Below are 57671 nucleotides of genomic sequence, written 5' to 3'. Positions count from 1 at the left end.
TCTTGGAGTTGAGGTGCTTGACGAAGTCGGACAGACCGCCCTCGTAGTGGTAGGTGACCTCTTTGGGGTCGTCGTCGATGAACTCGGGGCGCTCGTCCCTGATGGAGATCGTCAGGCCCTTGTTGAGGAAGGCCATCTCCTGGAAGCGGCGCGCGAGAGTCTCGAAGTGCCAGGTCGTGGTCTCGAAGATGGTCTCGTCGGCCCAGAAGGTGATCGAGGTGCCGGTCTCGTCGGTCTCCTCGCCCTTGACCAGAGGAGCGGTGGGCCGGGTGCCGACGTAGGTCTGCCGCCAGTGGTGACCGTCGCGGCGGATCTCCACCTCGAGCCTGCTGGACAGCGCGTTGACGACGGAGACGCCCACCCCGTGCAGTCCTCCGGAGACCGCGTACGACTTGTCGTCGAACTTGCCGCCCGCATGCAGCACGGTCAGCACGACCTCGACCGCGGGACGGTTCTCGCCGGGAACGTTGCCGACCGGGATGCCACGGCCGTTGTCGACGACCCGCACGCCGTTGTCGGCGAGCAGGGTGACCTCGATCCGGTCGGCGTGCCCGGCCAAGGCCTCGTCGACGGAGTTGTCGACGACCTCGTAGACGAGGTGATGGAGACCGCGCTCGCCGGTGGAGCCGATGTACATACCGGGGCGCTTACGGACCGCCTCAAGTCCTTCGAGAACGGTGATTGAGCTAGCGTCGTAGGACAAGTGCGAAATCCTCCTGCCGCGGACACGCGGCAGGGAGACAAACGTGTAGCCCCGCCGTGCCCGTCACCGTCGTGAATGCCCCGATGCGTCCACCCAGGGGAGCCGGCACACACGCCGGGGGTGACACGCAAACGGACGTGTCCGGAATTCGATTTCATTCTAGCGGCTCAGAGCACATCGTGTGGCATTGACGGCCCCTGAAATGGCCTGTCGCGTGACGATCATCGTCTTGAACATCCCCCTACGGGGGCGGGGTTCATCGCGCCAGAAAGGCTGCTGATCCGTTTTTGATCGTCGGATCAGCCGTATGTGTCGCCCGGACCGCGGCTTCCGGTGACTCGTAGGCCGCCGCTGGATCGAGGGCCGTTCTGCGGTCCGCGAACCTTGACCCGTTGCACCGTTCCGTCCCCGAGCTCCTCATTCAACCTTCTTACGAGGGTCCTTGCCAGCAGACGCACCTGGGTGGCCCAGGCGGTGGAGTCCGCGATGACCACGACCTCGCCCTCCGCGAAGGTCTCCGGCCTGGTGTGGGCCGCCATGTCCGGGCCGACGATCTCGTGCCAGCGGCCGAAGACCCCGCCGATCGCGGCGGGCTGCTCCCAGCCCCGGTCGGCGAGCAGGTCGGCGATGGCCCTGCCGAAGAGCTGGGGATCACCCGCGTCCCTGCGCGGCCCGGACGCCCTGCGGCGCGGCTCCCTGCGGGGAAGCTGCCCTCGCCTGGCGGCGTCCGACTTGGCCTGGGCCAGCTTCTCCCTGGCCATCGCCGCCCCCTTGGCGGCCGCACTCCTCGCCGCTCTGGGGGCCGCGGCGTCCGCCCCGGCACCACCGGATCCCGGCTCTGCGTCATCGGGCACGGGCCACACCTCCCTCCGTCACGTCGAAACGGCCTCCGGCCAACTCCTTCGGCACGTCGTCGGGGACCGCGGCGGTGATCAGCACCTGCTCGGCGGGGGCGACCATCTCGGCCAGGCGGCGTCGGCGCCTGCTGTCCAGCTCGGCGAAGACGTCGTCCAGGATCAGGACCGGGTCGCCGCCGTCGGCCCTGAGCAGGTCGTAGGCGGCCAGCCTGAGCGCCAGCGCGTACGACCACGACTCACCGTGGCTGGCGTAGCCGCGCGCAGGCAGCTCTCCCAGACCGAGGAACAGGTCGTCGCGGTGCGGGCCGACGAGGGTGACGCCGCGTTCGAGCTCGGCGGCGCGAACCTCCAGCAGACCGGCCCGCAGCCGCTCCGCGAGCTCGACGCGATCGACGCGATCGACGCGATCGACGCGATCGACGCGATCGACGTGGCCGGTGCCGGCGTCCGCGGACAGGGTGCCGCGGTATTCCAGCCTCGCGGGGGCGGAGTCGGGCGCGAGAGCGGCGTACGAGGCGGCGACCAGGGGGCGCAGTGTCTCGACCAGCTCCAGCCTGGCCGCGAGCAGCTCGGCACCGTGTGTGGCCAGGTGGGCGTCCCAGACATCAAGGGTGCTCAGCGGGTCTCCCGCCCCGGCCTCGGCGAACGCCGTGTCGCTCTCGGCCCGCCGGGCGCTCCGGCCGCGCCCCCGCCGGGCCTGCGCGGCCGTGCGCAGCAGCGCGCCACGCTGTTTGAGCACCCGGTCGTAGTCTGCGCGCACCCCCGCGAACCTGGGCGTCCTGGCCACCAGGAGATCGTCGAGGAACCGGCGCCGCTCGGAGGGATCGCCCTTGACCATGGAGAGGTCTTCCGGAGCGAACAGAACGGTGCGCAGCAGGCCGACGACGTCACGCGTGCGGGAGACGGGCGAGCGGTTCAGCCTGGCCCTGTTGGCCCTGCCCGGGTTGATCTCCAGCTCGATCAGCGCCCGCCGGTCGTCGCGCACCACCACCGAGCGTACGATCGCCCGCGCCGCGCCCTGCCGGACCAGCGGCCCGTCGTTGGCGACCCGGTGGCTGGCCTGCGTCGCCACGTAACCCAGCGCCTCGACCAGGTTGGTCTTTCCCGTGCCGTTGTGCCCGACGAAGGCCGTGACCCCCGGCTCCATGCCGAGATCGACGGTTTCGTAGGACCGGAAGTCGGTCAGGGAGAGATGGGCGACATGCACCCCAGGAAGATTAGTCGGCCCCGTCCGTCACCGTGGCCTCCGGCGCCCGCACGGCTCGCGCCCTGTGGAAAAGGTATGACGCGAGCCGTGCGCCGCGGGAACCGGCACTTCGTTCCGCAACGGAGGTCGCGAACGTGCGGCCGAGGCTGCCGGGGCGGCCTTCACGATGCCCGGAGCCCGGGTGGATCCGCGCTTCCGATGAGGAACGCCGTACTAGCCGGCCGCCTCGACCGGGGGGGTGACGGCGGCGCCCGGGGAGTCGGCGCCCTTGGTCGCCGAACCCGCCCTGGAGGTGACCGCGTGGCCGCCGAACTGGTTGCGCAGGGCCGCGACGACCTTCATGGCCGGCGAGTCGTCCTGGCGGGAGGCGAACCTGGCGTACAGGGCGGCGGTGATGACAGGCAGCGGGACCGCGAGGTCGACGGCCGCCTGGACCGTCCAGCGGCCCTCGCCCGAGTCCTGCGCGTAGCCCTCGAGCTGCTCCAGGGCGGGGTCCTCCTCAAGTGCGCGGACCATCAGGTCGAGCAGCCAGGAGCGGATGACCGTGCCCTGCCGCCAGCTCTTGAAGGCGCCGGGCACGTTGGTCACGATGTCGGAGGCCTCCAGCAACTCCCAGCCCTCGGCGAAGGCCTGCATCATGCCGTACTCGATGCCGTTGTGGACCATCTTGGCGAAGTGACCGGCACCGATCCTGCCGGCGTGGACGAAGCCGTCCTCGCCCTCGGGCTTGAGGGTCTCGAAGATCGGCATCATCCGCTCGACGTCGGCGCCGTCGCCGCCGACCATGAGCGCGTAACCGTTCTCCAGCCCCCAGACGCCGCCGCTCACGCCGCAGTCGACGAACCCGATGCCCTTGGTGGCCAGAGCGGCGCCGTGCTTCTGGTCGTCGACGTAGTGCGAGTTGCCTCCGTCGACGAGAAGGTCGCCGGGGGACAGCACGTCACCGAGCGCCTCGATCGTCGCCCGGGTCGGGTCGCCGGAGGGCACCATGACCCACACCGCGCGCGACGGCCGGAGCCGCTCCGCGAGCTCCTCCAGGCTGGAGACGTCGCTGACCGCGGGATCGCGGTCGTAGCCGACGACCTCGTGGCCGCCGCGGCGCAGGCGCTCGGCCATCCTGCCGCCCATCTTGCCCAGCCCGACCATGCCGATCTGCATACGAGAACCCCCTTCAGGGTTTCAATCATCCACCTACGTCAGCCGTGCCCGCGCAAGCCCTACCAGCACGGGGTTCCCGCCTACCGGATCACCCGTGGGGCCGTGGAGGACGTCCTCCAGGCCGATGCGCGTGACCGGCCCCGGCCGCCCCGTCTCGACCAGCAGAATCCAGGTCGGCTCCTCCTCCCCCCGGCCCGGCCGCGGACGGCCGCGCGCCGCGCGTCCACATCCCCGCCGGTTATCCACAGCCCCGTGCTCACCTCCACGGGGAGCCCGGGGCACGCCGCGCGCACCGCGCGCACCGCCGCCCCGATGTGGACGGCGCTGAGCGACTCGCTGCCCGCCTCGTCGCGCGGATGCATGTGAACAGCGCCCGCACCCGCCTCACGGGCCTCACGGGCCGCCTCAGCGAGCTGTGGAGGGGTCACGGGGAGGGCCGGCTGGTCTCCTGGCCTCCTGGCGCCGTTCAGGCACGCCTTGAGCCACGGCCCCTCTTCACCTGCCTCGGGCCGCGGTGCGTCCGACCGTGGCACCCCCACCATCAGCTGGAGAGCCGGATGGGCATGATCAGGTAGCGGTAGTCGGGAACTCCTCCGTCGTCCACAGGCTTGCCGCCGGTGAGGATGGCGGGCTTGGTGGACGTGGTCATCTGCAGTCGGGCCACGTCGGAGTCGATCGCGCCGAGGCCCTCCAGCAGGAACTGGTGGTTGAAGGCGATGTTGATGTCCTCGCCCTCGAACTCGACGGGAAGCACCTCGACGGCCTGCGCCTCGTCGCCGCTGCCCGCCTCCAGGACGACCTCGTCGCCGCGGAAGGCGAGCCGTACCGGCGTGTTGCGCTCGGCGACCAGGGCCACCCGCTTGACGGCCTCGACGAAGGCGGCCGTCGGCAGCTGCGCGCAGGCGGAGAACTCGGTGGGCAGCAGCGAGCGGTACTTGGGGAACTCGGGGTCGAGCAGCCGGGTGGTGGTGCGGCGTCCCGCGCTGGAGAAGCCGATCATGCCTTCACCGGTGCCCCCCGCGGAGCTCATCGCGATCTCGACCTCGGCACCGGTGCCCCCCAGGGCCTTGGCGGTGTCCGCGAGGGTCCGGCCGGGGATCATCGCGATCGCCGAGAAGTCGGGCTGGTCCGGCTGCCAGTTCAGCTCCCTTACGGCGAGGCGGTAGCGGTCGGTCGCCGCGAGGGTGACCGTGGCGCCCTCGATCTCCACGCGCACGCCGGTGAGCATCGGCAGGGTGTCGTCCTTGCCCGCGGCCACGGCGACCTGGCCGACTGCGGAGGCGAACACGTCGCTGCCCACCCTCCCCGCGGCCGGTGGCATGGTCGGCAGGGAGGGATAGTCCTCCACAGGCATGGTCAGGAGTGTGAACCGGGCGCTGCCACAGGTGACGACCGCCTTGGCTCCCTCCACGACGAAATCCACGGGCTGCGCGGGGAGCGCCCTGGTGATCTCGGCGAGGAGCCTGCCTGAGACGAGCACCACGCCCGCCTCACCCGTCTGCAGTTCGAGGGTCACCTCGGCGGAGACCTCGTAGTCGAAGGCCGAGAGTTTGAGCTGCCCGTTCTCAGTGACCTCAAGACGCATGCCGGCCAGCACCGGCACGGAGGGACGCGCCGGCAGGCTGCGCGCCGTCCATGCGACCGCCTCAGCGAGCACGTCTCGGTCGACCCGGAACATCACGTGGATCTGCCTCCTGTGTATCGAGCGCCGTCCGCTCGGTGCTTGGGGTTCAAGTGTTCACTGTCTTGCACCTGCGCTCCCCCGGAACCCCTCTTATGGCTCTTGGGGTTTCTAGTAGAGATACAAGTGGCCATCGTATTAGGGGGTGTGGATACTGTGGAAAGCCATTGTTTCCGCAGGTCAAGTGCGGTTTTTTCATCCACTGGGGCTGTGGGCGACCACTGTGGACAACTCTTGAGGCTGGGGAGAACCGCAGAGTACCCACAGGCCGTCCCCAGATTCGGTGCCCTCTGTCCACCGGTTATCCACGAGGTTTCCCCAGGTTATCCACCGGGTATGAGGTCGTTTTGTCCTTGTGGAAAACTCTCTACACAGGGCGTCCCCAGGTTGTCCACAGGTTGTCCCCAGGTTGTCCACAACTTCTCCCCAGAGTTGTCCACAGTCTCCGAACAGCGTTCGGACCGGCTTGTTTGCAGATGATCATGGGTGGACGCCTCGGAGCCTTCCTCGTCCCCGCGAGTCGTTGATCCACAAGGTTTTCCACAGCCTGTGCATCATGGGGTGAAAAACCTCACCCATTGCGCGACTGCTGCTTGATCCTGGTGGTGAGTTCGTTGACCTGGTTGTAGATCGAGCGGCGCTCGGCCATCAGGGAGCGGATCTTCCGGTCGGCGTGCATGACCGTGGTGTGGTCGCGGCCGCCGAACTGCTGGCCGATCTTCGGCAGCGACATGTCGGTCAGCTCCCGGCACAGGTACATGGCGATTTGGCGGGCGGTGACCAGGACCCGCGAGCGCGACCCGCCGCACAGGTCGTCGATCGACAGGCCGAAGTAGGCGGCGGTGGAGGCCATGATCGTGGCGACCGTTATCTCCGACCCGGCGTCCTCGGTGATCAGGTCCTTGAGCACGACCTCGGTGAGCTGCAGATCGACCGACTGCCGGTTGAGGCTGGCGAACGCGGTCACCCTTATCAGGGCGCCCTCCAGCTCGCGAATGTTGGTGGAGATGCGGCTGGCGATGTACTCCAGCACCTCGGGCGGCGCGGCCAGGCCCTCCTGGATCGCCTTCTTGCGCAGGATCGCGATCCGGGTCTCCAGCTCGGGCGGCTGGACGTCGGTGATCAGGCCCCACTCGAACCGGTTGCGCAGCCGGTCCTCCAGCGTGACCAGCTGTTTCGGCGCCCGGTCGCTGGAGATGACGATCTGCTTGTTGGAGTTGTGCAGGGTGTTGAAGGTGTGGAAGAACTCCTCCTGCGTCTGCTCCTTGCCCTCCAGGAACTGGATGTCGTCCACCAGCAGGATGTCCACGGCCCGATAGCGACCCCGGAAGTTGTCGGCCTTGTGGTCGCGGATGGAGTTGATGAAGTCGTTGGTGAACTCCTCGGAGCTCACGTACCGCACCCGCGCGCCGTCGTACAGGCTCTGGGCGTAGTGGCCGATCGCGTGCAGCAGGTGGGTCTTGCCCAGACCCGAGTCGCCGTAGATGAACAGCGGGTTGTACGCCTTGGCAGGCGCCTCGGCCACCGCGACCGCGGCCGCGTGGGCGAAACGGTTGCTGGAGCCGATGACGAAGGTCTCGAAGGTGTACTTCGGGTTCAGCCGGGCCGGCTCGCCCTGTGTCCGGCTCCCGCGGCTGTCCCACCTGTTCTGCACACCGCCCGCGCCGGGCACCGCGGGCGCGCCGCGGTCGAAGGAGTCGGGCTCGGGACGCGGCGAGGGCGCGGTGTAGCCGCCGCGGGTGTATCCGGGGCTCTGGTCCCCCGATGAGGGAGCCTGGGACGGCTCTGTGAGGCGGTACGGCTGGGGGGATTCCTCGGCCTGCTGGTACGGGTAGGAGAACGGCTGAGCCTGTGGATATTCGGTGGACGGCTGGGCGGCCGGGTTACCTCCCTGGTAGGGAGGATGAGGCCCGGAACCCCCGTGGTGCTGGGGGTTTGCCGGTTGCGTATAACCCTGCTGGGCCCCGCCGGCCTGTGTATAACCCTGCGGCTGTGCCTGGGGATAAGGGTCCTGGCGAGAGGCGAGTCCGGGCTCGGGACCCGCCGCGCTGGGATCGACCATGACCGCCACCCGCATCGGGCGGCCGAATTCCTGGGAGAGCGCGTGACTGATAAGCGGACGAAGCTTGTTCTCCAGGACGTCTCTGGCGAAATCCGTGGGTGCGGCGAGCACCACCGTGTCGTTCATGAGGCCGAAGGGCCGGGTCATGCTGAGCCAGACCCGCTGCTGAGACGGGACGTTCTCGTTCAGGGAGTTCTCCAGCGCCCTCGCCCAGACCGCGCTGAGGTCCGTTCCGTCCATGGGTCGGCTCCGCTCCTCCCGACGCGGCCCCCGCTGGCCTACCGCGATCTGTTTATCCACATCGATGGCCGCCGGAAGCACCGGATCTCGCCGTTGTCCACAGGCCGGGCGTCCGGTGGCACCTTCGTGGGCACCGTTCGATATCCACACCGAATCCACAGGCTGTGCACAGTCTGTTACCCGCGGTCCGACGCGTCCTCGCAGTGGAGAGAGGGTTCGGAGGAGCCGACGGTAGTCCTGTCCACAGCTGTGCACAAGACGTTGTCCACAGCCTAGTGGCAGTACGGGGGGGACAGAGTGCACATCCTGTGGACGGCGGGGCGCCGGTGGAAAACGTGCCTGTGGAAAGGTGGATAACCTGTACTCGCGCGCTCTGGGACGTTCTCCGGTTTGACCTGGGGCGCGCCTGCCCCGTAACGTACGACGGTCGGCTTGCCACGCGGCGGCTATTTCGCATGCCCCGCATCTGGCAGGCCAGCCACTGTCGAGCGTCCCCATGTGCTGGGGATGCGTCTTGAGCCTGGAGCCCACTCGTGAGCAAGCGTACTTTCCAGCCGAACAACCGCCGTCGTGCGAAGACCCACGGCTTCCGGCTCCGCATGCGCACCCGCGCCGGCCGCGCCATTCTCGCCGCTCGTCGTCGTAAGGGCCGCGCCGAGCTCTCCGCCTGACGCATCCGTTGAGCCCGGTTCGCCGGGCCAAGGCAGCAGAGCCCGTCGCCCGTCGGCAGCGATGCCGACGGGCGACGGGCGTACCTGCCCAGGGTCACCAAGGTCTCTTGTGTTGCCGTCCGGGTCCCGCATGCGCCGGGGCGACGATTTCGCCGACGCGATCAAAAGGGGAAGCCGAGCAGGCCGCCCCACCCTGGTCGCGCATTTCGGCATGCGCGTCGACAGCGACGACCCTCCCCTGGTCGGATTCGTGGTGAGCCGCGCCGTGGGAGGCGCGGTGATCAGAAACCGGGTCAAACGTCAGCTGAGACACCTCATGCGAGACCGTCTCGACCGGCTTCCACGAGGTAGCCTGCTTGTTGTACGCGCCAATCCACCGGCCGCGTCCGCGCGAAGCGAGCGCATTGCCGCCGAACTCGACGTCGCGCTGAATCGTTTACTCAGGCGGCTGGAGCCCCCCGGGGCTCGCATGGATGGGCGATGATGACGGCGCAGCAGACCGCCGGGATTTCTCCGGCTGCCAGGATCCTGATGGCTCCGATCCGGTTCTACCGGGCCTTCGTGAGCCCTCTGCTGGGTCCCCGTTGCCGTTTCCACCCCTCGTGCAGTGCCTACGGTCTCGAAGCCGTGGCCGTTCACGGCGCGCTGCGCGGTACATGGTTGACGATCCGGAGAATCGGGCGTTGCCACCCATTCCATCCCGGAGGCTTTGACCCGGTGCCCCCGCGCCCGGGCCGGTCCGACGAAACGCAAGGGAGCTAGCTCGGTGGAGCTGTCCTGGCTGAACTGGCTTTACACGGCCGTGGCCCAAGTGATCACCTGGATCCACGAGGGCTACAGCACCTTCATTCCGAGGAACAGCGGGCTCAACTGGGCGCTGACCATCATCACGCTCACCGTGCTGATGCGGCTGTTGATCTTCCCGCTCTTCCTCAAGCAGATGCGCTCGTCGAAGAAGATGCAGGAACTGGCGCCCAAGGTCCAGGAGATCCGCAAGCGCTACAAGAACGACAAGCAGCGGATGAACCAGGAGGTCATGGCGCTGTACCAGGGGCAGGGGGCCAACCCGCTGGGTGGTTGCCTGCCGATCGTGGCACAGTTCCCGATCTTCATCTCGATGTTCACCGTGCTCCAGGCCATGGCCAACAGCCCGGTGCCCAAGTTCGGCATGACCCAGCAGATGATGGACAGCGCCAGGGCGGCCCACATCTTCGGCGCGCCGGTCCCGGCGACCTTCTTCACCAGTTCGAGCGACATCATCAAGCTGGGCGCCGACCCGATCATAACCAAGGTCGTGCTCGCCATCTTCGTGGCGATCAGCTCGCTGACCACCTTCCTCACCGTCCGGCAGAGCGTGACCCGCTCGATGGCCCAGATGCCGGACAACCCGATGGCACAGCAGCAGAAGATCCTGATGTACGTCTCGCCGCTGTTCGCCATCTTCTCGCTGAACTTCCCCCTCGGCCTGATCCTCTACTGGGTCACCACGAACCTCTGGACCCTCGGCCAGCAGCACTGGTTCTACAGCCGAAACCCCTCTCCGGTGGTCGACGCGAAGGGCAACGTCACGACCCCCGAGCCCAAGCCGAGCCTGCTGAGCAAGGTCAAGAAGACCGCGCCCGAGCCTGAGGTGCCGTCTGTGCCGGAGCCCAAGGTGGTCCGCCAGCAGCCCACCCGCCAGCCCCGCAGCAAGCGGGCCGGTAGCAAGAAGTCCTGACGTCTCATCCCGACAGCACGAAGGAGTGGCCGGACGTGACCGAGGCCGAGGCCGAGAGGGAGCCCGTGAAGGCGGCTCCCGATCTCGCCGCCCTGGAGCAGGAAGGCGAGATCGCGGCGGACTACGTCGAGGGTCTGCTCGACATCGCCGACATCGACGGTGACATCGACATGGATGTCGAAGGTGATCGCGCGGTGGTGTCGGTGGTCGATATCAAGGGCGGCGATCTGGTCGGCCCCAACGGTGAGGTGCTGGAGGCCATCCAGGAGCTGACCCGCCTCGCGGTCCACCGCCAGACAGGTGAGCGGTCGCGCCTGATGCTCGACATCGGCGGCTACCGTGACCGCCGCCGGAGCGAGCTGCGCGAGCTTGGCACCAAGGTCGCGGCGGACGTCAAGCGGATCGGCGCGCCCAAGTCGCTGCAGCCGATGACCCCGTTCGAGCGGAAGATCGTGCATGACGCCGTCGCGGCGGCGGGCCTGCGGAGCGAGTCCGAGGGCGAGGAGCCCCGCCGTTTCGTGGTGGTCCTCCCCGTCTGACGACGGCGCGGACAAGCAGAGGCCGCCGCTCCTGGTTCTCCAGGGGCGGCGGCCTTTTTCGTGGCCTGTTCCATACGATGTCGGCGGCGGCGTACGAGTTCGGGGCCCGCGCCGTACGGTGCCGTCGAGGCGGGCCGTTAGCCTTAAGACCGGCCTGACCCCGACATTTCCGAGGGAAGAGTGAGCGTCGAGTGAGTGACCAGATCCCTGAGCCGCCCGAGGTCGCGCGCGAGGTGTTCGCCGGTGACGCCTGGGCCAGGGCGGAGGCGTTCGCGGAACTGCTGGCCGGCCCCGGGGTGGTGCGCGGGCTGCTCGGCCCGCGGGAGGTGCCGCGCATCTGGGACCGCCACCTGCTCAATTGCGCGGTGATCGCCGAGGCCGTGCCCGCCGACGCGCGCCTGGTCGACATCGGCTCCGGCGCCGGACTGCCGGGACTGGTCCTGGCGATCGTACGGCCCGACATCACCGTCACCCTCCTGGAGCCGCTTCTTCGCAGGACGGTCTTTCTGGAGGAGTGTGTGGAGTCGCTGAAGCTCGGCAACGTCGAGGTGCTGCGCGGCCGTGCGGAGGAGTTCGCGGGCAGGCGGGAGTTCGACGTCGCCTCCGCCCGTGCGGTGGCGCCGCTCGACCGCCTGCTGAAGTGGGCGCTCCCCCTCTTGCGCGAGGGTGGCGAGCTGCTGGCCATGAAGGGCGAGCGTGCCGCGGAGGAATTGGCGGACGCCGAGCGGCAATTGCGGTCGAGTGGGGTTCAAACCGCTGAGCTCACATCGGTTGGGCACGGTAAGGTCGAGCCGCCCGCAACTCTCATCCGGGTGGTCGCCGGTCGAGCTCCCGAAGGAGCGCGGAAGGCCGCTCGCCGGAAGGATCGCGCCTCGCGAGGCAGGTAACGCGAGGCCAGTAGATAAACCGAGCAAAGCGAGTACGAGGCCAGTGAACGACCGTACAGGTGCGATTGCCAGCGCGACGAGCGGTCTGGGCTGGCCCGAGGATTCGGCCGCTTTGCCACAAGGAAGCCTTTCCGGTCTGGGCTGGCCGGCACCGGCTCCCGGTGCCGCAGTCAGGCCGGTTGAAAGGACGACGACCGTGACCCAGACCCCCCTTAATCCCGGCGACTCGCCGCTGGTACGAGAGGCACTCAGCTCAGTGGTTTCACGTGAAACATCGACCCGGAAGACCAGCGCCGCTCCCAGAGGTTCCACCGGGGTCCGAGATGGAGATTGGCCCCGCCCTCCCAAAACCCGGATCTTCACCGTCGCCAACCAGAAGGGCGGCGTCGGGAAGACGACCACGTCGGTCAACCTGGCGGCGGCGCTGTCCATGCACGGCCAGCGGGTGCTCGTGGTCGACCTCGACCCCCAGGGCAACGCCTCGACGGCCCTGGCCGTCGAGCACCGCGGCGACGTACCGGACATGTACAAGGTGCTCGTGGAGGATATGCCGCTCGCGGAGGTGGTGAAGGAGGTCCCGGACATGCCGGGTCTCTACTGCGCTCCCGCCACGATCGACCTGGCCGGTGCCGAGATCGAGTTGGTCTCCATGGTCGCCCGTGAGGCTCGCCTGCAGCGCGCGCTGACCGCTTACGACGCCGTTGAGTTCGACTACATCCTCATTGACTGCCCTCCCTCGCTCGGCCTGCTGACCGTCAACGCGCTGATGGCCGCGAACGAGTTGCTGATCCCCATCCAGTGCGAGTACTACGCGCTGGAGGGTCTCGGGCAGCTGCTGAGGAACGTGGATCTGGTCCGTGCCCATCTGAACCCCACGCTTGACCTTTCCACCATCCTCATGACGATGTACGACGGACGCACCCGCCTGGCCTCCCAGGTCGCCGACGAGGTCCGCTCCCACTTCGGCGCGACGGTGTTGAGCACGTTGATCCCCCGAAGCGTGCGCGTCTCCGAGGCCCCGAGCTACGGTCAGTCGGTCATGACGTACGACCCGGGCTCCAGCGGCGCGATGGCCTACATGGACGCCGCTCGTGAGATCGCTTATCGAGGTGTGGCCGTATGAGCACCGCGAACCCCGTGGCCGTGGCCGCGGACATGCCAGTGAGGGCGACACCTTGAGCCTCGGGAGGGGCAGTGAGTAAGCAGCCGAGAGGGCTGGGCAGGGGACTGGGGGCCCTCATCCCGACGGGCCCGGCCGTCGTCGCCGAGACACCCGCGTCGATGACCGTGACGATGGTCGCCCCGGAGCCGGTGGTACCGGAGCAGCCGGGCCCCAAGCCCGTCGCGGGGGCCTACTTCCTGGAGATCCCGGTCGAGGACATCGCGCCCAACCCGCGCCAGCCTCGCGACGTCTTCGACGAGGAGACCCTGAGGGAGCTGGCCACCTCGATCGGTGAGGTCGGCCTGCTCCAGCCGGTCGTGGTGCGCGCGACGGGCGATGGAGGCTACGAGCTGGTCATGGGCGAGCGTCGTTGGCGCGCTTCCAAGCTCGCCGGGCTCTCCAAGATCCCCGCGATCGTGCGGAGCACCCAGGAGGACAAGCTCCTGCTCGACGCGCTCATCGAGAATCTCCAGCGCGAGCAGCTCAACGCCCTGGAGGAGGCGGCGGCCTACCGGCAACTGCTCGACGACTTCGGCGCGACCCACGAGCAGCTGGCCACCCGCGTCGGCCGTTCCCGTTCACACGTGACCAACACGCTGCGCCTGCTGAACCTGCCGGCCGGAGTACAGCTCAAGGTCGCGGCGGGAACGATCAGCGCGGGCCACGCGCGGGCTCTGCTCGGCCTGAACGACCCCGCCGCCCAGGAGCATCTCGCCCACCGGATCACGGCCGAGCTGCTGTCGGTCCGCGCGGTCGAGGAGATCGTGGCCGTGGGCGACGCCAAGGCCGCCCCGGCTCCGACTCCGAGAGCTCCCCGGGCCAAGCCCGCCGAGGAGCCCGCCCTCCGGCACCTGGCAGACCGTCTCTCCGACCGCTTCGAGACCCGGGTGAAGGTCGACTTCGGCCGACGTAAGGGACGCATCGTGGTGGAGTTCGCGACCATCGACGACCTGGAGCGCATCATCGACACGATGGCTCCGGGATCGCTGAAGGTGGCGGAAGGATGATTTCTCGCCGACCTGGGAGGGCTCGTGCACGCGGGCCCATGGCGCACCCGTTGTGAGCCGGTGAATCCCCGGATGGCTCTTCGCTCGAACGGCCTCCCTGTTTCACGTGAAACAGGGAGGCCGTTCTCGTACTCCCGGACACTCCCCCCGTTCCCCGCCCGACGCCCCCTTGGCCGTCGTACGCCACCTCGATGACCGAGTGAAGCCCCCCGAGTCGGCGCGCTTCACCGTGCACGCACGTGAAGCCTCAGGGCCGTGTGGCCGCCAAGCGCTCCGGCCTCGACATCGGCGCACCGAGGTCGGCCGGGGGCGATGCGGCCGTGACCCTCGCTGTCGCCCCGACGGAGACGCTGCCGTTTCACGTGAAACATCGAGCGCCGATCGGCGCGGGCGGGTCGTCCGCCGTACGGAAACGCCGAGGTTCACATTCGGAGGATGACGGACCCGCGCGGCGGCGGGCCGTGTTTACAGACCCGCGCGGCGGCGGGCCGTGTTTCACGTGAAACGGCCGCCACTCAGGAGCCGGCCGCTCCCTGGACGGCGAGACGGATGTCGGCGAGGAAGGCGTCGACCTGCTCGGGGGTGGTGTCAAAGGAGGTCACCCAGCGGACCACGCTCTCGGCCGCGTCCCAGACATGGAAGAGATAGCGCTGCTGCAGCTCCGCGACGACCTTCTCCGGGAGGGCGGGGAAGACGGCGTTGGACTGCACCGGGTAGCGCAGGGAGACGCCGGGTAGGTCGGCGACGCCCGCTGCCAGGCGGTGGGCCATGGCGTTCGCGTGCGCGGCGTTCTCGCGCCAGAGGTCATCGGTGAGGAGTGCGGTCAGCTGGGCGGAGACGAAGCGCATCTTGGAAGCGAGCTGCATTCCCTGCTTGCGCAGGAACGGTGTCGGGGCGTCCAGTTCCGGGCGGAGGACCACGAGCGCCTCGGCGCCCATGGCGCCGTTCTTGGTGCCGCCGAAGCTGAGCAGGTCCACCCCCGCGTCCGTGCTGAGAGAGCGGAGCGAGCAGCCAAGTTCGGCCGCCGCGTTGGCCAGCCGGGCGCCGTCCATGTGCAGGAAGAGGCCGTGCGCGTGCGCGAACTCCGCGAGCTCGGTGATCTCGTCGGCGGTGTAGCAGGTGCCGCACTCGGTCACCTGGGAGATGGAGACGACCCTGGGCTGGGAGTGGTGCGCATCCCCCAGCACGGACAGCAGGCCCCGGACGTCGTCCACGGAGATCTTGCCGTCATCGGTGGGGACGGTGACCAGCTTGACGCCGAGCACGCGTTCGGCCGCGCCGCACTCATTGGTGTTGATGTGGGCGGTGACCGGGCAGATCACCGCGTCGTACGGCCGTAGCGCGAGCCCCAGTCCCACAACGTTGGCTCCGGTGCCGTTGAACATCGGGTAGGTGGTCGCCTGGGTGCCGAACTCGGCGCGGAAGGCGTCCTCCATCGCGGTGGTCCAGACGTCCTCGCCGTAAGCGGGGGCATCTCCGGTGTTCGCTTCGATGACGGCGGTGAGGACCGCAGGATGCACGCCCGCGTGGTTGTCGCTGGCGAAGCTCTTGGGGAATGAGGTGGAGGTCAGCACACGGCCAGCGTAGGGGGCGGCCCGCTCGTCGGTACGGCCCCCGTCCGAACCGTCGCGGACCGCCGGCTGGTTTCCCGCCGGCCTTGGGGCCGGCCCTCCAGCGGGCCGTCGCGGACCTCTGGTCGGCTTCCCGCCGACCTGGGTCCAGCCCTTCGGTGGGCCGTTGCGGACCGCCGACCGGCTTCTCATCGGGTCTTGGGGCCCCGGCCCTCCAGCGGGCCGCCGACCGGCTTCCCGCCCTCGGCCTTCGTGCCCTCACCGGCCCTCGATCGGCTGATGATCGGGCCGGTTCTCCTGGCCGGACGGTCCCGTCAGGGCCGCTCCCGTCAGGGCCGCTCCAGGCCCCGCCCGGACCCTGTCGCGCTTCGGACTCCCGGGGAGCGAGCAGAGGTCAGGCGCCGCGGGCGGCGGCCTGTTCGAGGAGGATCCGGCAGAGGGTGCCGAGGTCGTCGCCGGCGGCCTCCGCGGCCATGGGGAGGAGGGACGTCTCGGTCATGCCGGGGGCGACGTTGACTTCGAGGAAGTGGGGCAGACCGTCCGCGTCGACGATCAGGTCGGTGCGGGAGATGTCCCGGAGACCGAGGGCGGTGTGCGCGGTCACGGCCATCTCGGCGCAGGCCGCGGAGACCTCGGGTGAGAGGCGGGCAGGGGCGAAGAACTCGGTGTGCCCGGCGGTGTAGCGGGCCGCGTAGTCGTACACGCCCTCGTTCGGGACGATCTCCACGGGAGGCAGGGCCACCGGCCCGTTCCCGAGGTCGACCACGGAGACGGCGACCTCGACACCGTCGACGCAGCGTTCGATCAGCGCGGTGTCGCCGTAGGCGAAGCACCCGACCATGGCGGCGGGAAGTTCCTCCGCACTGCGGACTATCGACGCGCCGAGCGCGGAGCCGCCGCGGGACGGCTTGACGAACAGGGGCAGGCCGAGGCGCTCCACGATGCGGGCCAGCACCGCGGAGGCGCCGAGGTCGTGAAAGGTCTCCTTGGGCAGCGTCACCGATTCGGGGGTGCGCAGGCCGAAGGAGCGGACGACTGTCTTGGCGGTTGGCTTGTCGTAGGCGACCCGGCAGGCGTCGGGGCCGGCGCCGACGTAGGGGACGGAGAGGAGTTCGAGCACCGTACGGATGGCGCCGTCCTCGCCCGCGCCGCCGTGAAGGGTGACGAAGACCGCGTCCGGCGGGTCCGCGAGCACGGAGGGAACCAGTGACGCGTCGGTGTCGCGGGTCTCCACGGAGATGCCCGCTCCGCGCAGCACCTCGCTCACCCGCCGGCCGGAACGCAGCGAGACCTCCCGCTCGTAGGAGAGTCCGCCCGCCAGGACGAGCACATGGCCCAGGTCACTCATCCGATATACCTCTCATCAAGGCCCGCTCCGGGCCTGTCCTGTCGCTCTCGTCGCGCGCGGCCCGGGACCGGCTGGATCACCGCGCACCGGCACAGGAAGTCACCGTACGGCACCGGTAGGGGAGAACTCATCCCGGCGGGTGTCCCGTTTCGCGGGACACCCGCCGGGTGGTGGGTTACGCGAGGTCCGGGCCCGGAGTGTCGACTCCGATGCGGTCCGGGGACGAGCCGGTTCCGAACGTGTCGCGGACGCGGAGCTCCTGCTCGATCACCCCGGCCAGGCGGCGGACGCCCTCGCGGATGCGGTCGGGCTCCGGATAGCAGTAGGAGAGCCGCATGTTCCGCGCTCCGCCGCCGTCGGCGAAGAAACCTGTGCCCGGCACGAAGGCCACCCGCTCGGCGACCGCGCGGGGCAGGAGCGCCTTGGAGTCGAGCCCCTCGGGGAGGGTGGCCCAGACGAAGAACCCGCCGGCGGGGCGGGTCCAGGTGACGCCGGGGGGCATCAGGGCCTCCAGCGAGGTGAGCATGGTGTCGCGGCGCTCGCGGTAGAGCTCTATGAACGACTTGATCTGCTCACGCCAGGGCTGGGTGGCGAGATACTGGCCGACGGCCAGCTGGGTGAAGGAGGAGTGCGACAGAACCGCGGACTCCATCGCCAGCACCAGCTTCTCGCGGACGGCGTGCGGGGCGAGCGCCCAGCCGACCCGGAAACCGGGGGCCAGGGTCTTGGAGAAGGAGCCGAGGTAGACCACGCCGTCGGCGTTGTCGGCGCGCAGCGTCCGCATGGGCTCGCCGTCGAAGCCGAGCATGCCGTACGGGTTGTCCTCGACGATCAGCACGTCGGCCCGCTGACAGATCTCCAGGACCTGCTGTCTGCGCGCGGCGTTGAGCGTCACCCCGGCGGGGTTCTGGAACGTGGGGATCGTGTAGAGGAACTTGATCCGGTTGCCCGCGCTCTGCAGGGCGTAGATGGTCTGGGCCAGCGATTCGGGGACGATTCCCTCGCTGTCCATCGCGATGTGGATGACGTTGGCCTGGTATGCGGAGAACGTGCCCAGGGCTCCGACGTAGGAGGGGCCCTCGGCGAGCACGACGTCACCCGGGTCGATGAAGATCCGGGTGATCAGGTCGAGGGCCTGCTGGGAGCCGACCGTCACGACGACGTCGTCGGCGTTGGCCTCGATCCCCTCCATCCGCATGACGTCGCAGATCTGCTCGCGCAGGTGCGGGTCGCCCTGGCCGGAGCCGTACTGGAGCGCGACGGGACCGCGCTTGGCGACCAGGTCGGCGACCAGCTCCCCCACCACGTCCAGGGGCAGGGCGGTGACGTACGGCATCCCGCCGGCGAGCGAGACCACCTCGGGCCTCGACGCGACGGAGAAAAGAGCTCGAACCTCGGAGGCGACCATCCCGGTTGCTCGTGCCGCGTACCGGTCGACATAGGCGTCGATGCGCGATCCCTGGGTCGGAGCGATGGCCTGACCGTGATCTTTATCCTGGGGCACGGTCCACCTCCTAGCTTGTGTGGAGCACAATGCGCTCATATTAGAGAAACCAGGTTACGTCAGAGGCTGCAGTCGTCTGAGTGTGGGGACGGGACCTCCTGAAACCAGGACCCGCACTGGGCTACGATGCCAGCTGGAGACGCCGTTTTCGCGCGTTTTTCGCCATGGCTTGCACTCGTCTCGCCAGGATTGGGGCCAACAGGTGTCGCGTCGGCTGGCAAACGTCACCCTCGACAATCTCGACGACCTGCCGCGCCGCTGCCGCCGGTGCGTCTTCTGGGAGCTCGATCCCGTCAACGCGGATCGGGCGGTGAAGGCCGGTGATCCGGGGCTGGAGAAGGAGGCGTGGATCTCCTCCACGCTGCTGGAGTGGGGAAGCTGCGGCAAGATCGTCTATGTGGACGGGGTGGCGGCCGGTTTCGTGCTCTACGCGCCGCCGCACTACGTGCCGCGCTCGGTGGCCTTCCCGACCTCGCCGGTCAGTGCGGACGCGGTGCTGCTGATGACCGCGCACATCATCCCGGAGTTCTCCGGGGGCGGCCTGGGCCGGATGCTGGTCCAGGGGGTGGCCAAGGATCTGACCCGGCGCGGGGTGCGGGCGATCGAGGCGTTCGGCGACCTGAAGTGGGAGCAGCCGGGCGCGTGCCTGATGCCCGCCGACTACCTGCTCTCGGTGGGTTTCAAGACGGTCCGTCCGCACCTGCGTTTCCCCCGCCTCCGCCTGGAGCTCAAGAACGCCGTCTCGTGGCGTGAGGACGTCGAGGTGGCACTGGAGAGGCTCCTTGGGTCCATGAGTCCGGAGAGGGCCCTGCGGCCTGTCTGAGACCCTCTGGAGCCCCGTACGGCACCATCTGGAGCCTGCACGGCACCCCCTGGAGTCCGCGCGCTCCCCCCATGACCGCGACCTGGAGAGCCGAGGTCCGGCACGTCCGGCGCATGTGAAAGCCCCCCGCGGTGAGACGGGGGGCTTTCTGTGGGTGGGTGTGCCGCTCGGAAGCGGGTGATACGGCGGGCGCCGTGGGGGGCGGCCGGCCGCAGGGGGCCTAGATGATGCCCTCGAGCTCGCGAAGCAGCATGGCCTTCGGCTTGGCGCCGATGATCTGCTTCACAACCTCTCCGTTCTTATAGACGTTCAGGGTGGGAATCTGGAGTACGCCGTAATTCGTGGCCGTTGCCGGATTCTCGTCGATGTTCAGCTTGACGATGGTCAGCCTCTCGGCCTGCTCACCGGCGATCTCCTCCAGGATCGGCGCCACCTGCCGGCACGGGCCGCACCACTCGGCCCAGAAGTCGACGATCACAGGCTTGTCGCTCTTGAGGACGTCGGCCTCGAAGCTGGCGTCGGTCACGTTCTTGATGGTGCCCAATGTCCTGCTCTCCCTCTGTACCTGATGCGTAACCTGATGCCTGATGTCTGTCTCGCGGACCGGCGTCACTCGCCGTCGTGATCGGCCAGCCAGCGCTCGGAGTCGAGTGAGGCGGCGCAGCCGGTGCCCGCGGCGGTGATCGCCTGCCGGTAGGTGTGGTCGACGGCGTCGCCCGCGGCGAAGACGCCGTCGAGGTTGGTGCGGGTCGAGGGGGCGTCGACCTTGATGTAGCCCTCGTCGTCGAGCTCCACCTGGCCCTTGACGAGCTCGGTGCGGGGGTCGTGCCCGATCGCGATGAACAGGCCGGTGGCCGCCAGCTCGGACTCCTCGCCGGTCTTGAGGTTGCGCAGGCGAACCCCGCTCACCTTGTTCTCGCCCAGCACGTCGACGACCTCGCTGTCCCAGACGAAGCGGATCTTCTCGTTGGCGAACGCGCGGTCCTGCATGATCTTGCTGGCGCGCAGCTCGTCACGGCGGTGCACGACGGTCACCGAGGAGGCGAACCGGGTGAGGAAGGTGGCCTCCTCCATGGCGGTGTCGCCGCCGCCGACGACCACGATGTCCTGGCCACGGAAGAAGAAGCCGTCACAGGTGGCGCACCAGGACACGCCGTGGCCGGACAGACGCTTCTCGTTGGGCACGCCCAGCTCGCGGTAGCCGGAGCCGGTGGCCAGGATGACGGACCTGGCGTAGAAGGTGTCGGTGACGGTCTTGACGACCTTGGGGCTGGCGGTCAGGTCGACCTCCACTACATCGTCGGCGATCAGCTCGGCACCGAACCGCTCGGCCTGCTTGCGCAGCCCGTCCATCAGGTCGGGGCCCATGATGCCGTCGGGGAAGCCCGGGAAGTTCTCAACCTCGGTGGTGTTCATCAGGGCGCCACCGGCGGTGACGGATCCCTCGAAGACCAGCGGGTTGAGGTCGGCACGCGCGGAGTACACAGCGGATGTGTAACCGGCGGGACCCGATCCAATGATGATTACATTCCGGACGTCCATCAGTGCTCGTGCCTCTCCTCTGTCGATGCCACCGGCGTCAACAGATCCTAGGCGCAGGTGATTCCCGCCCGGTGCGCCGAGGGATCCACCGGTGGAAAGGGAAGGCCCGGCATGGACGAATCCATGCCGGGCCTTCCCACGGAGGGCGAGGGCTCAGGCCGCGGATCACCCGCCGCCGATCACCCCCGGGCGCCCTCCCCGATCACTGCCAGCGTGCGAGTCCGGGCTTGCGCACGTCGTCGCACTGCGGGCCCACGACGTGGACACGCACGGTGTTCTTGGCCTGGTTCTGCCAGAAGAGCAGGATGTTGGCCTCCTGCCCGTTGTAGAACCCCTGGTCCACAGCGAAAGGCGACTTGCCGATCTCCGCCGAGACCTGCCGGACACACTTGTCGATCCCGGACTTGTCGGCCGTGCCGACGATGGTCGCGGGGCCGATGTAGTTGAGCAGCGAGCCGCGGAGCTCGGCGTCGGTGTAGTTCCAGTTGCTGTCGGTCAGCGCGTACTGGACCGTGTCCCTCGGCGCGGGCTGGGCGATGGGAGGCCCTGGATCCGGGCCGGACGCGGTGAGCGTCCCGGTCGCCAGCGCGGTCGCGCCGATCACCGCGGCCGCCACGCCCGCCGCCGCGGCGGCGGGCATCGCCCACCGGCGCCGCCGGGTCGCACCGCGACGTCTGGCCGGGCCTGCCGGGCTCGCCGGGCTCGCCGGGATCACAGTGCCGTCGTCGCCGACGATCCCCAGCCGCACGGCCGGCTCAGGTTCCTGCTCGGGGAGAGGAGAACTCTCCCAGGGCGCCGGTTCGGAAGGAGACCTCGTCTCCCACGGCGCGTCACGCATTATGTCGTCCCAGGCCGGTGCTTCCACCAGCCCCACTCCACCTCCACGGAAGCTCTCGGCCTCGGCGGCCAGCGCACGGTCGATCCTCAGCGCGACTCCCATCGGCATGGCCGGTGTGGGCGTCACCGCGAGCATCTCACGGACCGCTGCGAGGTCGGCGAGACTTTCACCACAGGGATCGCAGATCGCGAGATGCTCGCGTACCTGCATGGCCGTGGCGGCGTCGAGGAGCCCCTCGGCCAGTTCGGCCAAGATCTCCAGGTCGTAGTGCGTATCACCCGTCACGAAGTTGTGCTCCCTTCGCGGATGAGACGCGAGACAGGTCTGATCGGTTCCGTAAATGGGAAAGAATCGGGGCGAGTTTCGCCCGGCCACGCGCGCAGCGGCTCTTCACCGTGCCGCTGGGCACCTCCAGTACCTGGGCCGCGTCCTCGATCGAGTAGCCCATCATGTCCACGAGCACCAGCGCGGCGCGCTGGTCGGAGGGCAGCAGCTTCAGAGCCGCGGAGACCTCCATGGACACCTCGCGCTCGGCCGTCTGGTCGAGCACCGGGGTGTCACGCTCCGCGGCCTCGACGAGCTCGTCGTCGGCCACCGGGCGTACCGATTTCCTGCGCATGCGGTCGAGGCAGGCGTTGACCACGATGCGGTGGAGCCACGTGGTCACCGCCGCCTCGCCGCGGAAGCTCCCGGCCTTGCGGTAGGCCGAGACGAAGGCGTCCTGAACGGCGTCGGCCGCCTCGTCGGGGTCGCCCAGCGTGCGCAGGGCGACCGCCCACATGCGGTCTCGATGTCGCTTGACTATCTCACTGAAGGCGTGCGGATCCCCGGCGATGTGCCGGGTGAGCAGGTCGGCGTCGGACACGGGGGCCTTCGCCGTCTGCTGGTCCGCCGCTGGCGGGGTCTCGGGTGGGGAATTCACAAGGAGAGTCCTGCTATACCGGTCCGGGGAGAACACCACTACGGGATAGATGGTGCCACGGATTCTCCGATGATCTGCAATAAGCCACGTAAAACAGATCAAATCGCACTGGTGTCACTTGGTCGTGAGGACCTTTATCTCCTGCACCTGGCCGCGGAACCTCCCCTGGTAGGTGGGCATCTTGGTGAACCAGACGAGCACGTAGCGGCCCTTCTTCGGGTCCTCCGCGGTGTACGTCTTCTTGCCGGAGAGCCCGCTGAACTTCTCGACCACGGCCAGGGCGTCGAGGTCGGCCGAGTCACCGACCCTGAGCTCCGCGGCGCCGCCCGAGGTGCCACCGAAATCGATCGAGACCTGCCTGACCGGGATGCCCTCGCCCATGTCCAGCAGCAGGCCGACACCGTTCTTGAGCCGCCCGAAGTCGGCGGAGTCGTACGTCTCGGAGTGCCAGTCGGTGGACTCCTTGCCGTCGACCGCGCCCGAGGCCCACCTGCTGCCCTCCTCCTTGTCACCCAGCGGGTCGAAGCCGATGACCGATGAGGGTTTCACCTCGCGGGTGGCGGTGGCCACGGTCGGCGTGGGAGTGCTGCCCTGCTCGCCGGTGACCGGGGTGCCGGCGTTGCCGATGCTGCGGCCGAGCGTCCAGGCGCCCAGGCCGACGGCCGCCATCACCAGCAGCACGACGACGGTCATGGCGACCTTGTTGAGCATCCCGCCACCCGCCTGGCGGGGCATCGGACGGGGCTGGTGATGGTGATGGTGCTGGGGAGGGGGCGTGTGGCGCTGGGGCGCCGCGGTGTCGATGCCCTCGGAGCGGGAGGAGGCCACCGGCAGCGCCGTCATGGGCATCGGCGTCGGCATCGGCAGGGGGCTGGGCCGCGACACCGAGGCCAGGGCCTCGGCGAGCTCGGCGGGTGTGGTCAGCGGGGCGGCCCCGCGCCTGGTCTCCGGCAGTATCGTCCGGCAGACGATGGTGTCGAGATAGCCGGGAACCCCCGCGGTGACCTGGCGCGGCGTGCAGAAGTGCCCGTCGTTCATGGGTGCGACGGGCAGGCCGCCGCTGTCGTGCTCCTCACCCGGCCAGTGGCCGGTCAGCCCGGCGTACAGCAGGCGACCGAGACCCTCGGCATCCTCGCGGGCCCCGTCGTCGCAGGTCACGTCGTCCAGGACGGCGTCGACCCCCAGGCCGAGCAGCTTGACCGTGCTGCCTGCGGTCCACACCAGGTGCTCGGGGGTCAGGCGGAGATGGGCGAGGTTCGCCTCGTGCGCGTGTGCCAGCGCCTCGGCGGCCTCGGCGACCATCGCGGCGGCCCGCTCGGGGTCGAGCGGGCCACCCGCGATCATGTCGCCGAAGGTCTCACCGCTCACCCACTCGCTGACCACGTAGGAGTGGCCGTCGTCCTCGGTCGCGTCGAAGACCTGGGTGAGACGGGGATCGGTCAACCGGCTGGCCACCCGGGCCGCCGTGACGACCTCGTTCAGGCGTGGGAAGCCGGGGTCGAAGGTGTGGACGGCGACGGGCCGGGCGAGCACCTCGTCGATGGCCTTCCACAGCGTGGCACCCCCAGACTCGTGAACGCGGTCTTCGAGCCGGAAGCGCTCGGCCAGCTTGGTGCCGGGCTCGACGGTGGGAGAACTCATGAGGACTCCGAAACTGAGAACACGACAGCACCACGCCAGGTCGGCACATCAAGACACATCACATGATGCCGGGTGGATCCGCCCACGCCCTCCTGCTTCCATTAGCCGCATGTCACCACACGTGTCGCACCATGGTAGTCCCGCGCCGGTTCCGCCCGTGTTCGCCTTGTCAGACGTTTGAGACAAGTCTTTGGGTTACCGGCCTACCCGTCCTGCCACCATTCCAACGATCGAACTCACTTCGGGGATGCGCATCCGGTGGGCGATCGCCAAGTAAAGAACCATACCGAGTCCGCCGCCCGCCGCCAGCATGATGGCGGCGCTCAGCGCGTCCAGCCCGGTGAGTTCCTGCGTGACCCAGAGCACGCCGAGCGCCAGCGCCGCCGCGGGAAGCGCGGCCAGGTACATCCGGGACAGCCCGGCGGCCACCCTGCGCCCTCCCAGGCCCTGCACCCGGCGCGAGGCCAGGGTCCAGGCGACCGCGACGCCGACCATGTAGGAGACGGTGAACGCGGCGGCCAGGCCCATCAGGATGTACCGCGCGGGCAGGGCGAAGTAGGCGACGACGCTGAGCGTGGCGTTCACCGTCACGTTGCAGAGGGCGAGGAAGGCCGGGGTGCGGGTGTCGCCGAAGGAGTAGAAGACCCGCAACAGCAGCTGGAAGATCGAGAACGGGACCAGCGCCAGCCCGAAGATCTGCAGCACGTTGCCGATGTAGACCGCCGAGTCGACGGTCATGTTGCCCCATGAGAAGATCAGCACGGTCACCGCGGGACCGAGCACCATCAGCAGCAGCCCGGCGGGCACCAGCAGCATCGAAACCAGCCGCACTCCCGAGGAGAACTCCTCCCTGACCGTGTCCAGATTCCCGTCGGCCACGCCCCTGCTCATCCTGGGCAGCATGGCGGTGATCACCGAGACCGCGATGATCCCGTACGGGAGCTGGAAGAACTGGTAGGCGTAGGAGTAGGCGGCGTTTCCCGCGCCGGGCGCACGCTCGCCCGCGCCGGTCGCCAGCTTGGTGGTGACCAGGAAGCCCAGCTGGCTGATCCCCACGTAGGCGAAGGTCCAGACCGCGGTCCTGCCCATCTCGCCGAGCCCGGCGTTGCGCAGGTCGAACCTGGGCCGGAAGCGGAAGCCGACCCGGTGCAGCGAGATGACCAGCACCGTGCACTGGGCCACGATGCCCGCGGTGGTGCCGAGCCCGAGCAGCGCCAGGTCGGAGTCGGTGACCGTGTTGACGTCGGTGCCCGCCTTGCCCAGCTTCACGTAGTAGACGATCGCGACGCCGATCATTACGACGTTGTTCAGCACCGGCGCCCACATCGGCGCGGCGAACCTGTCACGGGTGTTGAGGATCGCACCGGCGATCGCGCCGATCCCGAAGAAGGCGATCTGCGGCAGGATGAACTGGGCCAGCCTGACTGCCACCTCGGTCTGCCTGGGGCCCCAGTCGGTGCTGTAGAGGCTGATCAGTGGTCCGGCCAGTGCCACCGCGACCAGCGCCAGCAGAGTCAGCGTGACGACCCCGAGCGTCATCAGCCGCTGCTCGTAGGCCTGGCCGCCGTCGGGGTCGGACTTCTGCCGCCGGATGATCATCGGGACCACGACGCTGCTCAGGATCCCGCCGATGAGCAGGTCGAACAGGATGAGCGGGATCGTGTAGGCCACGCTGTAGGCGTCGCCCAGGGCGAAGGTCCCGATGGCCGCGGCGAGCACCGCCGTCCGGACGAACCCGGTGACGCGGGAGACCATCGTTCCCGCCGCCATGATCGCGCTCGCACGCAGAACCCTGCTCATGCGCCATTCCTCCGCTGGGTGTCAGGACTCGGTGCCGGCCGGCTCGCGATCGCGCTTCGGCGGGGGAGCGGCCGCGGGGCGGCGGCCTCCCCGCCGGCGCAGCACGCGCATGACGACGGCGGCCAGCATCACCACGAGGGCCGCCCCCACGATCACCAGGGCGACCCCGGTGTATCCGGTGGTCCGCACGGTCAGCTCGACCGGCTTGCCGTACTTGCGGCCGTCTTCGGTGGTGAGCTGGACCGTCACGGTGGTCTGACCACTGGCGGTCGAGGTCATCGGGATCCGGATGGTCTGGTTCTGGCCGCCGAGGATCATCAGCTGGTCCACGTACGGTTCGATCTTCAGTAGTTTGGGCTGGTCGGAGGTGACCTTGAGGCGGACCGCGACCCGGCTGGCCTCGCCGCTCAGCTCGTTGCGCACGCTGATCGGCACGTCGCCGTTGCTACCGGCCAGGGTGCGCAGGCGCGACTGCTCGCTGCCGGTGATGGAGACCATGGCGATCCGGCTGTCGATCGCCTCCGCGACCTGCTGGACGTACGGCGCCGCGGCGGCGGTCCTGCCGCGCCAGGCCGAAGAGGTCAGGCGGAGCAGCGCCAGGTCGAAGACGTCGAGATCCTGGGCGGTGGTGATCGCGGCGGTCAGGTCGGCGCGGGCGCCGACCTTCTTGACGCCCGTCAGGTACTGCTTGCTGAGCTCCATCCGCCGGTTCTGGTCGGTGTAGGTCAGGTCGGCCCGCGGTGTCGGGGCACCCTTGCCGTGCTTGACCGCGTCGAGCCCGACGGGCAGCAACCAGGGCAGGGTGGCGGCCGTCTCGATCAGGTTGGTCACGTACCCGGGGTCGGGGTCCCAGCGGCGGTGTGGGAGGGCGATCACGGTCCTGGCCGCGGTGACGGGCTCCGAGCTGATCATCGCCGTCTCCGCGATGAACCGCTGGCGGTTCATCAGCGCCGAGCCGGGGGCGGAGGTGTCCGCGCCAACGGTCTCGCTCAGTCTCGCGTCGGCGACCAGGGCGGTGACCGGGCCGTTCACGCTCTCCAGGGCCGCCGAGGCGTCGGGGGTGGTGACCGGGGGCGTCACCGGCGGCAGGTTCAGCACGTTCAGCAACACGGTGTCGACGCCGCCGGTGGCCAGCAGGTCCAGCCCGTCGTAGTCGATCAGACCGCCCAGCGGCCAGTTCACATTGGTGATCACATCGCGGCCGAGGGTCTCCTTGCCGACGATCCTGGCCGCGTTGATGCCGGTCGCGGCGGCGTTGTCGACGCCGTTGTGGGCGAGGGCCGCCACGTCGGGGTCGCCGTAGGGGGTGGCCACCACGGGGTGGTCCGCCACGGCCTCGCGGAAGTCGCTCAGCCACTGGGCGGTCGCGGGGGTCGCGGGACGCTGCTGGGTGCGGTTCTTGGATCTGACCGCGTGCGGCCTGCCCATGGCCCGCGCGTCGTCGAGCAGCGCGGGATCGACCACCCAGGTGAGGCCCTTGGCCGAGGAGGTGTCCTGGGCGATCTTGAGCAGGTCGCCGAGGCGCTTGCCGGGGGCCATGGCCGCGGGCAGCGCCTCGTCCGCGAAGACGCCGTCACCGCTCCGGCGCGGCTGGTCGACGATGGGCAGCACCGTGGCGAGCCGGGTGCGGACCACCCCGGTCTCCTGGGGCATGTAGGTCACCAGGGTCCGCAGGGTGGCGACCTGCTGCCCGTAGGCGTCGCGCACCTCGATCATGATCGGGTAGACGCCGAAGCGGGAGAACTTCAGACCCCCCGGAGTGAAGGCGAACTGCCACGGGAGCTTTCCCGCCGGCGCGATCGGCGCCTGGACGAAACTCTCGCAGCACCATGAACTCAGCTGGGGGATCTGCCCGGCCAGGTAGGCGTCCATCTCGCCACGCTGGGCGAACGGCTGCGGCGAGAACTGCATCCGGATGCGCAGCCCGCTCATGGCCTCGGTGCCCGAGTTGACCAGCGATCCGGAGATCTTGATCTCGGTGGTCGGTTCACGGGGGGCGTCGGGGCCGATGGCCTCCATCACGATCTGGAGACTCAGCCGGCTCGCCGCGGTCGTCTGCGCGGTCGTCTGCGCGTTCGCCGTACCGGAAACGACCACGGCCGCGGGCAGGAGCAGCGTGGTGGCTAGCAGGGCGAGCAGCGTGACCTTGCGGATCACGTGCCGGCCAGGGGTCGAGTACGGCGCACGCCCGCAATGTTATGGCCTAACCGGCGAGGGGAAAGGTCGCGGCTTCCCGCTGGGAACCCTGGCGGGTCAGATCGACGATCCTGCCCGAGACCAGTGTGAGCAGGTGGTCGGCACGGATCAGGAGTGCCGTGTGACGCTCCCCGGTGGGAACGTATACGGGTGTGGCGATGCCGGTGAGCCGCTCGTCCACCAGCACGGTCAGCGTGGCGGGCAGCAGCAGCGGGCAGACCAGGCCCGAGGCGTAGTCGGTGGCGGAGTTGACGGTGAAGGCCGAGGCCGGCCGGACCCGCCGCGCGCCCAGGATGCCGCCGATCAGGCCGGGGCGCGGAGGGGAACCGACGGAGGTGACGATCGCCACGGGCTCGCGGGCCATTCGCGTCGTGACCTCGTAGATCGTGACCGCCACGCAGATCTCGGGGCTCGCGGAAAGCATCTCGGGCAGTTCGTCCGAGCATGTCATCGCGCGCGGAAGGCGTACGATCTCATGATGGACCTGGTGTGCGAGGAGCCGGCGGTGGATCGCGAGCGCATCCTTCATGTGTGTGCTCCTTGCCTCGACGCACGGCCCCCGAGGTTCTCCTGACTGACCGTAACCTGGTGATCGCTTCAGGTGTATTCCCGCAGGGGAACATGTTCCGTAACCGAAGGACCTACCCGGCTTGTCCCTTTCAAATCTGACCCAGAGCCAGCGCCACGGCATGAGCGAGCTGTTCCGGAAGATCGCTCCTGTGGCGGACGAGCTTGGTGAGCTGTTCGCCGCCAAGGGTTACCAGATCGCCCTCGTCGGCGGCTCCGTACGCGATGTCTTCCTGGGCAGGATCGGCAACGACCTCGATCTGACCACGGACGCGAGGCCCGAGACGGTCCTGGAGCTCGTCCGCGACTGGGCCGACTCCATCTGGACGATCGGCATCGACTTCGGCACCGTCGGCGTCCGCAGGGACGGGTGGCTGCTGGAGATCACCACCTACCGCAGCGAGTCGTACGATCCCAAGTCGCGCAAGCCCGACGTCGCCTACGGTGAAACGCTGGAGGGCGACCTGGCCCGGCGTGACTTCGCGATCAACGCGATGGCGCTGCGCCTGCCGTCCCGCGAGTTCGTCGACCCGCACGGCGGCCTCGACGACCTGCACGCCAGGCTGCTGCGCACTCCCGGCCCCCCCGAGCGCTCCTTCGGCGACGACCCGCTGCGGATGCTGCGCGCCGCCAGGTTCGCCAGCCAGCTCGGTTTCGCCGTCGACGAGGCGGCGCTCGCCGCGATGGGCGCGATGGCCGACCGGATCGACATCGTCTCCGCCGAGCGCATCCGCGACGAGCTGGACAAGCTCGTCGGCGGCGATCACCCCCGTGAGGGGCTGAGGATCCTTGTCGAGTCGGGGCTCGCCGGCCACGTGCTGCCCGAGGTGCCCAGACTTCGCCTGGAGATCGACGAGCACCATCGGCACAAGGACGTCTACGAGCACTCGCTGATCGTGCTGGAGCAGGCGATCGACCTTGAGGAGAGCGGCCCCGACCGGGTCCTGCGCTGGGCCGCGCTGCTGCACGACGTGGGCAAGCCGAAGACCCGCCGCCACGAGTCCGGCGGCCGGGTCTCCTTCCACCACCACGAGGTGGTCGGCGCACAGCTCGCCAGGAAGCGGATGACGGAGCTGAAGTTCCCCAAGGACGTGGTGGCCGACGTCTCCCGCCTGGTGGAGCTGCATCTGCGCTTTCACGGGTACGGCACGGGCGAGTGGACCGACTCGGCCGTGCGCCGCTACGTCCGCGACGCCGGGCACCTGCTTGAGCGCCTGCACAAGCTGACCCGCGCCGACTGCACCACCCGCAACCGGCGCAAGGCCCAGGTCCTGTCGCGGACCTACGACCAGCTGGAGGAGCGCATCGCCCGGCTGGCCGAGGAGGAGGAGCTCGGCAAGATCCGCCCCGAGCTCGACGGCAACGAGATCCAGCAGATCCTCGGCGTCCCACCGGGACCGGTCGTGGGCCGCGCCTACAAATTCCTACTGGAGATGCGCCTGGACCAGGGGGTGCTCGGCAAGGAGGCCGCCGCGGACGCCCTCCGCGAGTGGGCGCGGGCCAACGTGCCGGACGCCGGGGTGAACCCCTGAGCGGGACCCCTGACCGGGCCGCGTCCGCCGGCCCGGATGGCGTGATCCCGCACGGCCGCGTCGCCGCACTCGACCGCGAGCACGTGTGGCACCCCTACGCGGCCTTGCCCCAGCCGGTGGCGCCGCACGTGGTCTCCCGCGCGGACGGGGTGCGGCTGACGCTCGCCGACGGGCGCGAGCTCATCGATGGCATGTCGTCGTGGTGGGCGGCCATCCACGGCTACAACCACCCCGGGCTCAACCGGGCGCTGAGAGAGCAGCTGGATGACATGGCGCACGTCATGTTCGGCGGGCTCACCCACGAGCCCGCCGTGCGGCTGGCCCGCAGGCTCGCCGCCATGACCGGTCTGCCGAAGGTGTTCCTCGCCGACTCGGGGTCGGTCGCCGTCGAGGTCGCGATCAAGATGGCGTTCCAGCTCACCGGCAGGGGGCGGCTGCTCACGGTCAGGGGCGGCTACCACGGCGACACCTTCGGGGCGATGTCGGTCTGCGACCCGGTCAACGGCATGCACCACCTGTTCTCCGGCGTGCTGCCCGAGCACGTGTTCGCCGACCGGCCGCCGCGCGAGTACGACGAGGTCTACGCGGCCCGGCTGGCGGACCTTATCGCCAGGCATGCCCACGAGCTGGCCGCGATCATCGTGGAGCCGGTGGTCCAGGGGGCGGGCGGCATGCACTTCTACCACCCGGCCTACCTGCGCCTGCTCCGTGAGCTGGCCGACGAGCACGGCGTCCTGCTGATCGCCGACGAGATCGCCACCGGATTCGGCAGGACCGGAGAGCTGTTCGGCTGCGACCACGCCGGGATCAGGCCCGACATCATGTGCCTGGGCAAGGCGTTGACCGGCGGTTACCTGTCGCTGGCCGCGACGCTGTGCACCGAGCGGGTGGCCCGGGGGGTCGGGGTGCTGATGCACGGGCCGACCTTCATGGGCAACCCGCTGGCCGCGGCGGTCGCGAACGCCTCCCTGGAGCTCCTGGAGGAACGCCCGTGGCGCGAGGAGGTCCGCCGGATCGAGGCCGGTCTTCTCACGGGCCTGGCGGGTGCCGCGGAGGCGCCGGGTGTGCGGGAGGTGCGGGTCCTCGGCGCGATCGGGGTGATCGAGACCCGCGAGCCCGTCGACGTCCCCGTCGTCCAGGACGTCGTCATGCGGCACGGCGTCTGGCTCCGCCCGTTCGGCCGCCTGCTCTACGCGATGCCGCCCTACGCGATCGGCGACGACGACCTGGAGACGGTCACGACGGCGATGACGGCAGCGGCTCGATCACTCGGGCAGGCGTGACGACCCGGTATGCCACCGCGCCCGCGAGATATCCGGCGGCGATGACCACCAGCACGAGCGTCGATCTGCCGTTCGGCGGGAGCAGCGCCGCCGCCAGGGCGGCGGCCAGCACGTAGCCGCCGTTGAAGAGCATGTCGTAGATGGAGAAGGCCCGGCCCAGGTAGGCGTCCTCGACGTCCCGCTGGACCGCGGTGTCGGCGCAGATCTTGATGCTCTGCCCGGCGATGCCGAGCACGAGGCCCGCGGCCGCGAACCCCCACTGCTGGAACGGCGCGCAGAGTGCGAACGTCAGCACTCCGGCGGTGACCAGCATGGCCGGGACCCACCGCTCGATGCCGAAGCGCTCGGTGGCCCAGGGCGTGACCAGGATGGCCAGGAAGTAGCCGAGCCCGGAGGTGGCGACCACGACGGAGACCGCGTTCAGCGCGTCCTCGGCGTTCTCGGCGAAGTAGTAGCGCGACAGCATCACGAGCATCGCCGTGCACATGCCGTACACGAAACGGTGGGTGGTCATCGCGCCCATCGCCGCGGCGGCGGCCCGGTGGCGGACGAGGTACCGCGCGCCGTCGATCAGGCCGCTCAGCACGTGGCGCACCGCCTTGCGGGCCTGTGGCCGGTCGGGGTCGTAGGCGGGGCCGAGCAGCCGTCTGTCCATGGTCCTGGCGATGAGCGCGCTGAGCCCGAAGATGAGGCCGGAGACGACCAGCAGCACCGCTGTGCCCCGGTGGTCGGAGCCGAAGATCGCCCGGAGGAGGTAGCCGGCGCCCACGCCCACGAAGGTGAGCACGGTTCCCGAGGTCGGGGTGACCGCGTTGGCCACCATCAGCCGGTCGGCCGGTACGACGTGCGGCAGCGAGGCCCCCAGAGCGGCCAGGAAGAACCGGTTCACCCCGAGCACGCCGAGTGCGGCGGCGTAGAAGATCGCGTCAGGGGCGTCCGCGGCGACGAGCGCCGCGGTCGCGAGCAGCAGCAGCCCGCGGACCAGCGGCGCGATGACCAGGATCTGCCGCCGTGACCAGCGGTCGATGAACACCCCGGCGAAGGGGCCCAGGATCGAGTACGGCAGCAGCAGCACGGCCAGGCCGGCGGCGATCTCCACCGCGCTCGTGCTCTTCTCCGGGCTGAAGAACGCGAATCCGGCCACGGCGAACTGGAAGATCCCGTCGGAGAACTGCGAGACGAGACGAGTCCCGTACAGCCTCCGGAAGTCTCGACCTTCCAGGACCACGCGTAGGTCGGATATGAAAGACACCCGCTCACCCTATGTGGGACCACCCCCGGCGGGCATCGGGAACATCCCTGAATGTACAGGTGGGCATTACCGACCTTTACCTACGTATCGTCGAGTGGGGCGCGGTGAACCAACATGATCACGTACCCTCGGTCGAGTGACACCTGATGAACACGTTGTGCTCGTCGACACCGAGGGAAACGCGATCGGCACGGCGGCCAAGGCCACGGTGCACGGTCTCGACACTCCCCTCCACCTGGCCTTCTCCAGTTACGTGTTCGATGAGCAGGGGCAGGTGCTCCTGTCCCGACGCGCACTACACAAGATCACTTGGCCGGGGGTGTGGACCAACAGCTGTTGCGGCCACCCCCTGCCGGGCGAGCCGCTCGCCGAGGCGGTGACCCGCAGGCTCTCCCACGAGCTGGGTCTCGCGGCCGGCCAGGTCGACCTGCTTCTGCCACGTTTCTCCTACCGCGCGGTCATGGACGACGGCATCGTCGAGCGGGAGTTGTGCCCGGTCTATCGGGTGATCGCCGCCTCCGAGGTCGCCCCCAACCCCGACGAGGTCGAGGACGTGCGCTGGATGCCATGGAAGGAGTTCACCGACGGAGTGCTCAGCGACCGCCTGGCGATCTCCCCGTGGTGCCGTGAGCAGGTCCCCCAGCTGATCGAACTCGGCGTGGACCCGCTCGCCTGGCGGACCGCCGACCCCGCCGATCTCCCATCCGCCGCCCGCTGACTCAGGAGCCCCACGCAGACCCACCGGCGATCCTCATACGGCGAGAGCCCCCGACCCGTCACCCGGGTCGGGGGCTCTCGCCGTATGCGGGCCGATCGGTCAGCGCTCGACCTCGCCGCGGATGAACCTCTCCACGTAGTCGCGCGCCTCGTCGTCGGAGTACTGCTCCGGCGGGGACTTCATGAAGTACGAGGAGGCCGACAGGATCGGCCCCGAGATACCCCGGTCAAGGGCGATCTTGGCGGCGCGGACCGCGTCGATGATGATGCCGGCGGAGTTGGGGGAGTCCCAGACCTCGAGTTTGTACTCCAGGTTGAGGGGGGTGTCGCCGAAGGACCTGCCCTCCAGGCGCACGTACGCCCACTTGCGGTCGTCAAGCCACGGCACGTGGTCGGAAGGACCGATGTGCACGTCTGCCTTCTGCATCTCGTGCGGGATCTGCGAGGTGACCGACTGGGTCTTGGAGATCTTCTTGGACTGCAGGCGCTTGCGCTCCAGCATGTTCATGAAGTCCATGTTGCCGCCGAAGTTCAGCTGGTACGTGCGGAGCAGCTCGACGCCGCGGTCCTCGAACAGCTTGGCCATCACGCGGTGCGTGATCGTCGCCCCGACCTGTGACTTGATGTCGTCACCGACGATCGGGACCCCGGCGTCGACGAACTTCTGGGCCCAGGTGGGGTCGGAGGCGATGAACACCGGCAGCGCGTTGACGAACGCGACCTTCGCGTCGAGGGCGCACTGGGCGTAGAAGCGGTCGGCCTCCTCCGAGCCCACCGGCAGGTAGGAGACGAGCACGTCGACCCTGCTGTCCTTGAGGATCTGGACGACGTCGACCGGTGCCTCGTCCGACTCCTCGACCATCTCCCGGTAGTACTCGCCCAGACCGTCGAAGGTGGGGCCGCGCTGCACCGTGACGCCCAGCGGCGGCACGTCGCAGATCTTGATCGTGTTGTTCTCCGAGGCCACGATCGCCTCGGACAGGTCGCGGCCGACCTTCTTGGCGTCGACGTCGAACGCCGCGACGAACTCGACGTCGCCGACGTGGTAGTCGCCGAACTTGACGTGCATCAGGCCCGGCACCCGGGCACCGGGGTCGGCGTCCCGGTAGTAGTGCACGCCCTGTACGAGCGACGTGGCGCAGTTGCCTACACCGACAATGGCTACGCGCACCGAACCCATGGCACTCGCTCCCCTTTGTTCTTTGTGGTCAGTTGTCTTCCGGGGTGGCAGGCCGCCCCGTCGTGCCCGTCCCGGGCTCGGGCGCCCGGGACGTCTCCTCCCGCGCAGGTCGCTGCTCCTCGTCCGGCGGCGACGCTCGCCGTTCGGTGGCGATCAGCTCATTCAACCAGCGCACTTCGCGTTCGACCGACTCCAGGCCGTGACGCTGGAGCTCAAGGGTGTAGCTGTCCAGGCGCTCGCGCGTGCGGGCCAGTGCCGTGCGCACGCCGTCCAGGCGTTCCTCAAGCCGGCTGCGCCGGCCCTCAAGGATGCGCAGGCGCACCTCCGCCTCGGTGTGCCTGAAGAAGGCGAAGTGCACACCGAAACTCTCGTCCTCCCAGGCCGAAGGGCCGGCCTGGGTGAGCAACTCGTGCAGGCGCTCCTTGCCCTCTGCGGTCAGCCTGTAGACGATCTTCGAGCGGCGGCCGGGGAGCGCGATGGGGCTGTCGGCGTTGGCCGCGGCGGCGTCGCCGTCTTCGATGATCAGTCCGTCGGTGAGCAACTGGCGGAGGCACGGATAGAGCGAGCCGTAGGAGAAAGCCCGGAACATGCCGAGCAGGGCGTTGAGCCGTTTGCGCAGCTCGTAGCCGTGGAGCGGGGTCTCGTGCAACGACCCGAGCACGGCCAGCTCCAGCACCCCGCCACGTCCGCCGGCCACCGGAAACCACCACCTCTCGCGTCGATGTATCGAACCGATACATCCACAGGATACGTCCATTCAACATAACCCTGCAATCGGCGACTTTCCCAAGAGGTTGGGAGCAAACAACAAAAAGCCGTAGTCTGACGCCTATGTGGTCACAACAGGCGGAGGTGGGGCACGACCCCCGCACGGCGTGGACCGCTTTTCAATACGGGGAATCCCACGTCAACGTGGGAGAGGTCTGCCAAGGTTGTTGTCGAAACCAGCTGACGATCTCGTTTGTCCTCGGGAACGGAGATCCACCCGAATGGGCCGGCTACCAGTGAGCCAAGACGGCGAGATCTCCGGCGATCAGGAGGTAGTCTCGCCCGCCTGCACGCCGTCGTAGACCCCGATGACCGAACGAGGACGCGTGAGTTACAGCCACAGCAATGACCCGGAGCCGAACGGGCGCCAGGAGGGCGCCGACGGGTCGGCTCGTCAGGGGCGGCGCCGTCGCTCAGGCCCAGGAGCCGCTCCCCGTGCAGTTCCCCCTTCACAAAACTCCCAAACCGGCGGCGCGGGCTGGGATCAACAGCAGGGTCGGCAGCCGCAGGGCACGGGGGCCGACAACCGGACCACGATGATGCCCCAGCCCGGTGGGATGCCTGGTGGGATGTCCGGTGGGATGCCCTACGCCGGTGGCGCGCCCCAGCACCCGGGGGCCCAACCCCGGCGCGGCGCGGGCGCTCCGGGCGAGATGCCCGCGCGCGAGCCCGGCCCGCAGGCAGGAGCGCCTCGGCGCGCCCCCGGGCCGCCCGACGGGATGCCTCCGCGAGAGCCCGAACACAGGGGCGGCGAGCTCCGTCGCCGTGACACCGACCCGCCAGGCCGCCGGGCCGAGGCCGCGTTCGAGGACACCCAGGCGATGCTCGCCGCCCAGGCGGGAGCCGGTTCGAGATCCGGCGAGGGCGGCGCGCGCAGGCGCCGCGCCGGGCGCGGCGCGGGCGGTCCCGGAGGCAAGGAGGTCCCCCCGGGCCCGGGCGGGCCCGGAGGCCCCGGTGGGCCCGGTGGACGCGGTCCCGGTGATGGCGAGGACGAGCCCGAGACCAGGCGGTGGACGCGCTTCCTGCCCAACTGGAAGATCGTGATGGCCAGCTTCGTGGTCCTCAGCGCCGGTGTCTTCGGCATGATCGCGGTGGCCTACGCCAACACGCCCATTCCCGAGACCGCGCAGGCCGACGTGAACGACCAGGGCAGCGTGGTCTACTACCGGGACAAGAAGACCCCGATCGCGCGGCTCGGCGTCAAGCGCACCCCGGTGAAGATCAGCCAGATTCCCAAGCACGTCCAGGACGCGGTGATCGCCCTGGAGAACAAGAGCTTCCGCACCGACAGCGGCATCGACTTCGCCGGCATGGCCCGCTCGGTATGGAGCACGGTCAGCGGTGCCCAGCTCCAGGGCGCCTCGACCATCACCCAGCAGATGGCCCGCAACTACTACGACGGCCTCAGCCAGGAGGTCTCGGTACAGCGCAAGATCAAGGAAATCTTCGTCGCCGTCAAGATCAGCAAGACGCTGGAGAAGGACGAGATCCTTGAGCGCTACCTCAACCTCATCTACTTCGGCCGCAGCGCGTACGGCATCCAGGCCGCCTCGAAGGCGTTCTTCAACAAGAACGTCGGCCAGCTGACCCCGCAGGAGGGCGCCTACCTGGCCGGTCGGATCCAGAACCCCGACGCCTTCGACATCCAGGAGAAGGCCGGCAAATACGCCGCGACCAAGGAGCGCTTCACCGCCGCGCTCGGGAACATGGCGGAGATCGACCCCACCGCGTACGGCAAGTACGCGGGAAGCTCCTTCGAGGACCTGAAGTTCGCCAAGGTCAAGGTCTCGCAGACCTTCAAGGGGATCAAGGGCTACATGCTCAACATCGTCTTCCGGGAGCTCAAGGGGCGGGGCATCACCCAGGAGAAGCTGGAGACCGAGGGCTTCAAGGTCTACACCACCTTCGACAAGAAGATGATGGAGGAGGCGCAGAAGGCGGTGAAGGCCCGCACCGCCGGCCTGGAGTCGACCATTCACGCCAGTGTCGCCTCGGTGGATCCGAAGAACGGCCGGGTGCTCGCCTTCTACAGCGGCGACGACTTCGTCAACGACTTCAACAACCGCGCCTTCGACTCCACCAAGCAGGCGGCCTCGGCGTTCAAGCCCTATGTGCTCGCGGCCTGGCTGGAGAGCGGCAGGTCGCTCGACAGCTACGTCGACGGCATGGCCACGATCAAGATGCCCGGCACCACTCCGATCAGCAACTCGGGGAACACCGCGTTCGGGGTGATCAATATGATCAAGGCCATGGCCAGCTCGGTCAACACGGTCTTCGTGCAGATGGGTGAGGCCGTCACACTCTCCGAGGTGGCGAGGATCGCCAAGGAGGCGGGGGTCGGCGAGACCGCCAAGTACAACCCCTCCTACAAAGGCAAGAACGCGGTCGACTACGCGGTCGACGAGCAGAAGTACCAGGTCACCATCGGCAGCGCCTCGGTCACCGCGGTCGAGCAGGCCGCCGGTTACTCGATCTTCGCCAACGAGGGCAAGCACGTCGACTGGCACACTGTCACCAAGGTGACCAAGATCGACGGCTCCCCGGTGCTCGCGGAGCAGGCCGCGGTGCGGAATGTCATCAGCCCCGAGTCTGCGGCCGACGCGACGGTCGCGCTCCAGGCCGTGGTCAAGGGCGGCACCGGCGGTGCCGCCAACATCGGCTCACGGCCGGTGGCAGGCAAGACCGGCACGAACAACGGCTACAAGGACGCCTGGTTCGTCGGGTTCACCCCGCAGATCGTCACCGCGGTGGGCATGTCCAAGGACGTGCCCTACAACAAGCCGCGTGACGCCGAGGGAAGGCGCAAGCTCAAGGTCGACAAGTACGGCCTGCCGAACCGGAAGATCAAGGTCGTGCACTGGGACGAGGAGTCCATGCCCTCCTTCATCGGCGGCGGTGGCACCCCGACCCAGATCTGGCACGACTACATGCAGGCCGTGACCGCCAAGGACGAGGTCGTGCAGTTCCCGCCGAGGGCCAACGTCGGCTCGCAGAGCAACCTGGCCACGCCCAAGCCGACGCCCACCGCGACGCCGACGATGGAGGACAACCCGTTCCCCGACGACGACGGCGGCGACGGTGGCTGGCCCGACGACGGTGGCGGCGAGCCGGACAACCCCGACGGCCGTGAGTGCCTGCCCTGGGACGGTTCCTGCGACGTCGGTGACGACGGCTCGGTCGACGGTCCGCCGAACGGTGAGATCACCGAGAACGGTGCCCCCGGCGCGGTCGGGGCGCCCGGTGCCCCCGGCGCGGCGATCATGCCGACACCCACCGCGAACGGACGACGCCCCTGATGAAGAACCTCCTGTCGTCGCGGCGCTCGCTACCCGAGTTCGGCACCCGGGCCATCCCGTATGTGCCCCTGGCCCTGTTCGCGGGGCTGGGGGCGATCCTGGCCTGGTTCTGGAAGTGGCCGTGCCGCGTCGACGGGGCGTGGAACGACGGGACCCTGCAGTTCACGAACTTCTGTTACACCGACATCTATCCCCTGTGGTGGAACGAGAAGCTCAACGAGGGCAAGATCCCCTACTTCGACTACCCGGTCGAGTACCCCGTCGGTATCGGCGGGATCATGGAGTTCTTCCGCCGGATCGTCGCACCCCTGACCGACCAGGGGACGGCGTTCTACGACCTCACGGTCATCCTCATGGCGCTCTGCCTGGTCGTCGGCGTGCTGCTGATGGCCGCGCTGGCCGGTCCGGTCAGGCGCTGGGACGCGCTCTGGTACGCCTTGGCCCCCGGGCTGATCCTCACCGCGTACATCAACTGGGACCTGGCGGCGGGCGCCCTCGCGCTGGGTGCGCTGCTGGCCTGGTCGAAGCGGAAACACCTGCTCGCGGGTATTCTGCTCGGCCTGGCGATCGCCACCAAGTTCTACCCGCTGATGTTCCTCGGCCCGCTGTTCCTGCTGACACTGCGTACCGGCAGCTGGGTGCCGTTCCTCAAGATGCTCGGCGGCGTCGCGGGATCCTGGCTCGTCGTCAACGTGCCGATCATGGTGTTCGCCTTCGACGGCTGGAAGAGGTTCTACGTCTTCAGCCAGGAGCGGGGGGCCGACTGGGGCTCGCTCTGGTACTTCTTCAACCAGAAGCAGTGGCCGATCCTCGGTGACGCCGAACTCGTCGACAGGCTGGGCGTCGTCTCCCTCGCCGGGTTCTGCCTGGCGATCGCCGTGCTCACCGTGACGGCCAGGACCCGCCCGCGCCTGATGCAGCTCTGCTTCCTCACCCTGGCCGCGTTCATGCTGACCAACAAGGTGTGGTCGCCGCAGTACGTGCTCTGGCTGATCCCCTTCGCGGTGCTGGCCAGGCCGAACTGGAAGCCGATCGCGCTCTGGCAGCTCGCCGAGTGCTGGTACTTCTTCGCGATCTGGCTCTATCTGGTCGGTATCCAGCCGGGCAACGAGGCGCTGGGCATCGCCGGCGACACCTACTTCACCGCGGTGTGGGCCCGCGCGATCACCATTCTGATCATGATGGCGTTCGTGGTGAGGGACATCCTCGTCCCCGACAAGGACGTGCTTCGCCAGGACGGGACCGACGACCGGGCGGGCGGCGTCTTCGACGGCGCACCCGACCGTTTCCGGCTCGCGCTCTCCTAGCGCCGGGAAACGGCGTGAGTCTGGCGGCCGGTCGAGATGATCCGCGACAATCCCAATTTGTGATCAATCCTGTCGAGCCCCCGCGCGACACCGCGAAGGAAGGGCTGCTGCTCTGGCTGGCCTCCAGGCTGGGAATCGTCGCACTGGTCGTCGTCGGCACCCAGGCGATGATGGAGGGGGACGCGGTTCCGCCGCCGTTCCTGGAGCGCTGGAAGCACTGGGACGCCGGCCTCCTGGCCACCATCGCCGAGCACGGTTACGGTGGTGCCCCCGGCAGCGAGCCTGACGAGGGGCTGCCCGCCTTCTTCCCCGGGATGCCCCTGGCGCTCCGCGCGGTGCACCTCGTGGTCGGCGACTGGACGGTCGCCGGGCTGCTGATCTCCTTCGTGGCCGGCGCCGTCGCGATGATGGCGCTCGCCAGGCTGGCCGAGTTCGAGGGGCCGCCGGGGACCGGCCGGCGCGCGGTGCTGGCGCTGCTGCTCTGGCCGATGGCGGTGTTCCTGTTCGCGGGCTACAGCGAGTCGCTCTTCCTGGCATTCGCCGTCCCCGCCTGGCTCGCGGCGCGCAGGGGACGCTGGCCGCTCGCCGCGGCCCTGGCGGCGGGCGCCTCCTGTGTGCGCATCACCGGCCTGTTCCTCGCCCTCGCGCTGATCGTGGAGTTCTTCGCCCGGCGGCGGCCCGTACGGCAGCTCGTGCGGCAGGCCGGCTGGCTGGCGCTCCCGTTCGTGCCGCTGGTGCTCTACTCCGCCTACCAGCACTCCCGCACCGGCGACTGGCTGGCCTGGAAGAGCGCACAGGAGGCCGGCTGGGGCCGGCACATGGTGTGGCCCTGGGAGTCGCTGATCACGACCTGGAACTCGGCAATGGGCGAGGGGCGGTTCGCCTGGGCGTTCCGGCTTGAGATCGCGGGGGCGATCGTCGGGGTCGTGCTCGTACTGGTCCTGCTCTACCTGCGGAGGTGGAGCGAGTTCGTCTACGTGGGGCTCCAGGTGGGTGCCCTGCTCTGCTCCGCCTACTACCTGTCGGTTCCGCGCTCGGCGCTGCTGTGGTGGCCGCTCTTCATCCTGATCGCGAAAGCGAGCGGCGGGCAGGCACCGTGGCGGCAGTGGATCATCGTCGTCTATGCCCTGGTGGTGGGCCCGCTGATGGTCCTCAACGCGCTGATCTTCGCCGACGGCGCCTGGGTGGGCTGAGCGTCGGGAGCAGCTCCCTACCCATTTCCGAGGAAAAGTAATCCCACCAAGTTATCCACAGGCTGTGGACGGACTCTCCCGTCCAAGGTTTCGCGCTAGAGCTTCGACCTGAGAAAGGCGATGTCGGCGGCCTGGCCGTCAAAGGGTGTCTCCACCACGATCGGCGCGTTCGCGCTCCGGCACACGCTCAGGATGAGCTCGGGGTCGATCTGGCCCGCTCCGAGGCTCGCGTGCCGGTCGGCGCCGGAGTCGAAGGCGTCGCGAGAGTCGTTGCAGTGGATCAGGTCGATCCTGCCGGTGATCGCCATGACCCGCTCGACCACGTCCACCAGATCCTCGCCGCCCGCGTGGGCGTGGCAGGTGTCGAGGCAGAAGCCCACATCGAAGCCGTCGAGCACGTCCCAGAGCCGGGCGATGCGCTCAAGCTTGCGCGCCATCGCGTTGCCGCCGCCCGCGGTGTTCTCGATGAGCACGGGGATCCGGTGCTCCTCCAGGCGCTCGAACACCTTGCGCCAGTTGTCGAAGCCCTTCTGCGGGTCGTCTCCGGCCCCCACGTGCCCGCCGTGGACGATCAGCCCCCTGGCGCCGAGCTCGGCCGCCGCGGCGAGATGCGAGCCGAGCAGCTTGCGGCTGGGGATGCGGACCCGGTTGTTGGCGGTCGCCACGTTGATCACATAGGGGGCGTGGACGTAGACCTGCACGTCCGAATCCTTGATCTCCAAGGTCTTCTCACCGATGACCGGCCCCTTCCAGCCCTGCGGGTCACCGAGGAAGAACTGCACGACCTCGGCGCCGCGCGCCCTGGCGTGCGCCAGCGGGTCGTCCTGGTCGACATGAGCTCCGATAAGCGGCATGTATCCGAGCCTAGCCGTTTCAACGGCGAGGCCCTGGGCAGTCGCAGGTCGCGCCCTACCACCCACCCCCACGGGCCGAACACAAGGAGTCCACGTGGCCTACTACCGCAGAGGGATCAGTCTCATCGGCCTCATCTACATTCTGGTCGGCCTCTACGTCGCCTGGGTGTACGACTACATCACTCCCGCGCTCCTGAAGGACGTCGCCGAAGCTCTGCTGGCGGTCTTCCTGTGGTTCCTCGTCCTGCTCGGCGTGGACCTGCGCCTGAATGGTTAGCCGTCCCGGTGCCGGGGCGGCCCTCGCCTGATTCGGGGCCTCACGGGAGGAAGCCTCCGTGATAGATGCCGAAGGCCACACCGACGAACGAGGCCACGATGCCCACGATGTTCAGCGCGCGCTCCGGCGTCGTCGCGGAGACGTACTGCGAGTAGAGGCCCCCGCAGAATCCCAGCACCCCCGCCCACGACGCGACGACATGCGCGGAGGGGATCAGCCCGGTGGCGAAGGCGAGCAGCCCGCAGCCGATCGTGACGACGCTCAGCACGTTCTCGACCTTGTGACGACGTCCGTCGGTGTTCAGCGTGAACCGCAAGGGCCTGTTCCGGGCATGTCCATGAGCACGAGGCATTTTCACCGCCTCCTCTTTCTCCTGCGACAGGACGTGCCCGGCGAGGCGACGGCCCAACCCTTGACGGACTGGTACGCTGGCACGGCTACGTCGAATGGGTGTGTTATCGCCCACCCTCCACCCCGAGCGCCGAAATGGGCGCCCGAGGTGAAGCACGTCAGCGTCCTCCTGTCACGGCACGGTGTCGTGACCGCAATAGTCCAGAGGAGGTTGGAAGTCAGCATGCGCCGTTACGAAATGATGGTCATTCTTGACCCCTCGCTCGATGAGCGTACGGTCGCCCCTTCCCTCGACCAGTTCCTCACGGTCGTCCGCAACGACGGCGGCACCGTGGAGAAGGTCGACGTGTGGGGTCGCCGCAGGCTGTCCTACGACATCGCGAAGAAGCCCGAGGGCATCTACGCCGTCATCGACCTGAGCGCCGAGCCCGCCACGGTCAAGGAGCTCGACCGGCAGATGAACCTCAACGAGGGAATCCTGCGCACCAAGGTTCTCCGCCCGGACGTGCACTAACTCCCGGCATTTTGTCGGACGGCAGCCGTACTCTGAGCCGATAACCAGCGAAGGCCGCAGGAAGGGCAGCGCTAGCCATGGCAGCAGGCGACACCACGATCACCATCGTCGGCAACCTCGTCGACGATCCGGAGCTGCGCTTCACCCCCACGGGGCAAGCGGTGGCCCGGTTCCGCATCGCATCCACTCCGAGGTTCCTCGACAAGACGACCAACGAGTGGAAGGACGGCGAAGGCCTGTTCCTGACCTGCAACGTGTGGCGGCAGGCGGCGGAGAACGCCGCCGAGAGCCTCCAGCGTGGCATGCGGGTCATAGTTCAGGGACGGCTGCGCCAGAGGTCTTACGAGACCAAGGAAGGCGAGAAGCGCACGGTCTACGAGGTTGAGGTCGACGAGGTCGGCCCCTCCCTGAGGAACGCGACCGCCAAGGTCAACAAGACCGCCCGTCAGGGCGGTGGCGGTGGCTTCGGCGGTGGCCCGGCCAACGACCCGTGGGCCTCCGCGGCGCCCGCCGCACCGCAAGGTGGCGGTGGCTTCGGCGGCGGCGGCAACAACTACGGGGGCGGCGGCCAGCAGCAGCAGCAGGGGGGCGGCGGCTTCGGCGGCGGCGACTTCAGCGACGAACCGCCTTTCTAGGGACGACGGTCCTCCCGCAGTCCCAGTCCATATCCGCAGCGACCATTCCCGCCTGACGGCGGGGCTCTGAAAGGAGCACCACGATGGCCAAGCCGGCACTGCGCAAGCCCAAGAAGAAGGTTTGCCTGTTCTGCCACGACAAGATCTCCTACGTCGACTACAAGGACACGGCGCTGCTTCGGAAGTTCATCTCCGACCGCGGCAAGATCCGTGCCCGCCGGGTGACTGGCAACTGCACCCAGCACCAGCGTGACGTGGCGACCGCTATCAAGAACGCTCGTGAGATGGCGCTCCTGCCGTACATGAGCACCGCGCGCTAAGGAGGTCCGGACAGATGAAGCTCATTCTCACCAGTGAGGTCACCGGCCTCGGTGCCCCCGGCGACATCGTCGAGGTCAAGGACGGCTACGGCCGCAACTACCTGCTTCCCCGCAGCTTCGCGATCCTCTGGACGCGCGGCGGCGAGAAGCAGATCTCCTCGATCAAGAAGGCTCGCGACGCCCGCGAGATCCGCGACCTCGGCACCGCCAAGGAAGTCGCCGGCCGGCTGCGGGCACTGAAGGTGGTTCTGAAGACGAAGGCCGGCGAGTCCGGTCGCCTCTTCGGCTCCATCACCACGGGTGACGTCGCCGAGGCCGTCAAGGCCGCCGGTGGCCCCGTGCTCGACCGCCGTCGCATCGAGATCGCCTCCGCGATCAAGAGCCTCGGCTCCCACCGGGTCAGCGTCAAGCTGCACCCGGAGGTCTCCGCGTCCCTCGATGTCGAGGTCGTCGCGGTCTGAGAGGCCCAGTGAGACAAGGGCTCCTCCCCGTTCGCGGGGAGGAGCCCTTGTTCTTTCGCAGCCGTTGTGTTGCTTCTCCGCGGCCTGACCGCCCGTCGGGATATCGGCGGGGGTGTGGAAAGCTCTTCGTTCGCGAGAAGAGGCTCACATGCCGAGACCGTGTTACTCCAGGTCATCGCTGATACGTACAATTCGGAAATCGTTGCTTCCCCTGGAGGTCTTGTCATGGTCCGTCCTTCGATGCTGCTCGCGCTCGGTGCCCTCGCGGCGACCGCGGTGGCCTGTGCGCCGGCCTCGGAAACGACGACCCAGACGAGCTCTGCGGCCCCGAGCGCCTCCGGAGCCGCCGCAGGCGCCTGCGCCAAGGACGGCCTCGCGCTGAAGACCCCCGGCAAGCTGACCATCGGTACGGACAAGCCCGCCTACGAGCCGTGGTTCAACGGCGACGACCCGTCCAACGGCAAGGGCTTCGAGAGCGCTGTCGCCTACGCCGTCGCGGGCCAGATGGGCTTCGCCGAAGGCGATGTCACCTGGGCCACCGTGAAGTTCGACTCCGCGTTCGCGCCGGGCGCCAAGCAGTTCGACTTCGACGTCAACCAGGTGTCCGTGACCCCCGACCGGGCCAAGGTCGTCGACTTCAGCAAGGGCTACTACACGGTCAAGCAGGCGGTGGTCGCGCTGGACGGCTCGAAGGTCGCCGCCGCCACGGGCCTGGCGGACCTGAAGGACGCCAAGATCGGCGTGCAGGTCGGCACCACCTCGCTGCAGGCGGTCAAGGACGTCATCCAGCCCTCGGCCGAGCTCAACGTCTACAACGAGCAGATCGACGCCGTCAACGCGCTGAAGAACAAGCAGGTCGACGCCGTGGTGGTGGACCTGCCCACCGCGTTCTACGTGACCGCCGCCCAGGTCGAGAACTCCAAGATCGTCGGCCAGTTCGGCACCGCCTCCGGCGTTCCCGAGGTCTTCGGCGCGGTGTTCGAGAAGGGCAGCCCGCTGGTGAGCTGCGTCAACGAGGCGATCGACAAGCTGACCGCCTCCGGCGAGCTGGCGAAGATCGAAACCGAGTGGCTCGGTTCCGCCGCGGGCGCGCCGGAGCTGAAGTGATCCCGGAGCCCATGTCCTCGGTCCCGCCGCGGGCACGGAGCGCGTACGGTTCGCGCCGCGACGCTCGATGAGGAACGACGAGAGCCTGGGACTCCCCGCCGGCTGGACGAAGAGCGAGCGGCAACTCGAGCGGGAGCGGCTCCGTAGGAAGTCGTCTCTCCGTTCGGGCTCCGTCGCGACGGTCTCGACGATCATCGTGATCGTCCTGCTGCTCTGGCTCTTCACCGCCTCCCCGGGCTGGCCCCGGGTGCGAGACACGTTCTTCGACCCCGAGCAGTTCGCCAAGGCGCTGCCGGACGTGTTGAGCGGGTTCCTACTCAACATCAAGATCTTCCTGATCGCCGAGCCGCTGATCCTCCTTGTGGGCCTGCTGGTCGCGCTGGCCCGCAACCTCACGGCGCCGGTCTTCTTCCCGCTGCGCGCCCTGGCGGTGGTCTACACCGACGTCTTCCGCGGCGTGCCCACGATCCTCATCATCTACCTCGTCGGCTTCGGGCTGCCCGCGCTCGGCCTGCAGGGCACACCGACGGATCTTGCGACGCTGGGCATCATCGCGCTCACGCTCTCGTACGGAGCGTACGTGGCGGAGGTCTTCCGGGCGGGTATCGAGTCGGTGCATCCCAGCCAGCGAGCCGCCGCCCGGTCTCTCGGCCTGAGCCACGGCCAGACCATGCGCCACGTGGTGGTGCCACAGGCCGTGCGCCGGGTGGTGCCGCCGCTGCTCAACGACTTCGTCTCGCTGCAGAAGGACACCGCGCTCGTCGCCACGATCGGCCCGCTGGAGGCACTGAGGCAGGCGCAGATCCACGTCGCCGGCAACTTCAACTACACCCCCTACCTGGTGGCGGCGCTGCTGTTCATCCTGCTCACCATTCCGATGGCCCGCTTCACCGACTATCTGGCGGCCCGCTCGCAGAGGCGGCGGAGCCAGTGAGCGGGCGGACCGGCGCGCACGGCACCGTGAAGGAACAGGAGGGAACATGAGCCTGCTGACCATCGAGGGCCTGTGGAAGAACTATCGGGGCCACAGCGTGCTTCGCGGTATCGACCTGGAGGTCGAGCCGCACGAGGTGGTCTGCCTGATCGGTGCCTCGGGATCGGGCAAGTCCACGCTGCTGCGCTGCGTGAACCTGCTGGAGACCGCCGACGACGGCACGATCCGCCTGGACGGCGAGGAGATCACCGACGCCCGCGCCGATCTCAACGACGTGCGCAAGCGCATGGGCATCGTGTTCCAGGCCTTCAACCTCTTCCCGCACATGACCGTGCTGGACAACATCACACTGGCCCCGCGGAAGGCGCACGGCGTGGGCAGGAGGCAGGCCGAGCAACAGGCCCGCGACCTGCTGTCCAGGTTCGGCCTGCAGGACAGGGCGAGCGCCTATCCCGACCAGCTCTCCGGTGGCCAGCAGCAGCGCGTCGCCATCATCAGGGCCCTGGCCACCCAACCCCGCCTGATGCTGCTGGACGAGGTCACCTCGGCGCTGGACCCGGCGCTGGTCAAGGAGGTGCTCGGGATCATCCGGGAGCTCAAGGAGGGGGGGATGACCATGGTCCTGACCACACACGAGATGGGTTTCTGCCGCGAGATCGCCGACACCGTCTGTTTCCTCGACGGTGGCGTGCTCCTGGAGCGCGGCACCCCTGAACAGATTTTCACCGATCCCCGTGAGTCCCGTACCAGGGAGTTCGTGCAGAGCGTGATCGACGCCCGGCGCCTCTGACGTTCTCAGGCCTCCCGGGAGGCGGGATTTTCGAAGGATGGGGCCCGCGCTCCGGCCGCTCGCCGAGATCTCAGCGCCGGTGCTTGCCGCGGAACCCGGTGCCGGGACCGCCGGGACCTCCAGGAGGGCCAGGGAGGCCGGGAGGGCCGAACCAGCCGAAGGCGCCCGTCTGGCCGAAGACGATGCCGAGCAGCGGGGAGTTCAGGGCTTTCTCGGCCTTCTCGGCGGGCACCGGAGGCACCGGGATGGCCGCGAGGTTGCGCCGGTCGAAGTGGAGGGCACCGACCACGATGACCGCGCCGACGGCCAGCAGTTTGGCGATGACGATGATCCACAGGGCGCGCAGTCCGACGCGGGCGCCCAGGGCCACCACGGCCGTCAGGATCACCAGGATGAGCAGCGCGAAGAGGTCGAAACCCGTGTGCCTGCCGACCATCCCCGCGACCACGTCGGGAAGGCGTACCCCGAAGTCGGTGAGCATCTGGGCGGCGTAGAGCGACCATGCGCGGGCCACCGTCGCCGTGGCCAGCAGAAGCTCCATGATCAGAGCCCAGCCCACGACCCAGGCCCAGACCTCGCCGAAGATGACGTAGGTGAAGGTGTAGGCGCTTCCCGAGGTCGGCATGGCGGAGGACAGTTCGGCGATGCAGAAGGCCACGAGCAGGCTGGTGATTCCCGCGATCATGAAGGAGAGGACCACGCCGGGTCCGGCCATGGTCGCCGCCTGGCGGCCGGCAAGGCTGAAGATGCCCGCACCGATCATGACGCCGATACCGAGGACGACGAGGTCGGCCCTGCGATAGGCCATGGGCAGTCCGTGGCGTGCGCCGGTCCACCGGTCTGTGGCATGGCTCGGAGGCATGCGGCGCACGATCGACGGGGGAGGACCTTCGGGCACGGCCTGGCCAATCGTGGTGGGTTAAATATCCTTATTGTCGGACTCGTTTCACGGTGCCGCAGGAGGGTTACGCGGGACAAGGGCTATCCGGTCACGTCGTGGACACCACAGTGTCACGCCCGGATTACCCGCCCGATCAGCTGCCGACCACCAGCCACGCCGTGCCGTACGCGCGCACGGAAAGGGTGATCAGCCGGGCGGTCATCCACAGCCCGAACGCCAGCCAGAGCATCACCAGGCCGCCGCCCCAGAGGTCCACCAGCAACGCGGCGGGCAGGTAGGCGATCGTCGTCAACACCCCCGCCCAGGCCAGGTAGCGCCGGTCGCCGGCGCCGATCAACACGCCGTCCAGCACGAACACCACTCCGGCGATCGGCTGCAGGACGGCGACCACCCAGAGCAGGTCGAGCAGTTCGGTGGCGACGACCGGACTCACGTCGAACAGAGCGGGTACGAACGGCCTGGCCACCACCACGGCGAGGCCGAGCAGCACGCCGGAGCCCGCTCCCCAGATCACCATCCTCCAGGTCGCCCCGCGGGTCCCCGCCACGTCGCCGGCGCCCAGGGCGCGACCGGTGATCGCCTGTCCGGCGATCGCGATCGCGTCCAGGGCGAACGCCATCAGGATCCAGATCCTGATGGCGACGGTGTAGGCCTCGATCTGGTCCGCGCCCATGCGGGTGGCCACCGTGGCGGATACGGCCAGCACCGTCTGCAGGCACGCCGTGCGGATGACCAGGGCGATCCCGGCCGCGCCCGCCGCCCGTACACCCGCCGGGTCCGGGCGGAACGGCGCGCGGTAACGGACGAAGATCAGGGCGAGATAGACGACGGCGGCGAGCGACTGGGCCAGCACCGTACCCCAGGCCGAGCCGGCGATCCCCCAGCCCAGTCCCAGGACGAACGCGACGTTGAGCACCGCGTTCAGCGCGAAGGATCCCACCGACACCAGCAGCGGAGTCACGGTGTCCTGCATGCCACGCAGCACGCCCGTGCCCGCGAGCACCACCAGCATGGCGGGAACGCCGAGCAGGCTGATCCGCAGGTAGGTCACCGCCTGCCGGGCGAGCTCCCCCTCGGCACCGATCAGGTGAACCAGCCAGGGTGCCAGGGGCCAGACGACCACGATGATCGCCAATCCCACCCCGGTGGCCAGCCAGAGGCCGTCCACCGCCTGTCGCAGTGCCCGCCCTGTCTGGCCCGCCCCGATCTGCCGGGCCACCGCCGCGGTCGTGCCATAGGCCAGGAACACGCACATCCCCACCAGGAAGCTCAGCACCGTGCTCGCCACCCCCAGGGCGCCGAGCGCGGGGGCGGGCAGGCGGCTGACGATGACGGTGTCCGTCAGCAGGAAGAGCGGTTCGGCCACCAGGGCACCGAACGAGGGCAGTGCCAGCCGCAGGATCTGCCTGTCGTGGTCGCGACCGGATGGGCCGGGTCGACGGGTAAGAGTCACAGCTCCATTTTGCCTCTTACCTCTCAGCGGATCTTCAGCGGGATGAACCGGTCGGGTCATACCATCTAAGGCGACTCCCGGCGTGTCGCCCCAACTTTCTTTTCTCCACAGGCAGTGGATTACGTTTCCCCTGGTCAGAAAGGTATCCACAGCTGTGGACAACAGTTATCCACAGGACTGTCCCCAGGCTGCCCACACCTCTGGGGAAGAAGTGCACAGCTTATCCACACCTCTGTCGACAGCCCGCGTTGCCAGTCGGGGCGCGGAGCCGCGAAACTGTCACACCGGTCGGCTAAAAATAGAGATAGCGTAACTGTGTTCGAAAGAGGGGGTGTGTGGTGAGCATCGCGGAGCCACCGGTCTTCGAGCCAGGTTTCGAGCGCACCCCGCCGAACAACATCGAGGCCGAGCAGTCCGTCCTGGGCGGCATGCTGCTGTCCAAGGACGCCATCGCCGACGTGGTCGAGATCCTGCGATCCGACGACTTCTACCGGCCCGCCCACCAGATCATCTACGACATCATCACCGACCTCTACGGCCGCGGTGACCCCGCCGACGCCGTCACCATCTTCGACGAGCTGCAGAAGCGAGGCGAGGTCGCCCGGGTCGGTGGCGGAGCCTACCTTCACACGCTGACCGCCGTCGTGCCGACCGCGGCCAACGCCGGTTACTACGCGAGGATCGTCCGGGAGCAGGCCATCCTCCGCCGCCTGATCGAGGCAGGCACCCGTATCGTCTCCTACGGCTACGGCGGGCAGGACGAGGAGGTAGACGACCTCGTCGACCGTGCCCAGGCGGAGATCTACAAGGTCACCGAGCGCCGCACCTCCGAGGACTACATCCCCCTGGCCGACATCATGCCGGGTGCCCTCGACGAGTTGGAGGCCATCGGCGGCCGAAGTGGTCAGATGGTCGGTGTCCCCACCGGTTTCCAGGACCTCGACTCCCTCACCAACGGCCTGCACCCCGGCCAGATGATCGTCGTGGCTGCCCGCCCGGCCATCGGCAAGTCGACTTTGGGGCTGGATTTCGCCAGATCCGCCGCTATCAAGCATGGCATGACGACCGTGGTGTTCTCGCTGGAAATGTCGCGTAACGAGATCACTATGCGCCTGCTGTCGGCCGAGGCGCGGGTGTCGCTGCAGGCCATGCGCTCGGGCACGATGACCGACGACGACTGGGCCAAGCTGGCCCGGCGGATGGGCGAGGTGGCCGAGGCGCCACTGTTCATCGACGACTCGCCCAACATGTCGATGATGGAGATCAGGGCCAAGTGCCGCCGTCTCAAGCAACGCAACGACCTGCGGTTCGTCATCATCGACTACCTGCAGTTGATGTCCTCGCCGAAGAAGACCGAGAGCCGCCAGAACGAGGTCTCGGAAATCTCCCGGGCCATCAAGCTCCTCGCCAAGGAGCTGGAGGTGCCGGTGATCGCGATCTCCCAGCTCAACCGCGGTCCCGAGCAGCGAACCGACAAAAGGCCCATGGTTAGCGACCTCCGCGAATCCGGAAGCATCGAGCAAGATGCCGACATGGTCATCCTGCTGCACCGGGAGGACGCCTACGAGCGCGAGTCGCCCAGGGCGGGCGAGGCCGACCTGATCGTGGCCAAGCACCGTAACGGCCCCACCGCCACGGTCACCGTGGCGTTCCAGGGCCACTACAGTCGCTTCGTCGACATGGCCCCCCACTAGTCGGCACCCTTCTGGCCGGCTAATTCGTCTCAAGCGCGTCTTCATAACCTGTGACCACGCTCGGTCACCACCGAAAGTGAGCCGGCGCCGAAAACCGTACAGTCCCCCGGCCGCTTGCCCTGCCCGGCCGTATGGCGTTCGGGATCCTGCTGCCCCGACAGGGGGATTCCTACTCGATCGGGTGATGTGGCGCGGTCTCGGGATCGCTAAGAATGGGGCCGACGCAGCCTACGGGCTTCGACCGGGAGGGAACCATGACATGAACCAGCAGCGGCCGGAACTTACGCGTGAGGAGTGGCATGAGTTCTTCGACAACATGACGCGCAACTACGAGGGCACCGAGGTGACGATCGAGGTGATGAGCAAGGAGTTCGGGGATCTGCTGGAGGCCGAGAAACTACCGCTGGCCTACCTGGAGTACGACGCCAAGGACGATCAGTTCTCGGCCGGGGTGGGGGGCCGTGACGGGCGCTATCCGGTGGTGCTGCGCCATACCGTCGACCACCCGCAGAGGATCCTGACCGACACCATGCAGCAGGGCACGATGCGAGTGTTCGACGTCTTCGACGCCGATGGGGGTCAGACGATCGTGACCCTCTACCTGACCTCGGTCTCCTCAGCGTAGCCACGCCCTCCCTACGCCCGGGAGACAACCGTTTCACCTTCTGCCCGTTTTCGGAGAACTACTCGCGGTGCCGGCAAGAAACCTGCGGGATCCGGCCGTCCGCGCCGACCCGTGCGATCGCGGCGTCGATCTCCGCCAGAGCCGCGTCCGTCGAGAGCGGTCGTCCGGCGAAGGTGGTGCTCGCCGCGGTGTGGGCGTGGTCGACGATGACGGCGACCACGTACGTCGAACTCCTCCCGGGGAGGGAGACGGAAAGAAGCCGTGGCTCGTCCCTGCCCCTCGCAAGGGACGAACCACGGCGGACTGTGCGGGCGTACGCGGATCAGGCCCCGGGCCGCTACTCCCAGCGGAACAACCACGCGGCCAGTCCACCTGTGGCCAGCACGGTCACCGCCATCACCAGCAGGTGCAGCGGCTGCGGCGCGTGCCCCGCCCACGCGGCGCGGAGTGCGTCGGCGAACGGGGCCATCGGCAGGAAGTCGCCGATCCGCCGCACCAGGTCCGGCATCAGTTCGCGGGGAATCCACATCCCGGCCATGAACAGCAGCGGGAACATCAGCAGCGAGCCGATGCCCGGCGCGGACTTCGCGCTGGGTGCCACGGCGGAGATCAGCAGCCCCAGGCCGAATATCGAAGCCGTGCCGAGCACGAACACCCCGGCGAAGACCAGCGGGCTTCTGGGCGGGATCGAGCCGAGAACGAGATAGCCGAGGCCGATGAGGAGGACCGTGGCGACGATCGCCACCGCGAGGTTGTTCACCACCTGGGCGACCAGCAGCCGGACCGGGCTGACCGGGGTGGTGGACAACCGGCGCAGCACGCCGCTCTCCCGGTAGCCCACCAGCGTTCCCGGCAGGACGGTCAGCGCCATGGTCACCACGGACAGGATCACCATCATGCTCGGGAGCTGAGTGTCGATCATCCGCTCCCCGCCCAGGTCGGGGGTCGCCTCTTGGAGGCCGGGGATGCTGCCCAGCACGAGCAGCAGCACCAGGGGCAGCAGCACCGCGAAGATCGGGCCGCCGGGGTCCCGAAGGAAGAGTTTGGCCTCTGTCGGGATCATCTTGTTCACGAGGAGATCTTCTTTCCGGTGAGGCGCAGGAAGGCGTCGTCGAGGGTTGCCTGCTCCACACGCAGGTCGGCGGGTACGACGTCGGCGGCGGCCAGGGCGGTCGTGATCGCGAGCAGCAGGTTGCCGGTACCGGTGACCGCGACCTGTCCGCCGCTGCGGTTCACCCCGGTGACCTCGGGCAGTGCCCTGAGCACCGAGTCGTCGAGCGGGTGGGAGGGCCGGAACCTGATGGTCTGTTGCCCGCCGACCCTGGCGATCAGGCCCGACGGGCTGTCCATCGCGACCACCTGGCCGGAGGCGATCAGCGCGAGCCGGTCGCAGAGCCGCTCGGCCTCCTCCATGAAGTGGGTGACCAGCAGGATCGTCACACCGTCGTCGCGTACCTGTTCGATGAGCTCCCAGGTGTCCCTGCGGGCCTGGGGGTCCAGCCCCGTGGTCAGCTCGTCCAGGATCGCCACCCGAGGGTTGCCGACCAGGGCCAGTGCGATCGAGAGCCGCTGCTGCTGGCCGCCGGAGAGCTTCCCGTAGGGGGTGTCACGCTTGTCGGCGAGCCCGACCCGCTCCATCAGCGTGACCCAGTTCGCGGGGGCCCGGTAGAAGGACGCGTACAGGTCGAGCGCCTCCCACACCTTGAGCTTCTCCGGCAGCGTGGAGCTCTGCAACTGGACGCCCAGCTGTTCCTTGAGCCCGGTACCGGTCAGGCCACCGAGCACGCTGACGGTACCGGAGTCGGGGACGCGCAGGCCGGCGACACACTCCACGGTGGTCGTCTTGCCGGCGCCGTTGGGGCCGAGAACTCCAAAGATCTCGCCCTCTTCCACGGTGAACGAGACGTCGTCCACCGCCAGGTGGTCGCGGTATCGCTTGCGGAGGTTGTTGACCTCGATGACCTTCATGCTCACCGACGCTAGGAGCCGTGCCGTGCGGGGAGAATCCGTCTGGGTCCCCGGAGGGGGCAGGCCAGGCACCCGAAGGCGGTGTGGCTACCTCCACCCCCGGACGGCGTTCACCACCACTGGGCAGGTCCGGGCCGGATCGCCGACACTTGACCCATGAGAACGTACGCGGTGGCGGTCGGCAGGGCACTGGCTCTGGGAGCGATGGCGCTGGCGGACGCCGTGCTGGTGGCGCTGACCCTGGTCGCGTTCGTGCTGACGTTCGGGCTGGGGATGGTCTTCATGTTCCCCTCGCTGGTCCAGCTGATCAGGCACCGTACGGCGCTCGCCAGAAGGTTGACCGGCAGGTGGCTCGGGACCGCGGTGCAGGCTCCCTACCTGCCGCCGCCACTGCCGTCTCGGCCCCAGCCCGACGGCTGGTACCGCTACGAGCGCCAGCTCTACAAGACGCCGCGCTGGCCCGACTGGAACAACCGCTGGAAGTGGATGATGGGCGACCCGGCCACCTGGCGGGACGGGGTCTGGCTGTTCCTCAATCCGGTGATCGGTGCCGCTCTGTTGCTGCTACCCCTCAGCCTGGCGGGAGGCGCCGTCCTGGCGTCCCGGTTCGCCGTCCCGGTGACCGTGCCCCTGGCTCTGGGATGCGCCGCCGCCGTCGCACTGGTCGCGACGCCCCGCCTGCTGCGGGGGTACGCGTGGTGGAACTGCCTGCTGCTCTCTCCCACCGCCAAGTCCGTGCTCGCGGCGCGGATCCAGCGGCTCGACCAGGCGCGCCTGGCGACCGTCGACTCCCAGTCGGCCGAGCTGCGGCGGATCGAGCGTGACCTGCACGACGGCGCGCAGGCGAGGCTCGTCGCGATGGGCATGACGCTGGGCGCGGTCGAGGAGCTGATGGACAAGGACCCGGCCGCGGCCAAGGCCCTGCTCGGCAAGGTCAGGGAGGCATCCTCCGCCGCGCTCGTCGAGCTGCGCGACCTGGTCAGGGGCATCCACCCGCCGGTCCTGGCCGAGCGTGGCCTCGGCGACGCGGTGCGCGCTCTGGCGCTGGACAGCCCGTTGAAGGTCACGGTCACCGTGGACCTGGACACCCGCCCGGACTCGCCCGTCGAGTCGGCCACCTACTTCTCGATCAGCGAGCTGCTCACCAACGCGGCCCGTCACGGTGGCGCCGAGCGGGCATGGATCGACATCAGCGGCAATGACCACGCGCTGCGGGTCGTGGTCACCGACGACGGTTCCGGGGGGGCCGACCCCTCCCTGGGCAGCGGCCTGCGAGGCATCGAGCGCAGGCTGGCGGCCTTCGACGGGGTGCTCGCGGTCAGCAGCCCGCGCGGTGGCCCGACCACGGCCACGTTCGACCTGCCCAACGCGCTCGCCGAGAAACGCACCGACAGCAAGTCCCTGCCCCGTGGAAAGGCCATCATCGTCGGGATCTGCTGGGGGCTCGGCTGGCTCCCGCTCTTCCCGCAGGGGCTGGTGACGATGGTCATGAAGCTCATCGACACCGAGCACCTCAGCTGGTTCCTCGCGCTCTACCTGCCCGAGCCCGTGCAGTGGCCGCTGATCGTCTTCAATATCCTGCTGGGCCTGTCCATGTACGCCGCGGGCATGCTCATCCCCGTGATGCACTCCCGCCGGCAACGGTTGGCGGAGGTCGGGCCGGCCCGCCTATGGTTGGGCCGATGAGTCTCCGAGTCGTTATCGCCGAGGACCTGTACCTCCTGCGAGACGGTCTGGTCCACCTGCTCCAGGCGCATGACTTCGAGGTCGTGGCAGCGGTCGAGTCCGGGCCCGAACTGCTGAAGGCGCTGATCGAGCTCCAGCCCGACGTGGCGGTGGTCGACGTGCGCCTCCCGCCCACCTTCACCGACGAGGGGCTCCAGGCCGCGCTGGCGGCGCGCGGGGCCGTCCCCGGTCTGCCGGTGCTCGTCCTGTCCCAGCACGTCGAGCAGCTGTACGCGCGCGAGCTCCTGGCCGACGGCTCGGGAGCGGTCGGCTACCTCCTCAAGGACCGGGTCTTCAACTCCGAGCAGTTCGTCGACGCGGTCCGCCGGGTCGCCGCGGGAGGCACCGCGATGGACCCGGAGGTGATCGCCAAGCTGCTGGCCAGCACTGTCCGCCACCAGCCGCTCGGCGCGCTGACCCCGCGCGAGCGCGAGGTGCTGGAGCTGATGGCCGAGGGCCGCTCCAACGCGGCCATCTCCCAACGCCTGTTCCTCAGCGAGAGCGCGGTCGGCAAGCACACGGCCGGCATCTTCGCCAAGCTCGACCTTGCCCCCTCCGACGACGACAACCGTCGTGTGCTCGCCGTCCTGACCTATCTCAACGCCGCCCGAGGCTGATTTCCCCAGGCCCGGGCCCTGTTCTGTCGGTCTTGGCGGATAACGTGCTGTCGAAGGACGGTTTCCGCACGTGGCGGTGCCGTTCGGGACGAAGGGATGATCAGGTGAAGTTCCGGGTGAACCGTGATGTCCTGGCCGACGCGGTGGCCTGGGTGGCCCGGGTGCTGCCGAGCCGACCGGCCATTCCCGTGCTCTCCGGCCTGCTTCTGGAGGCCGACGACGATCTCGTGCTGTCGGTCTTCGACTACGATGTCTCCGCTCGCGTTTCGATCGAGGCCGTCGTGGCGGAGCCCGGCAGGGCACTGATTCCGGGCCGGATTCTCGCGGAGATCACCCGCAGCCTGCCCGGCGACGTGGTGGAGGTCGCCACCAGCGGTTCCGAGGCGGTTCTGACCTGCGACAGCGCGGAGTTCGGCCTGTTGACCATGCCGGTTGACGATTTTCCCTCCCTCCCCAAGATGCCGCCCAAGATCGGTGCTGTCGGCGGTGGGATCTTTGCGGCCGCGGTCGGCCAGGTGGCTCCGGCGGCCAGCCGCGACGAGACCCTCCCCATGCTGACCGGCATCCGGGTCGACATCTCCGGCGACGACGTGACCATGGCCGCCACCGACCGCTACCGCATCGCGGCCAGGGAGTTCGGCTGGCGCCCCGAGCGGCCGGGTACCACGGCCGCCGCCATGGTGCCCGCGCGGGTGCTCGTCGAGGTGGCCAAATCGATGCGCGGTGGCGAGGTGTCCGTGGCGCTGGGCGACGGCATCGCCGGTTTCGAGAGCGTGGGCAGGTCAACCACCGTCCGCCTGCTCGACGAGCAGTTCATCGACTACCGCGCGCGGCTGACCGACGACTGGTCGATCAGGGCCGATCTGCGGGTGGCCCCGTTCATCGACGCGATCAAGCGGGTCGCGCTGGTCGCCGAGCGCAACACCGCGGTCCGGCTCTCCTTCGGTCAGGGGCAGGTTCTCATCCAGGCGGGTGGCGGCGACATCGGCCGCGGCACCGAGGTCGTCGCCGCGGAGCTGTCCGGCGACGACATTCAGATCGCCTTCCAGTCCCACTTCCTGCTCGACGGCCTGAGCGGTGTCGAGACCGAGTTCGTCCGGCTCAACATGGAGTCGCCGAGTCGCCCGGCCCTCATCACCGAGGTTCCCGGCGGTGCCGACCCCACTTTTCGCTACCTCGTGATGTCCCTGCGCCTGACCTGAGCGCTTCCACGCCCCGCCCACCGGCCGGTGGGCGGGGCCCCGCACTGTGAGAAGGATGGGCGGGAGATATCA

General features: G+C 68.8%; 57 protein-coding genes (2 of these 57 cut by a window edge). 28 read left to right on the top strand and 29 right to left on the bottom strand.

Features of this window, described 5'->3' with window-relative positions:
* From gyrB to dnaA, 7 genes are all read right to left on the bottom strand, one after another.
* A protein-coding gene (gene gyrB, locus OG884_RS16475) for a DNA topoisomerase (ATP-hydrolyzing) subunit B (protein WP_442811728.1) crosses the window boundary here: on the bottom strand, positions 1-682 show its beginning. Its footprint begins 1241 nt before the window's first position; only the first 682 of its 1923 coding nucleotides appear in the window; the start codon lies at positions 680-682; the stop codon falls past the left edge of the window.
* A 320-nt stretch (positions 683-1002) separates the two neighbouring features.
* Positions 1003-1557 (bottom strand): DUF721 domain-containing protein, encoded by a 555-nt coding sequence (locus OG884_RS16470; protein WP_326646230.1) that lies wholly within the window; start codon positions 1555-1557, stop codon positions 1003-1005.
* Positions 1547-2767: a DNA replication/repair protein RecF gene (recF, locus tag OG884_RS16465; protein ID WP_326646229.1), complete on the bottom strand. Its 1221-nt coding sequence runs from the start codon at positions 2765-2767 to the stop codon at positions 1547-1549. The genes OG884_RS16470 and recF overlap by 11 nt, the downstream gene beginning before the upstream one ends.
* 213 nt (positions 2768-2980) lie before the next feature.
* Complete coding sequence (gene gnd, locus OG884_RS16460) at positions 2981-3925, bottom strand: phosphogluconate dehydrogenase (NAD(+)-dependent, decarboxylating) (protein ID WP_326646228.1); 945 nt, start codon at positions 3923-3925, stop codon at positions 2981-2983.
* An 80-nt stretch (positions 3926-4005) separates the two neighbouring features.
* Positions 4006-4467: a 3-keto-5-aminohexanoate cleavage protein gene (locus tag OG884_RS37515; RefSeq protein WP_442811691.1), complete on the bottom strand. Its 462-nt coding sequence runs from the start codon at positions 4465-4467 to the stop codon at positions 4006-4008.
* The gene (gene dnaN / locus OG884_RS16455; protein ID WP_326646227.1) at positions 4467-5606 is read right to left on the bottom strand and encodes a DNA polymerase III subunit beta; all 1140 of its coding nucleotides are present in this window, start codon (positions 5604-5606) and stop codon (positions 4467-4469) included. The genes OG884_RS37515 and dnaN (OG884_RS16455) overlap by 1 nt, the downstream gene beginning before the upstream one ends.
* Positions 5607-6177: 571 nt before the next feature.
* Entirely contained in the window at positions 6178-7908 is a 1731-nt protein-coding gene (gene dnaA, locus OG884_RS16450) for a chromosomal replication initiator protein DnaA (RefSeq protein WP_326646226.1), read from the bottom strand.
* A 533-nt stretch (positions 7909-8441) separates the two neighbouring features.
* On the opposite strand from dnaA, the gene rpmH reads away from it, so the two are divergent.
* From rpmH to OG884_RS16410, 8 genes are all read left to right on the top strand, one after another.
* A complete protein-coding gene (gene rpmH, locus OG884_RS16445) occupies positions 8442-8579 on the top strand; it encodes a 50S ribosomal protein L34 (RefSeq protein WP_010849920.1) in 138 nt (45 codons plus the stop codon).
* Positions 8580-8640: 61 nt separating this feature from the next.
* A complete protein-coding gene (gene rnpA / locus OG884_RS16440; protein ID WP_326646225.1) occupies positions 8641-9063 on the top strand; it encodes a ribonuclease P protein component in 423 nt (140 codons plus the stop codon).
* Positions 9060-9341 (top strand): membrane protein insertion efficiency factor YidD, encoded by a 282-nt coding sequence (gene yidD / locus OG884_RS16435; protein WP_425583256.1) that lies wholly within the window; start codon positions 9060-9062, stop codon positions 9339-9341. Before rnpA ends, yidD begins: the two co-directional genes overlap by 4 nt.
* A 4-nt stretch (positions 9342-9345) precedes the next feature.
* Entirely contained in the window at positions 9346-10296 is a 951-nt protein-coding gene (yidC, locus tag OG884_RS16430; protein ID WP_326646224.1) for a membrane protein insertase YidC, read from the top strand.
* Positions 10297-10331: 35 nt separating this feature from the next.
* Complete coding sequence (locus OG884_RS16425) at positions 10332-10835, top strand: Jag family protein (RefSeq protein WP_326646223.1); 504 nt, start codon at positions 10332-10334, stop codon at positions 10833-10835.
* A 191-nt stretch (positions 10836-11026) separates the two neighbouring features.
* Positions 11027-11722, top strand: a complete 696-nt coding sequence (gene rsmG / locus OG884_RS16420) for a 16S rRNA (guanine(527)-N(7))-methyltransferase RsmG (protein WP_326646222.1) — start codon at positions 11027-11029, stop codon at positions 11720-11722.
* A 196-nt stretch (positions 11723-11918) separates the two neighbouring features.
* Entirely contained in the window at positions 11919-12845 is a 927-nt protein-coding gene (locus tag OG884_RS16415; RefSeq protein ID WP_326646221.1) for a ParA family protein, read from the top strand.
* Positions 12846-12916: 71 nt separating this feature from the next.
* Positions 12917-13891, top strand: coding sequence for a ParB/RepB/Spo0J family partition protein (locus OG884_RS16410; protein WP_326646220.1), 975 nt, complete (start codon positions 12917-12919; stop codon positions 13889-13891).
* A gap of 515 nt (positions 13892-14406) precedes the next feature.
* Here OG884_RS16410 and OG884_RS16405 read toward each other — a convergent pair.
* From OG884_RS16405 to OG884_RS16395, 3 genes are all read right to left on the bottom strand, one after another.
* A complete protein-coding gene (locus OG884_RS16405) occupies positions 14407-15465 on the bottom strand; it encodes a threonine aldolase family protein (protein WP_326646219.1) in 1059 nt (352 codons plus the stop codon).
* Between the two features lie 391 nt (positions 15466-15856).
* On the bottom strand, positions 15857-16810 hold the full coding sequence (locus tag OG884_RS16400) for a D-alanine--D-alanine ligase family protein (protein ID WP_326646218.1): 954 nt from the start codon (positions 16808-16810) through the stop codon (positions 15857-15859).
* A 175-nt stretch (positions 16811-16985) separates the two neighbouring features.
* Positions 16986-18218, bottom strand: coding sequence for an aminotransferase-like domain-containing protein (locus OG884_RS16395; RefSeq protein WP_326646937.1), 1233 nt, complete (start codon positions 18216-18218; stop codon positions 16986-16988).
* Positions 18219-18516: 298 nt separating this feature from the next.
* On the opposite strand from OG884_RS16395, the gene OG884_RS16390 reads away from it, so the two are divergent.
* On the top strand, positions 18517-19137 hold the full coding sequence (locus OG884_RS16390) for a GNAT family N-acetyltransferase (protein ID WP_326646217.1): 621 nt from the start codon (positions 18517-18519) through the stop codon (positions 19135-19137).
* A 220-nt stretch (positions 19138-19357) separates the two neighbouring features.
* On the opposite strand, the gene trxA is transcribed toward OG884_RS16390, so the two are convergent.
* From trxA to OG884_RS16350, 8 genes are all read right to left on the bottom strand, one after another.
* Positions 19358-19681, bottom strand: a complete 324-nt coding sequence (gene trxA, locus OG884_RS16385) for a thioredoxin (RefSeq protein WP_326646216.1) — start codon at positions 19679-19681, stop codon at positions 19358-19360.
* A gap of 65 nt (positions 19682-19746) precedes the next feature.
* Positions 19747-20682, bottom strand: a complete 936-nt coding sequence (gene trxB / locus OG884_RS16380; RefSeq protein WP_326646936.1) for a thioredoxin-disulfide reductase — start codon at positions 20680-20682, stop codon at positions 19747-19749.
* Between the two features lie 199 nt (positions 20683-20881).
* Positions 20882-21802 carry a zf-HC2 domain-containing protein gene (locus tag OG884_RS16375; RefSeq protein WP_326646215.1) on the bottom strand — a complete coding sequence of 307 codons (921 nt, stop codon included), beginning with the start codon at positions 21800-21802 and terminating at the stop codon, positions 20882-20884.
* Positions 21792-22439, bottom strand: coding sequence for an RNA polymerase sigma factor SigM (sigM, locus tag OG884_RS16370; RefSeq protein ID WP_326646214.1), 648 nt, complete (start codon positions 22437-22439; stop codon positions 21792-21794). The genes OG884_RS16375 and sigM overlap by 11 nt, the downstream gene beginning before the upstream one ends.
* 114 nt (positions 22440-22553) lie before the next feature.
* Complete coding sequence (locus tag OG884_RS16365) at positions 22554-24080, bottom strand: protein kinase family protein (RefSeq protein WP_326646213.1); 1527 nt, start codon at positions 24078-24080, stop codon at positions 22554-22556.
* Positions 24081-24275: 195 nt separating this feature from the next.
* Positions 24276-25880, bottom strand: coding sequence for a murein biosynthesis integral membrane protein MurJ (gene murJ, locus OG884_RS16360; protein ID WP_326646212.1), 1605 nt, complete (start codon positions 25878-25880; stop codon positions 24276-24278).
* Positions 25881-25901: 21 nt separating this feature from the next.
* Positions 25902-28037: a DUF6049 family protein gene (locus OG884_RS16355; protein ID WP_326646211.1), complete on the bottom strand. Its 2136-nt coding sequence runs from the start codon at positions 28035-28037 to the stop codon at positions 25902-25904.
* Positions 28038-28083: 46 nt separating this feature from the next.
* The gene (locus tag OG884_RS16350) at positions 28084-28605 is read right to left on the bottom strand and encodes an aminoacyl-tRNA deacylase (RefSeq protein ID WP_326646210.1); all 522 of its coding nucleotides are present in this window, start codon (positions 28603-28605) and stop codon (positions 28084-28086) included.
* Between the two features lie 160 nt (positions 28606-28765).
* Here OG884_RS16350 and OG884_RS16345 point away from each other — a divergent pair, with 160 nt between their 5' ends.
* Positions 28766-30175, top strand: a complete 1410-nt coding sequence (locus OG884_RS16345; RefSeq protein ID WP_326646209.1) for a CCA tRNA nucleotidyltransferase — start codon at positions 28766-28768, stop codon at positions 30173-30175.
* 41 nt (positions 30176-30216) lie between these two features.
* Positions 30217-31458: an adenosylmethionine--8-amino-7-oxononanoate transaminase gene (locus tag OG884_RS16340; RefSeq protein ID WP_326646208.1), complete on the top strand. Its 1242-nt coding sequence runs from the start codon at positions 30217-30219 to the stop codon at positions 31456-31458.
* Here the strand turns inward: OG884_RS16340 and OG884_RS16335 are convergent.
* Positions 31412-32710, bottom strand: a complete 1299-nt coding sequence (locus OG884_RS16335) for an MFS transporter (protein WP_326646207.1) — start codon at positions 32708-32710, stop codon at positions 31412-31414. The genes OG884_RS16340 and OG884_RS16335 overlap by 47 nt on opposite strands.
* Positions 32711-32846: 136 nt before the next feature.
* Between OG884_RS16335 and idi the strand changes: the two genes are divergently transcribed.
* Entirely contained in the window at positions 32847-33428 is a 582-nt protein-coding gene (gene idi, locus OG884_RS16330) for an isopentenyl-diphosphate Delta-isomerase (RefSeq protein ID WP_326646206.1), read from the top strand.
* Positions 33429-33527: 99 nt separating this feature from the next.
* Here idi and OG884_RS16325 read toward each other — a convergent pair whose 3' ends face one another.
* Both OG884_RS16325 and OG884_RS16320 read right to left on the bottom strand, forming a co-directional pair.
* The gene (locus OG884_RS16325) at positions 33528-34607 is read right to left on the bottom strand and encodes an inositol-3-phosphate synthase (protein WP_326646205.1); all 1080 of its coding nucleotides are present in this window, start codon (positions 34605-34607) and stop codon (positions 33528-33530) included.
* A 28-nt stretch (positions 34608-34635) separates the two neighbouring features.
* A complete protein-coding gene (locus OG884_RS16320) occupies positions 34636-35304 on the bottom strand; it encodes a PadR family transcriptional regulator (protein WP_326646204.1) in 669 nt (222 codons plus the stop codon).
* Positions 35305-35944: 640 nt separating this feature from the next.
* Between OG884_RS16320 and OG884_RS16315 the strand changes: the two genes are divergently transcribed.
* From OG884_RS16315 to OG884_RS16305, 3 genes are read left to right on the top strand one after another with little or no spacing between them, the layout of a single operon-like run.
* On the top strand, positions 35945-38671 hold the full coding sequence (locus OG884_RS16315; RefSeq protein WP_326646203.1) for a transglycosylase domain-containing protein: 2727 nt from the start codon (positions 35945-35947) through the stop codon (positions 38669-38671).
* Positions 38671-39978 (top strand): glycosyltransferase family 87 protein, encoded by a 1308-nt coding sequence (locus tag OG884_RS16310; RefSeq protein ID WP_326646202.1) that lies wholly within the window; start codon positions 38671-38673, stop codon positions 39976-39978. Before OG884_RS16315 ends, OG884_RS16310 begins: the two co-directional genes overlap by 1 nt.
* Before the next feature lie 59 nt (positions 39979-40037).
* Positions 40038-41171, top strand: a complete 1134-nt coding sequence (locus OG884_RS16305) for a hypothetical protein (RefSeq protein WP_326646201.1) — start codon at positions 40038-40040, stop codon at positions 41169-41171.
* Positions 41172-41266: 95 nt separating this feature from the next.
* Here OG884_RS16305 and OG884_RS16300 read toward each other — a convergent pair whose 3' ends face one another.
* Positions 41267-42025 carry a deoxyribonuclease IV gene (locus OG884_RS16300; RefSeq protein ID WP_326646200.1) on the bottom strand — a complete coding sequence of 253 codons (759 nt, stop codon included), beginning with the start codon at positions 42023-42025 and terminating at the stop codon, positions 41267-41269.
* 94 nt (positions 42026-42119) lie between these two features.
* Here OG884_RS16300 and OG884_RS16295 point away from each other — a divergent pair, with 94 nt between their 5' ends.
* Positions 42120-42302, top strand: a complete 183-nt coding sequence (locus OG884_RS16295; RefSeq protein ID WP_030919717.1) for a hypothetical protein — start codon at positions 42120-42122, stop codon at positions 42300-42302.
* A 40-nt stretch (positions 42303-42342) separates the two neighbouring features.
* Here the strand turns inward: OG884_RS16295 and OG884_RS16290 are convergent, their stop codons facing one another.
* Entirely contained in the window at positions 42343-42618 is a 276-nt protein-coding gene (locus tag OG884_RS16290; RefSeq protein WP_326646199.1) for a hypothetical protein, read from the bottom strand.
* A 258-nt stretch (positions 42619-42876) separates the two neighbouring features.
* Here OG884_RS16290 and rpsF point away from each other — a divergent pair, with 258 nt between their 5' ends.
* From rpsF to OG884_RS16255, 7 genes are all read left to right on the top strand, one after another.
* Entirely contained in the window at positions 42877-43167 is a 291-nt protein-coding gene (gene rpsF / locus OG884_RS16285; protein WP_326646198.1) for a 30S ribosomal protein S6, read from the top strand.
* A gap of 77 nt (positions 43168-43244) precedes the next feature.
* Positions 43245-43802: a single-stranded DNA-binding protein gene (locus tag OG884_RS16280; protein ID WP_326646197.1), complete on the top strand. Its 558-nt coding sequence runs from the start codon at positions 43245-43247 to the stop codon at positions 43800-43802.
* Between the two features lie 83 nt (positions 43803-43885).
* Entirely contained in the window at positions 43886-44122 is a 237-nt protein-coding gene (rpsR, locus tag OG884_RS16275) for a 30S ribosomal protein S18 (protein WP_012895699.1), read from the top strand.
* Positions 44123-44136: 14 nt separating this feature from the next.
* On the top strand, positions 44137-44583 hold the full coding sequence (gene rplI / locus OG884_RS16270; protein ID WP_326646196.1) for a 50S ribosomal protein L9: 447 nt from the start codon (positions 44137-44139) through the stop codon (positions 44581-44583).
* 225 nt (positions 44584-44808) lie between these two features.
* Positions 44809-45690 carry an ABC transporter substrate-binding protein gene (locus tag OG884_RS16265; protein ID WP_326646195.1) on the top strand — a complete coding sequence of 294 codons (882 nt, stop codon included), beginning with the start codon at positions 44809-44811 and terminating at the stop codon, positions 45688-45690.
* Positions 45691-45757: 67 nt separating this feature from the next.
* Entirely contained in the window at positions 45758-46624 is an 867-nt protein-coding gene (locus OG884_RS16260) for an amino acid ABC transporter permease (protein WP_326646194.1), read from the top strand.
* Between the two features lie 46 nt (positions 46625-46670).
* Positions 46671-47414, top strand: a complete 744-nt coding sequence (locus OG884_RS16255) for an amino acid ABC transporter ATP-binding protein (protein WP_326646193.1) — start codon at positions 46671-46673, stop codon at positions 47412-47414.
* 70 nt (positions 47415-47484) lie between these two features.
* Here OG884_RS16255 and OG884_RS16250 read toward each other — a convergent pair whose 3' ends face one another.
* Together OG884_RS16250 and OG884_RS16245 are read right to left on the bottom strand one after the other, a co-directional pair.
* Positions 47485-48276, bottom strand: coding sequence for an amino acid permease (locus OG884_RS16250; protein ID WP_326646192.1), 792 nt, complete (start codon positions 48274-48276; stop codon positions 47485-47487).
* Positions 48277-48448: 172 nt separating this feature from the next.
* Positions 48449-49768 (bottom strand): MATE family efflux transporter, encoded by a 1320-nt coding sequence (locus OG884_RS16245; protein WP_326646191.1) that lies wholly within the window; start codon positions 49766-49768, stop codon positions 48449-48451.
* A gap of 338 nt (positions 49769-50106) precedes the next feature.
* Here OG884_RS16245 and dnaB point away from each other — a divergent pair, with 338 nt between their 5' ends.
* Positions 50107-51462 carry a replicative DNA helicase gene (dnaB, locus tag OG884_RS16240; RefSeq protein ID WP_326646190.1) on the top strand — a complete coding sequence of 452 codons (1356 nt, stop codon included), beginning with the start codon at positions 50107-50109 and terminating at the stop codon, positions 51460-51462.
* Between the two features lie 259 nt (positions 51463-51721).
* On the top strand, positions 51722-52087 hold the full coding sequence (locus OG884_RS16235; protein ID WP_326646189.1) for a DUF5335 family protein: 366 nt from the start codon (positions 51722-51724) through the stop codon (positions 52085-52087).
* Between the two features lie 58 nt (positions 52088-52145).
* On the opposite strand, the gene OG884_RS16230 is transcribed toward OG884_RS16235, so the two are convergent.
* The 3 genes from OG884_RS16230 to OG884_RS16220 all read right to left on the bottom strand — a co-directional run bounded on the left by OG884_RS16230 (position 52146) and on the right by OG884_RS16220 (position 54055).
* The gene (locus OG884_RS16230) at positions 52146-52307 is read right to left on the bottom strand and encodes a hypothetical protein (RefSeq protein WP_326646188.1); all 162 of its coding nucleotides are present in this window, start codon (positions 52305-52307) and stop codon (positions 52146-52148) included.
* A gap of 117 nt (positions 52308-52424) precedes the next feature.
* Positions 52425-53150 carry an ABC transporter permease gene (locus OG884_RS16225; RefSeq protein WP_326646935.1) on the bottom strand — a complete coding sequence of 242 codons (726 nt, stop codon included), beginning with the start codon at positions 53148-53150 and terminating at the stop codon, positions 52425-52427.
* Between the two features lie 5 nt (positions 53151-53155).
* Complete coding sequence (locus tag OG884_RS16220) at positions 53156-54055, bottom strand: ABC transporter ATP-binding protein (protein WP_326646187.1); 900 nt, start codon at positions 54053-54055, stop codon at positions 53156-53158.
* 156 nt (positions 54056-54211) lie between these two features.
* Between OG884_RS16220 and OG884_RS16215 the strand changes: the two genes are divergently transcribed.
* The 3 genes from OG884_RS16215 (at position 54212) to dnaN (OG884_RS16205) (ending at position 57599) form a co-directional block, all read left to right on the top strand.
* Positions 54212-55741: a sensor histidine kinase gene (locus OG884_RS16215; protein ID WP_326646186.1), complete on the top strand. Its 1530-nt coding sequence runs from the start codon at positions 54212-54214 to the stop codon at positions 55739-55741.
* The gene (locus tag OG884_RS16210) at positions 55738-56397 is read left to right on the top strand and encodes a response regulator transcription factor (protein WP_326646185.1); all 660 of its coding nucleotides are present in this window, start codon (positions 55738-55740) and stop codon (positions 56395-56397) included. The genes OG884_RS16215 and OG884_RS16210 overlap by 4 nt, the downstream gene beginning before the upstream one ends.
* A 104-nt stretch (positions 56398-56501) precedes the next feature.
* Positions 56502-57599, top strand: coding sequence for a DNA polymerase III subunit beta (gene dnaN, locus OG884_RS16205; protein ID WP_326646184.1), 1098 nt, complete (start codon positions 56502-56504; stop codon positions 57597-57599).
* A 69-nt stretch (positions 57600-57668) separates the two neighbouring features.
* Here the strand turns inward: dnaN (OG884_RS16205) and OG884_RS16200 are convergent, their stop codons facing one another.
* Positions 57669-57671, bottom strand: partial view of a FadR/GntR family transcriptional regulator gene (locus tag OG884_RS16200; RefSeq protein WP_326646183.1) — the 3' end only. Its footprint extends 696 nt past the window's final position; the window shows 3 of its 699 coding nt (coding positions 697-699); its start codon lies beyond the right edge, outside the window; the stop codon is at positions 57669-57671.

This window comes from Streptosporangium sp. NBC_01755 (genome assembly GCF_035917995.1).
Classification (GTDB): Bacteria; Actinomycetota; Actinomycetes; order Streptosporangiales; family Streptosporangiaceae; genus Streptosporangium.
The sequence above is the reverse complement of the archived record's forward strand: the minus strand, read 5'-3'. Positions and strand labels throughout refer to the sequence as shown.

Coding starts and splice junctions, on each gene's coding strand:
- gnd (WP_326646228.1), bottom strand. CDS start 3,925: ATGCAGATCGGCATGGTCGGGCTGGGCAAGATGGGCGGCAGGATGGCC.
- OG884_RS37515 (WP_442811691.1), bottom strand. CDS start 4,467: ATGGTGGGGGTGCCACGGTCGGACGCACCGCGGCCCGAGGCAGGTGAA.
- dnaA (WP_326646226.1), bottom strand. CDS start 7,908: ATGGACGGAACGGACCTCAGCGCGGTCTGGGCGAGGGCGCTGGAGAAC.
- rnpA (WP_326646225.1), top strand. CDS start 8,641: ATGCCGACGGGCGACGGGCGTACCTGCCCAGGGTCACCAAGGTCTCTT.
- yidD (WP_425583256.1), top strand. CDS start 9,060: ATGATGACGGCGCAGCAGACCGCCGGGATTTCTCCGGCTGCCAGGATC.
- OG884_RS16400 (WP_326646218.1), bottom strand. CDS start 16,810: ATGAGTGACCTGGGCCATGTGCTCGTCCTGGCGGGCGGACTCTCCTAC.
- OG884_RS16395 (WP_326646937.1), bottom strand. CDS start 18,218: ATGGTCGCCTCCGAGGTTCGAGCTCTTTTCTCCGTCGCGTCGAGGCCC.
- OG884_RS16365 (WP_326646213.1), bottom strand. CDS start 24,080: ATGAGTTCTCCCACCGTCGAGCCCGGCACCAAGCTGGCCGAGCGCTTC.
- murJ (WP_326646212.1), bottom strand. CDS start 25,880: ATGAGCAGGGTTCTGCGTGCGAGCGCGATCATGGCGGCGGGAACGATG.
- OG884_RS16350 (WP_326646210.1), bottom strand. CDS start 28,605: ATGAAGGATGCGCTCGCGATCCACCGCCGGCTCCTCGCACACCAGGTC.
- OG884_RS16345 (WP_326646209.1), top strand. CDS start 28,766: ATGAGCGAGCTGTTCCGGAAGATCGCTCCTGTGGCGGACGAGCTTGGT.
- OG884_RS16325 (WP_326646205.1), bottom strand. CDS start 34,607: ATGGGTTCGGTGCGCGTAGCCATTGTCGGTGTAGGCAACTGCGCCACG.
- OG884_RS16315 (WP_326646203.1), top strand. CDS start 35,945: ATGTCCGGTGGGATGCCCTACGCCGGTGGCGCGCCCCAGCACCCGGGG.
- OG884_RS16310 (WP_326646202.1), top strand. CDS start 38,671: ATGAAGAACCTCCTGTCGTCGCGGCGCTCGCTACCCGAGTTCGGCACC.
- OG884_RS16300 (WP_326646200.1), bottom strand. CDS start 42,025: ATGCCGCTTATCGGAGCTCATGTCGACCAGGACGACCCGCTGGCGCAC.
- rpsF (WP_326646198.1), top strand. CDS start 42,877: ATGCGCCGTTACGAAATGATGGTCATTCTTGACCCCTCGCTCGATGAG.
- OG884_RS16280 (WP_326646197.1), top strand. CDS start 43,245: ATGGCAGCAGGCGACACCACGATCACCATCGTCGGCAACCTCGTCGAC.
- rpsR (WP_012895699.1), top strand. CDS start 43,886: ATGGCCAAGCCGGCACTGCGCAAGCCCAAGAAGAAGGTTTGCCTGTTC.
- rplI (WP_326646196.1), top strand. CDS start 44,137: ATGAAGCTCATTCTCACCAGTGAGGTCACCGGCCTCGGTGCCCCCGGC.
- OG884_RS16265 (WP_326646195.1), top strand. CDS start 44,809: ATGGTCCGTCCTTCGATGCTGCTCGCGCTCGGTGCCCTCGCGGCGACC.
- OG884_RS16260 (WP_326646194.1), top strand. CDS start 45,758: ATGAGGAACGACGAGAGCCTGGGACTCCCCGCCGGCTGGACGAAGAGC.
- OG884_RS16255 (WP_326646193.1), top strand. CDS start 46,671: ATGAGCCTGCTGACCATCGAGGGCCTGTGGAAGAACTATCGGGGCCAC.
- OG884_RS16250 (WP_326646192.1), bottom strand. CDS start 48,276: ATGCCTCCGAGCCATGCCACAGACCGGTGGACCGGCGCACGCCACGGA.
- OG884_RS16235 (WP_326646189.1), top strand. CDS start 51,722: ATGAACCAGCAGCGGCCGGAACTTACGCGTGAGGAGTGGCATGAGTTC.
- OG884_RS16225 (WP_326646935.1), bottom strand. CDS start 53,150: ATGATCCCGACAGAGGCCAAACTCTTCCTTCGGGACCCCGGCGGCCCG.
- OG884_RS16220 (WP_326646187.1), bottom strand. CDS start 54,055: ATGAAGGTCATCGAGGTCAACAACCTCCGCAAGCGATACCGCGACCAC.
- OG884_RS16215 (WP_326646186.1), top strand. CDS start 54,212: ATGAGAACGTACGCGGTGGCGGTCGGCAGGGCACTGGCTCTGGGAGCG.
- OG884_RS16210 (WP_326646185.1), top strand. CDS start 55,738: ATGAGTCTCCGAGTCGTTATCGCCGAGGACCTGTACCTCCTGCGAGAC.